The 57,671-nt window shown below is 41.2% G+C and carries 42 protein-coding genes; 9 read left to right on the forward strand and 33 right to left on the reverse strand.

The annotated features are described in order from the left end of the window. From LQ201_RS24290 to LQ201_RS24300, 3 genes are all read right to left on the reverse strand, one after another. Positions 1–3,288 (reverse strand): tandem-95 repeat protein (locus tag LQ201_RS24290; protein ID WP_230146709.1); only part of this gene is annotated, 3,288 nt, incomplete at its 3' end. A 254-nt stretch (positions 3,289–3,542) separates the two neighbouring features. After that, complete coding sequence (locus LQ201_RS24295; RefSeq protein ID WP_230146330.1) at positions 3,543–4,619, reverse strand: helix-turn-helix transcriptional regulator; 1,077 nt, start codon at positions 4,617–4,619, stop codon at positions 3,543–3,545. Positions 4,620–4,638: 19 nt separating this feature from the next. After that, a complete protein-coding gene (locus LQ201_RS24300; RefSeq protein WP_230146710.1) occupies positions 4,639–5,385 on the reverse strand; it encodes an AraC family transcriptional regulator in 747 nt (248 codons plus the stop codon). 634 nt (positions 5,386–6,019) lie between these two features. Here LQ201_RS24300 and LQ201_RS24305 point away from each other — a divergent pair. After that, complete coding sequence (locus LQ201_RS24305; protein WP_230146332.1) at positions 6,020–7,573, forward strand: PAS domain-containing sensor histidine kinase; 1,554 nt, start codon at positions 6,020–6,022, stop codon at positions 7,571–7,573. Between the two features lie 185 nt (positions 7,574–7,758). Here the strand turns inward: LQ201_RS24305 and LQ201_RS24310 are convergent, their stop codons facing one another. The 16 genes from LQ201_RS24310 to LQ201_RS24385 form a co-directional block, all read right to left on the reverse strand. Then, positions 7,759–8,460 carry a sulfite exporter TauE/SafE family protein gene (locus LQ201_RS24310; protein WP_230146333.1) on the reverse strand — a complete coding sequence of 234 codons (702 nt, stop codon included), beginning with the start codon at positions 8,458–8,460 and terminating at the stop codon, positions 7,759–7,761. Further along, positions 8,457–8,885, reverse strand: a complete 429-nt coding sequence (locus tag LQ201_RS24315; RefSeq protein WP_230146334.1) for a FixH family protein — start codon at positions 8,883–8,885, stop codon at positions 8,457–8,459. The genes LQ201_RS24310 and LQ201_RS24315 overlap by 4 nt, the downstream gene beginning before the upstream one ends. A 126-nt stretch (positions 8,886–9,011) precedes the next feature. Next, positions 9,012–10,394, reverse strand: coding sequence for a cytochrome c oxidase accessory protein CcoG (gene ccoG, locus LQ201_RS24320; RefSeq protein WP_230146335.1), 1,383 nt, complete (start codon positions 10,392–10,394; stop codon positions 9,012–9,014). Then, the gene (locus tag LQ201_RS24325; protein ID WP_230146336.1) at positions 10,378–11,346 is read right to left on the reverse strand and encodes a cbb3-type cytochrome c oxidase N-terminal domain-containing protein; all 969 of its coding nucleotides are present in this window, start codon (positions 11,344–11,346) and stop codon (positions 10,378–10,380) included. Before LQ201_RS24325 ends, ccoG begins: the two co-directional genes overlap by 17 nt. Beyond that, positions 11,333–11,515: a hypothetical protein gene (locus LQ201_RS24330; RefSeq protein ID WP_230146337.1), complete on the reverse strand. Its 183-nt coding sequence runs from the start codon at positions 11,513–11,515 to the stop codon at positions 11,333–11,335. The genes LQ201_RS24325 and LQ201_RS24330 overlap by 14 nt, the downstream gene beginning before the upstream one ends. A gap of 3 nt (positions 11,516–11,518) precedes the next feature. Then, entirely contained in the window at positions 11,519–13,660 is a 2,142-nt protein-coding gene (ccoN, locus tag LQ201_RS24335; RefSeq protein WP_230146338.1) for a cytochrome-c oxidase, cbb3-type subunit I, read from the reverse strand. A 73-nt stretch (positions 13,661–13,733) separates the two neighbouring features. Then, on the reverse strand, positions 13,734–13,913 hold the full coding sequence (gene ccoS, locus LQ201_RS24340; RefSeq protein ID WP_029278967.1) for a cbb3-type cytochrome oxidase assembly protein CcoS: 180 nt from the start codon (positions 13,911–13,913) through the stop codon (positions 13,734–13,736). Then, a complete protein-coding gene (locus LQ201_RS24345) occupies positions 13,910–16,294 on the reverse strand; it encodes a heavy metal translocating P-type ATPase metal-binding domain-containing protein (RefSeq protein WP_230146339.1) in 2,385 nt (794 codons plus the stop codon). The genes ccoS and LQ201_RS24345 overlap by 4 nt, the downstream gene beginning before the upstream one ends. 12 nt (positions 16,295–16,306) lie before the next feature. Further along, entirely contained in the window at positions 16,307–17,653 is a 1,347-nt protein-coding gene (gene hemN / locus LQ201_RS24350; RefSeq protein ID WP_230146340.1) for an oxygen-independent coproporphyrinogen III oxidase, read from the reverse strand. Beyond that, a complete protein-coding gene (locus tag LQ201_RS24355) occupies positions 17,653–18,081 on the reverse strand; it encodes a lactate dehydrogenase (RefSeq protein WP_230146341.1) in 429 nt (142 codons plus the stop codon). Before LQ201_RS24355 ends, hemN begins: the two co-directional genes overlap by 1 nt. Positions 18,082–18,729: 648 nt before the next feature. Next, positions 18,730–19,761 carry a response regulator gene (locus tag LQ201_RS24360; protein WP_230146342.1) on the reverse strand — a complete coding sequence of 344 codons (1,032 nt, stop codon included), beginning with the start codon at positions 19,759–19,761 and terminating at the stop codon, positions 18,730–18,732. Positions 19,762–19,785: 24 nt separating this feature from the next. Beyond that, positions 19,786–20,976, reverse strand: a complete 1,191-nt coding sequence (locus LQ201_RS24365; protein WP_230146343.1) for a PAS domain-containing sensor histidine kinase — start codon at positions 20,974–20,976, stop codon at positions 19,786–19,788. A 57-nt stretch (positions 20,977–21,033) separates the two neighbouring features. Beyond that, positions 21,034–22,815, reverse strand: a complete 1,782-nt coding sequence (locus LQ201_RS24370) for a hypothetical protein (RefSeq protein WP_230146344.1) — start codon at positions 22,813–22,815, stop codon at positions 21,034–21,036. Positions 22,816–23,422: 607 nt separating this feature from the next. Beyond that, positions 23,423–23,878: a pyridoxamine 5'-phosphate oxidase family protein gene (locus LQ201_RS24375; protein ID WP_230146345.1), complete on the reverse strand. Its 456-nt coding sequence runs from the start codon at positions 23,876–23,878 to the stop codon at positions 23,423–23,425. Between the two features lie 26 nt (positions 23,879–23,904). Further along, the gene (adhP, locus tag LQ201_RS24380; RefSeq protein WP_230146346.1) at positions 23,905–24,939 is read right to left on the reverse strand and encodes an alcohol dehydrogenase AdhP; all 1,035 of its coding nucleotides are present in this window, start codon (positions 24,937–24,939) and stop codon (positions 23,905–23,907) included. Positions 24,940–24,994: 55 nt separating this feature from the next. Beyond that, the gene (locus LQ201_RS24385) at positions 24,995–25,870 is read right to left on the reverse strand and encodes a universal stress protein (RefSeq protein WP_230146347.1); all 876 of its coding nucleotides are present in this window, start codon (positions 25,868–25,870) and stop codon (positions 24,995–24,997) included. Positions 25,871–26,092: 222 nt separating this feature from the next. On the opposite strand from LQ201_RS24385, the gene LQ201_RS24390 reads away from it, so the two are divergent. Then, entirely contained in the window at positions 26,093–26,458 is a 366-nt protein-coding gene (locus LQ201_RS24390; RefSeq protein ID WP_230146348.1) for a helix-turn-helix domain-containing protein, read from the forward strand. Positions 26,459–26,769: 311 nt separating this feature from the next. Here the strand turns inward: LQ201_RS24390 and LQ201_RS24395 are convergent, their stop codons facing one another. From LQ201_RS24395 to LQ201_RS24420, 6 genes are all read right to left on the reverse strand, one after another. Next, entirely contained in the window at positions 26,770–27,387 is a 618-nt protein-coding gene (locus LQ201_RS24395) for a YceI family protein (RefSeq protein ID WP_230146349.1), read from the reverse strand. Between the two features lie 438 nt (positions 27,388–27,825). Continuing rightward, on the reverse strand, positions 27,826–29,079 hold the full coding sequence (locus LQ201_RS24400) for a DUF2264 domain-containing protein (RefSeq protein ID WP_230146350.1): 1,254 nt from the start codon (positions 29,077–29,079) through the stop codon (positions 27,826–27,828). A gap of 16 nt (positions 29,080–29,095) precedes the next feature. After that, positions 29,096–30,454 carry a glycoside hydrolase family 105 protein gene (locus tag LQ201_RS24405; protein WP_230146351.1) on the reverse strand — a complete coding sequence of 453 codons (1,359 nt, stop codon included), beginning with the start codon at positions 30,452–30,454 and terminating at the stop codon, positions 29,096–29,098. 197 nt (positions 30,455–30,651) lie between these two features. Beyond that, positions 30,652–36,177 carry an Ig-like domain-containing protein gene (locus tag LQ201_RS24410; protein ID WP_230146352.1) on the reverse strand — a complete coding sequence of 1,842 codons (5,526 nt, stop codon included), beginning with the start codon at positions 36,175–36,177 and terminating at the stop codon, positions 30,652–30,654. Between the two features lie 114 nt (positions 36,178–36,291). Next, entirely contained in the window at positions 36,292–37,455 is a 1,164-nt protein-coding gene (porV, locus tag LQ201_RS24415) for a type IX secretion system outer membrane channel protein PorV (RefSeq protein ID WP_230146353.1), read from the reverse strand. Positions 37,456–38,370: 915 nt separating this feature from the next. After that, a complete protein-coding gene (locus tag LQ201_RS24420) occupies positions 38,371–39,009 on the reverse strand; it encodes a DUF6266 family protein (RefSeq protein WP_230146354.1) in 639 nt (212 codons plus the stop codon). 1,940 nt (positions 39,010–40,949) lie between these two features. Here LQ201_RS24420 and LQ201_RS24425 point away from each other — a divergent pair. Beyond that, positions 40,950–41,486 (forward strand): hypothetical protein, encoded by a 537-nt coding sequence (locus LQ201_RS24425; RefSeq protein ID WP_230146355.1) that lies wholly within the window; start codon positions 40,950–40,952, stop codon positions 41,484–41,486. 217 nt (positions 41,487–41,703) lie between these two features. On the opposite strand, the gene LQ201_RS24430 is transcribed toward LQ201_RS24425, so the two are convergent. Together LQ201_RS24430 and LQ201_RS24435 are read right to left on the reverse strand one after the other, a co-directional pair. Then, a complete protein-coding gene (locus LQ201_RS24430; RefSeq protein WP_230146356.1) occupies positions 41,704–42,768 on the reverse strand; it encodes an ImmA/IrrE family metallo-endopeptidase in 1,065 nt (354 codons plus the stop codon). 39 nt (positions 42,769–42,807) lie between these two features. After that, positions 42,808–43,452 (reverse strand): hypothetical protein, encoded by a 645-nt coding sequence (locus LQ201_RS24435; protein ID WP_230146357.1) that lies wholly within the window; start codon positions 43,450–43,452, stop codon positions 42,808–42,810. Positions 43,453–43,858: 406 nt separating this feature from the next. On the opposite strand from LQ201_RS24435, the gene LQ201_RS24440 reads away from it, so the two are divergent. Both LQ201_RS24440 and LQ201_RS24445 read left to right on the forward strand, forming a co-directional pair. Beyond that, positions 43,859–44,515 (forward strand): DUF4433 domain-containing protein, encoded by a 657-nt coding sequence (locus LQ201_RS24440; RefSeq protein ID WP_230146358.1) that lies wholly within the window; start codon positions 43,859–43,861, stop codon positions 44,513–44,515. Between the two features lie 12 nt (positions 44,516–44,527). Next, positions 44,528–45,571 (forward strand): macro domain-containing protein, encoded by a 1,044-nt coding sequence (locus LQ201_RS24445; protein ID WP_230146359.1) that lies wholly within the window; start codon positions 44,528–44,530, stop codon positions 45,569–45,571. A 609-nt stretch (positions 45,572–46,180) separates the two neighbouring features. Here the strand turns inward: LQ201_RS24445 and LQ201_RS24450 are convergent. Then, positions 46,181–47,989: an AIPR family protein gene (locus tag LQ201_RS24450; RefSeq protein ID WP_230146360.1), complete on the reverse strand. Its 1,809-nt coding sequence runs from the start codon at positions 47,987–47,989 to the stop codon at positions 46,181–46,183. Positions 47,990–48,372: 383 nt separating this feature from the next. Here LQ201_RS24450 and LQ201_RS24455 point away from each other — a divergent pair, with 383 nt between their 5' ends. Then, entirely contained in the window at positions 48,373–49,146 is a 774-nt protein-coding gene (locus tag LQ201_RS24455) for a TlpA disulfide reductase family protein (protein ID WP_230146361.1), read from the forward strand. A 58-nt stretch (positions 49,147–49,204) separates the two neighbouring features. Here LQ201_RS24455 and LQ201_RS24460 read toward each other — a convergent pair whose 3' ends face one another. The 4 genes from LQ201_RS24460 to LQ201_RS24475 form a co-directional block, all read right to left on the reverse strand. Beyond that, positions 49,205–50,017 carry an AraC family transcriptional regulator gene (locus tag LQ201_RS24460; RefSeq protein ID WP_230146362.1) on the reverse strand — a complete coding sequence of 271 codons (813 nt, stop codon included), beginning with the start codon at positions 50,015–50,017 and terminating at the stop codon, positions 49,205–49,207. Further along, a complete protein-coding gene (locus LQ201_RS24465) occupies positions 50,018–50,989 on the reverse strand; it encodes an aldo/keto reductase (RefSeq protein WP_230146363.1) in 972 nt (323 codons plus the stop codon). Between the two features lie 356 nt (positions 50,990–51,345). Next, complete coding sequence (locus LQ201_RS24470; RefSeq protein WP_230146364.1) at positions 51,346–52,188, reverse strand: AraC family transcriptional regulator; 843 nt, start codon at positions 52,186–52,188, stop codon at positions 51,346–51,348. 119 nt (positions 52,189–52,307) lie between these two features. Further along, a complete protein-coding gene (locus LQ201_RS24475; RefSeq protein WP_230146365.1) occupies positions 52,308–52,796 on the reverse strand; it encodes a hypothetical protein in 489 nt (162 codons plus the stop codon). A gap of 293 nt (positions 52,797–53,089) precedes the next feature. Here LQ201_RS24475 and LQ201_RS24480 point away from each other — a divergent pair, with 293 nt between their 5' ends. From LQ201_RS24480 to LQ201_RS24490, 3 genes are all read left to right on the forward strand, one after another. Beyond that, positions 53,090–53,677 carry a Crp/Fnr family transcriptional regulator gene (locus tag LQ201_RS24480; RefSeq protein WP_230146366.1) on the forward strand — a complete coding sequence of 196 codons (588 nt, stop codon included), beginning with the start codon at positions 53,090–53,092 and terminating at the stop codon, positions 53,675–53,677. Between the two features lie 91 nt (positions 53,678–53,768). Next, positions 53,769–54,521, forward strand: coding sequence for a glucose 1-dehydrogenase (locus LQ201_RS24485; RefSeq protein ID WP_230146367.1), 753 nt, complete (start codon positions 53,769–53,771; stop codon positions 54,519–54,521). Between the two features lie 139 nt (positions 54,522–54,660). Then, the gene (locus tag LQ201_RS24490) at positions 54,661–56,187 is read left to right on the forward strand and encodes a PAS domain-containing sensor histidine kinase (RefSeq protein WP_230146368.1); all 1,527 of its coding nucleotides are present in this window, start codon (positions 54,661–54,663) and stop codon (positions 56,185–56,187) included. Positions 56,188–56,257: 70 nt separating this feature from the next. Here the strand turns inward: LQ201_RS24490 and LQ201_RS24495 are convergent, their stop codons facing one another. After that, positions 56,258–57,376, reverse strand: coding sequence for a Gfo/Idh/MocA family protein (locus LQ201_RS24495; RefSeq protein ID WP_230146369.1), 1,119 nt, complete (start codon positions 57,374–57,376; stop codon positions 56,258–56,260). Between the last annotated feature and the right edge of the window lie 295 nt (positions 57,377–57,671).

The following is a 57,671-nucleotide window of genomic DNA, read 5'->3' on the forward strand; positions in this document are numbered from 1 at the left end:
GCCGTTAAGCTGCAGGGTACCGTTCAACGGAAGATCAACAATACGGATCTTGGTTAACGGGTTGTTATCCTTGTCTGTAAATTTCGAGGTAAAGTCTATAGCGGCAAAAGGTATCGGGGTATCTTCCACACCGCTCTTGCTGATCGCGGCAACAACAGGAACGTCGTTTACCGGGGTAACCGTGATGTTTACAGGTGCGTTCGAAACTGCATAAGCCGTACCGTCGCTACCGTTCCAGTTGAAAGTGGTCGAACCGTTCCAGTCTGCATTGGGAACAAAAGTGATCTTGTACAGATCCGCTGCGATGATCTCCTGGCCTGCCGTGATGGCAACGCCGTTAAGCTGCAGGGTACCGTTCAACGGAAGATCGACTATGCGGATCTTGGTTAACGGGTTGTTATCCTTGTCTGTAAATTTTGAGGTAAAATCTGCAGCGGCAAAAGGTATCGGGCTATCTTCCACACCGCTCTTGCTGATCGCGGCAACAACCGGAACATCGTTTACCGGAGTAACCGTGATGTTCACAGGCGCGTTCGAAACAGCATAAGCCGTACCGTCGCTGCCGTTCCAGTTGAAACTGGTCGAGCCGTTCCAGTCTGCATTCGGAACAAAAGTGATCTTGTCCAAATCTGCTGCGATGATCTCCTGGCCTACCGTGATGGCAATGCCGTTAAGCTGCAGGGTACCGTTCAACGGAAGATCGACTATGCGGATCTTGGTTAACGGGTTGTTATCCTTGTCGGTAAATTTTGAGGTAAAGTCTACAGTGGCAAAAGGTATCGGGCTATCCTCCACACCGCTCTTGCTGATCGCTGCAACAACAGGAACATCGTTTACTGGGGTAACCGTAATTGAAAGGGTACTTGTGCTAATGCCACCATTACCATCAGTGATGCTGTAGCCGATTACGGGAACCGCACCATTAAAGTCAGCTACTGGCTGAAAAATGTAGCTACCATTTCCATTTATTGTTATCGTTCCAACTCCAGGAATAACCGTAGCAGTATTTAACGGATAATCTGTAGTACCAATGGTGAACTTGGTAACTGCGAGGGTATTGCCATCGATATCAGTATCGTTTGACAGCAGCCCGCTTCCAACAGGGACATTGAGCGTACCATCCTCAACAACAGTTCCCTGATCGGGAGATGCTACCGGAGGAGTATTAACGACCTGAACTGTAGTATTAGCTTTGATATTGTTACACGATCCGCCCTTTCCGTTATTGGTACATTCAAACTGCGGATCAGTTGGAGGTACATTGGCGAGCGTATTGGTTGCATCAGGGTCCGTTACGTCGTTCGGACGCAGAATCGTTGCGCCGACATTCAGCACCGAGCCTGCAACTACCGATGGTATGGCCTTCACCGTGATTACGTAACTGATCGAGCAGCCGTTCGCCAAGGTAAGGTTTGAGTTATATTTTAATTTGTCGGCAGAAATCGCATTGAAAGATTCAGTTGCGCATGCGCTTGACGGCACAACTCCTGTGATTTCATAGCCAGTAGGGACATTAAATGCGAACGGTGCACCGGTTACATCACTCGGTCCGTTGTTCCTGGCAACAACGGTATAACTGATCGTTCCATTGGCTGCAATGGTAGATGCAGATGGTGTGATGCCCACTACTTCAAGATCAGCAGTTTTCACCTCTACTTGAAGGTCTAGTGTTTCCTCAGCACCCAAAACGAACGTCCAGGTGTCCATTGACATATTGTCTCCAAATGTATTTGAAGTAGGGCTATTAACAGCGCCCCATTTATGGCCATTGGTTGTACTGGAGGTTCCCGATGGAATAGCCGTTTGGCTGGCATTTATCGGATTCGAAGCAACATCCCTTACAGGAATATCGGCATCGTTCCAGTAAACAATATTCGATTGTACTGATAAATTATCTGCTGTAAGCAAGTCTAAGATTAATCCATTAGGATTAACCTCCATATCAAAATAGGGAAAGTGAACTTCCGCTCCCTGTAACTGGACGGTCAGGGTTGCCGGAATCGAACCATTGGGGAGTGCTACTCCCGCCCCATCCTTTCCATCCCATTCCACTGAGTTAGGGCCAGCTAATGCCGTCCCTGTCAGCGTTCTTGTTGGGAAGTACAAAGGATCTCCTGCAGACTTTTTACTGATGATTTTAATACTGTACCGACCGGCAAGATTAGCGGTAAAAACCACTTTTCCACCTTTATTACTCACCTGTCCTACTGTTCCGTCTGTACCGATAATGTCCAGATTAGTTACTTCTGGATTTAGCCTTGCATTTTTCAGCCAGGTCGATCCACCGGGCACAGCTCCTGGTGCAGAAACGGGAAGGTCGTTGGAAGGCAAAGTATAAAACATTTTGTGGGTAATCGAAGATTGCGTGTCCGCTATACGGGGATCCTGTATCTGGGACGCAATTCCGGTCGTTGTATTTACACTTTTATATTTAGGCTGATCGGAAGCATCCACCAAGCCTTTGTTATTGACAAAAAATGTAAAACTGATTCCATTATTCCCGTTATTGTTGGTTCGATACGTATAACCATCTTTGGTAAGCACATACATCACGCCGAAAAAGTTCCGATTGGCAGGAAAGGAAGTTCCCACATTGATATCCAGGGTAAGGATGTTGGTATACACCCTACCTGGTATATAGGTTGCTGTCGCGGTATTTGATGAAAAAACGGATACGTCCCATGCTGAAATGAGGGGTGAATTAATGCCATTATTTGCCCAGGCTGCAGTTGCTGCAATGTCTTGCCTTCCGTTAGTAGTGCTATTATTTACACCACCCCCAGCAATAAATTCTACTTTATAAACTCCAGTCCCACCATTTGGAACGGTGTAGTAAACAGGTGTATAAAAATTCCCTCCGGCCACCCCAGGCAACCTCGGTCCTGCAAGTTCGGCAGTTCTATTGGTAATTAATCCGTTTGTATTGCCGGTAAAATTGCTTACTGTACCATCAGGTGCCGTTAATCTGATCGCTGCACTTCCTGTACCCATCTCACTACTGGCCATGGTAATCAGTTCCCCTGCTTTGGCGTAGGTAAAATGCGCATTGAGATCAGGGAATGGATAGGAGGCCGAAGACACCGTACTGGACCGCAGCTTTGCCCTACCTCCAGAAGCGGTGGAAGGATAAAGGTCTCTACTTCCGTCTGCAAAAGTGTTTGAAATTGAAAAAGCGAACAGTATCAGGAGCATTGCTGTTTTCATCAGCACCGAACGTTTAAAGCACGGCACAAAAAAGCATACCCAATTAATAGCTGCCACTATCCTTTTTGGTAAATGTGTATTCATATAAGTAATATTTCGTTTGTCCGAACGGACAATAATGGAGGCCTTGAAAGCGTTAATTTTCAGAGAACATCATGATTGCCGTTAACCTTCATAGTACATTCTGATAAAAAAACGTTTCTCAGTATGTACCCGTAAGTGGCCGCAAATATGCGTTGTGATCGCAGAAATTAAGTATCAATTCATTGGGATGCACAAGATTCACGAATTTTGTACACGCAATACTACAAAAAATCAACCTAAAGGTTTATTTCGTTTTAATTGTTCCGAAATTGAGAGGGGGTACAGCCTTTCAGATTTTTAAAGACACGGTTGAAAGTTGCTTTCGATCCAAAACCACACTCGAATATGATCTCGTCAATACTCTTTATTTCATCATTCGTCAGTAAAAAACAAGCATGATCGATGCGTAACTTATTAATATAGTTGATAAAACTTTCGTTATGAATTCTGCTAAACAGCTGGCTGGTATAGTGGGCCGAAATTCCCAATAAGCCCGCTACTTTTTCGATCGAAAGCGAACTATCAAGGTGGATGTGGTTTTCGGTAATTAGGTTTTGTAAACGCAGGTTGTATTCGGCCAATAATTCTGTCGGAATGCCGGATTTTTCGTAAGCTGGTTCAGCCTTCTGTAACGCGACCTGCTCTGCTGAGTTGCCCTCAGCTTTTGTAATTCCTTTTATTCTTTTGTAAAGATACCTTGCAACTGACAACTGCGCACTAAGCAAAAAGCCATAGATGATGTAAAGACCGATGGTAGGAGGCATGGATTTATGCGGTAGTATGCGCGAAACCATTACTACAACGCCAAAAGACGCCATAAACAGGACCAGTATAGAGGCAACATTGATCATCCTGCTCCTGTCCCCTAATTGAGCTACTGTTTTTTTTGAACTTGTAGAATAAATGGCCCAGCCTCCGTAACTCAAGAGAGAGAGGCCCTGGCATATTCCAAGAACAAAATAGTATTTCCACCGAAACTGCTCCCTTAATAAGGGGTCAGACAACAATACAATGAACGCAATCCAGAAGATAGGGATAGGCATGAGATGAAAAAGGATGCGTTTTCGCATTTTTTTATCCATCTCCCTTATTGAGGTAATAATCCCATGGTATAACAACGGGCCATAACCCAGGGCAAATGGTGCACCTGCATCTACAAACCGGATATCGCCGAAAAAATTAATGGCTATCGCCGTATAGCAAACATGACTGATAGAGTAGAAATGGTAAACCTGCAGTACTTTAAGAAAACTCTCCTTGGCACCCAGCCTGTGGATCAGGATTAATGAAGCAAGCGCAAGCAAAAATATAAGCGATAAAAGTATATTCATGATTTCAGCAGATTGCTACCTACACATTTTGTTTAACCGAACTCCTATACTCTTTTGGAGTCACCCCTACAATCTCCTTAAAGTATTTGTTAAATGCACTTTTCGACTTAAACCCACATTCATAGCTGAGTATTTCTATCTTTAAATCCAAATCTGCTTCAAGTTTTACTTTGGCATGTTGAATACGGAGCTCTGCCAATAGCTGATAAAAATTCTTATCATAAAAAACCTTCAAAACGTTGGTTAGCTGAAACCGGGGAATGCCCGTTTCATCGGCAAGCACTGCAAGTGAGAACTCCGGATCACAAAAGAGATCAGCATTGGATAACACGGCATTAACTTTTTCAAAGTAGACATTCTTCTCACCGGTTTCATGACCGAAAAAATCAACTGGTGTAACCGTTTCGTGCAGCTTCAAATTCAAACCTCCATCCCTGATGTGGGTCCTGATGAAGTTGCCGATCATCAGCCAACCCATGAACAGCAACAAATTGATGAGCAGATTTACATCAAATCCATTCAAAATCTTTGGAAATACAAACTGGCGGATGAGAATGAAAACTATTAATATTGAAATAAAAATGCTAAAATAGAAGAAATTCATCAAAAACATTTCGTCTCTGGCAACCTTCTCCTTTTTTGTCAGTGTAATGAGTGGAAAAATACTATGTCCAGCCATCGAGATGATCATCGCCAAAAAATAAAACAGGTAATAATAATCAAGATAGTCTCTTTTCAGATTCAACATCGCCCATGGTGTCTTCAAACACAGGTATATTAAACTCAATAATGCAAAAAATATAATATTTAATACAAAAAAGATGGTGAACGCAGGCTTTTTCTGCAGACTGAGATAGGCACAACATGCCAAAGGGCCATATAAAACTGCTACCGGTAATCCAGATTCGAGTTGAATTAACACCAGATGAACAAGTGCTACCACGAAAATAGCTATAATGAAATATATAAATTTGTCGCTGGAGGTTTCCAACCACTGGATTTTTTGCTTATTCCCTACAGACCATAGATCAGGGCTTTTATCAACGGACACAGCTAATAGTTAAGAAAATAATTAGGTAACGACGACTTATTTGATATTATCGGACGAATTTACTTACATTTCTCCTTATTAACAATATTTAATTAAAAACGCCTAAAAATACTGAAAGACAACAACATCATCACAAAAAATTGTTGCACATTTCTAAGCAATACAGGTAAATTAAACCAGGTAAAAGCATATCGACTATACAGATTAATATAAAAATAGACATCCAATAATTACAATTTTGGCAAACTTTTTTTTGCTTGGCTAGTTTGGTTTTTGGTACTTTAGACAAAAATTATATCGAGATTAGGGTATGGTCATCCGTTAGCAATGGTAACATTACAATTTGAACATGAATCCGCAAAATAGCAATGCAAATCAAGAGGGCTCAAACAAAAGCCCAAACGCAAAAAACCGGGATTCAGAGACTGGCCTAAACCAACCGTCGTCAACACTATTGCTCAATGCGATCCCACAACAGATCTGGACAGCGGATACATCCGGAGAAATCAATTATGTAAATGATACCGTTTGCCGTGATTTTGGTCAATCCAGAGAAACGGTTTTAGCTTATGGCTGGACTGCGTTTGTGCACAAAGATGATTTGGCAACAAGCATCAACTCGTGGAAGGCGTCACTTGAAAGCGGCAAGGAATATACAAACGAGTTCCGTCTTCTTTTTTCTGATGGTAATTATTACTGGCATCTAGCGATCGCCAGACTAGTAAGACAGGAAGGTAAATCAGATATCTGGGTGGGCACCAATACAAATATCCACTTACAGAAAACCAGTGAGGCGAGAAAAGATGAATTTATCTCTATAGCAAGCCACGAATTAAAAACTCCGCTAACTACAAGTAAGGGGTTTCACCAGCTGCTCTTGCGAATGGTTGGAGAAGGAAAAATAAAAACCTATCTGGAGCGATCAGCCGGGCAGCTCACCCGCCTGGAAAAATTGATTGCAGATCTGCTTGACGTAAGTAAGATCAATGCGGGAAAAATGATCTTTGACTCAAAAACGTTTAATTTCTCAGCTATGCTTACTGATGTTGTTGCGGAAATGCGTCAAATCTATCCTTCCCATCAGTTACTATTAGTGGCCGAAAACAATATTAGCTTTACCGGTGACCAGTTCAGACTGGAGCAGGTTGTCCATAATTTTATTTCCAATGCAGTGAAATATTCTCCTGATGCCAAAACGGTTGAAATCAGCGCCCGGATAATTGATGAGAACATCATCGTATCGGTCAAAGATTATGGCATCGGGATAAAGTCTAAACACCTTAAGCAGTTATTCGAACGCTACTACAGGGCCGATAATTCTTCTACTCGGTTTAACGGGCTTGGACTTGGCCTTTATATTTCCGCTGATATTATAAAACGTCATGGAGGAAGCTTCTGGATAGAAAGCTCGTTTGGTAATGGCGCTACGTTTTCCTTCAAATTACCTTTGATCAGCAGCGGTTCGGCAGATCCGGATATACGCACTAAAAGCTATTACAGGGATAAGCACCTGAGCATAACCTGTCCGGTGGGAAGTGATATCATGTATGTGGAATGGACAGGGTACCAGGATATGAATACCGTCAAACGCGGAGGCTCCCTTATGATTGAGTATTTAAAGGAAAATAGGCGGAGCAAGGTATTTAATGACAACCGACTGGTTCCCGGAACGTGGTCTGAAGCATCAGACTGGGCTGCCAACATCTGGTTGCCTTTGATGGAGCTCGCGGGCTTAAAATTTTTCGCCTGGATATTGTCAGAAAGTGCATTCAGCCAACTATCGGCGCAGAAGAGTGTAGAAAATGAGGAAAAGCATTCTGAAATCGTATTTTTCACACAGGCAGAGGAAGGGCTGAAATGGCTGGAAGAAAAATCAACTTTCCAACCAGACGTAGACATTTAAGATCCATTGAAATCACTAAAAGATACTAAAAAATTTAAATCAATGATCTGCGGCTTTATAGTTATTCAACCCCGACTTTCTGACCAGCAATGGATCAATACTATATATGCAGAATAATTATTTCCAAGCATATAATTGAGTTACCTCGATAGGAAAAACGCTAAGGGGCTTCATCCAGAAGTATTTTATCGACAATTTACGGTATGCCCGTAGGTACCAGTAGTTTTAGGTGATATGAAGGGAATACCCAGATCGGCCGAACGCAGTATGAGCAATGCCCCCATAAAAAACATAAACCAGGGAATAAGTTTATTGGTATTAAAGCGGATGTATTTCTTGAGGAAAATCCCGCCTAACGAAATCATGAGCATCAGTGGGGCGGTACCCAATCCAAAGAGGAACATAAAAGTACCACCAGATTTAATACTACCAGTATTTAACGCAGTTGCAAGTGCCAGATAAACCATCCCGCAGGGGATGATGCCATTAAGCATTCCGACAAACAATCCCCACAATGGCAAATTGAATACTTTTCCCATAAGTCTGCTCAGCGGATTGAGCGCCTTTAACTGAAGCTTTGAAAACCTATTTCTATAAGCAGCGTTAAACTGTAGCGCTGTAAATAAAATCAGTATCGAACCGATTAAGATACTCAGCATTTTCTGATCGCTAAAAATGCGGATACTGCTCCCTAAAGCACCCACCAACAATCCTAACACAGTGTACACGGCAATTCTGCCAAATTGGTACAACAAAAGCTGAAATCCACTTTGCAAGAAATTCTGCTTCGTGAATGGCATACCCAGCATAATTGGCCCGCACATTACGGCGCAATGAAGGCTTCCGAAAAGCCCCATCAAAAATGCCAATGGTAAAAAATCCATCATAGGGTAATGTTATTTTTAAACAGATAATCTTTTCCTGAGGAGTGCCACTGGAGGTTTAAAAACCACATTCCCTTGGGCATTTTAGTTTTATCAACCAGAATAAGATTCGCTGTTCCTGAGGTCTGTCCCTTTAACTTAACATCATCGTTGCTATTGGCAGGCCGCATTAAAACAAGATCGTATTTTGCACTATCTTTTACCTGAATGATAATCTGAGTTTTTGTAATGGTAATTTTGGGACTGGCATTATCGTCTATAACGTTCACTTTGGCCTTGTATTCTGCATTATAATTGATTCCCTTTTCGTAATAATTCTCTTCTATCAGGGCATCTCTTCCATGTACATGGAACATGTAAATAACCATCCCCACAATAAACATCATGAATACAATCATGCCCAACACTATTTTTGTTCCCCAGTTCATAGCTCTTTTTTTAGTTTTGAATGAGTGAATTTTGAATGAGTGATTGTTTACATGCAAATATCATTTCCGCCCCTTCAATCATTCAAAATTCAATCATTCTATCATTCACTTCACTCATTCTCTAATTCAATCCTCAATTCCTTCCGGTTGCGCGAAAAAACTTGTAGTTGCGGTGCTTAAAACTTTTCCATTGGCAATAATTTCGAAAACAGCATCGGTTTTATATTTTTTAATGGAATTATTTTTCCTGATCAGAAAAAAAGTAAGGTGTACCGAACCTTCTTTTGGTAAAATATCAGCTTTTTGGATGAAATTAATTTCGTCTCCCTTTTCCTTCGATCTGAATGTAAACTTTACCGCCTTATTGGTTTTGTTGATCAGTTCTGCATTATAAAGATTGCTCGTTTTATCTGTTCCCCTGCTCTGGTATAATGTACCGCTTGCTCTTAATACCGTGGTCTGGATATCTTCTCTTTTATAGATCAGTGAAGAAAAAACCATCAGTACCACAAACAGTACCGCAGCGTAACCGTAAGCTTTTAAGCCAATTTTATAGGGTTTACGTTCCTTAATAAAATCCTGATTAAAAAAACCGATCAGATTTTTGGGCCTGTTTATTTTAAGCATCACCTCGTTACATGAATCGATACAGGCCGTACAGTTTACACATTCGAGCTGCGTACCTTCGCGGATATCGATACCCGTGGGGCAAACCTGCACGCAAAGTCCACAATCTATACAGTCGCCGGCTGTTAACTCATTAGCATTTTTTTGAAGATGCCCACGTGGTTCGCCTCTGGTAAAATCATAGGCTACTACCAAACTTTGGTTATCTAACAAAACGCCCTGTAACCTGCCGTACGGACAGATTACCGTACACACCACTTCGCGTACATAGGTAAATACCCCATAGAAAATAAATGTAAACAGCCAGATGGATACAAAGCCAGAAATATGGCCTGAAACGGGCTCCGTTATAATGTTAAAGAGTACATCAGAACCGATCATATAAGCAAGAAAAGTATTCGCAATGGCAAAAGAAATCACCAGAAAGATGAAATGTTTACTGCCTTTTTTGAATATTTTCTCCGCGGTCCAACCTGCTTCGTCTAGTTTCTTTTGTTTGTTGGCATCTCCTTCGATCCAGTATTCAATCCTACGGAAAACCATTTCCATAAAAATTGTCTGTGGGCAGGCCCATCCGCACCACAACCTGCCCAACACTACCGTAAAGCACACAATGAACATGATAAAAATGAGCATTGCAAGGGCAAAGAGGTAAAAATCCTGCGGGGTAAAAATCAATCCAAAGAATACAAATTTTCTTTCTATAAAATTGAGCAGTACCAGTTGCTCACCATTAAGTTTTAAAAACGGGCAAGAGAATAAAAACAGCAGCAGCACATAACTTACCCATTTCCGGTAGGTATATAACCTGCCTGATGGCTGTTTGGGATAGATAAAATTTCTGCCCCGGTCTTTATTTTCTTTTTTATTTTTTGGTAACATTGCCCTGGTTTACACTGTCTGTTACTGCTTTCACCTCATTGTCTTTTAAATCTTTCGCTTCGTATTTTTCACCCTGTGGTGCTTTAGCTCCTGCAGGATTACTTCCTTTTAGCGATAAAATAAAGTTGGTAACTGCACTGATCTGTTTTGGATTTAAGTTTTTCTCCCAACTGATCATCCCCTTTTCAGGAATACCATATTTAATGGTTTTGAATACATTATTAATGCTTCCACCATGTAACCAGTATTCGTCGGTTAAATTTGGCCCGATGATGCCCTGACCTTTATCGCCATGACAAACCACGCAGTTTGTAGTGAAAACAGTTTTGCCTTCTTCCAGCACTGTTGGTGTATTATCAAACTTCACCGAGTTTTCATCAATGGTATTGGCCGATTTTTCGAGGTAGGCTGTTTTTTCTATCTTCGCCCTGGCCATTTCATTTTCGTATTCTTGATCCTGCAGGTCTCCATAACCACCAATGTGGTAATAAAAAAGATATGCCGCAGCAAAAATCATTGTACCATAGAAAAGGAAGTTAAACCAGGCCGGCACTGGGTTATCGAGCTCTTTAATGCCATCGTAAGCATGATCGATTACCAGATCCTTTTCTTCTTCAATTGGCCTTAAGCTTAAAAGTTTTGTCCAGATTGAAGGTTTAACAGGTTGTTGCTTTAACCAGCTATCGTAATCCAAAACCGGCTCTTTTACCGGCTTGGTGTATGGTGTAGGATTTAACTGCTCCTGATACATTACCTTGAATGCATTTAACAGGGTTACTGAAACAACAAGAAGCACAACTGCAAAAAGCAAGAGGATTATAATCAGTATTTCCGACTGGTTTAGCCCCAAGCCTGCCTGAGCAGGTGTTACGGTTTCTGCGGCTTTCTCATCCGCAGCAAAGGCTGTAATTGAGATGAACAGGAATAATAACAATAGTTTAATCTTCTTCATATGCATTAGGTTGATTGTCTTGAATGGGAAGCTGGCTCATCACTTCTATATGTTTTTTATTTAGTTTGAGCAGGTAAATACCCACGATTACAAAAAACACCATGAACATGAGCAGTGAGGCGATGAGGTATAATTCGCCACCGGCTAAATCTTTGATCTGGTTGAACATATTTTATTGATTTGAAGGAATGGTTTCTTTATTGGCTTTGATATCGGTACCTAAACGTTGCAGGTAAGCAATAATGGCTACTATTTCCCTGTCGCTTTTAACCTTAATGTTATTCTGTTTTAGGTCGAGTGTAATCTTTTCGGCCTGAGCTTTTAAATCATCGTTGGCACGTTTATCATAACCATCAGGATAAGGAACGCCCAATGTTTGCATGGCCCTGATCTTGCTGGCTGTAGTTGTAATATCCAGTTTTTGTTCGATGAGCCAGGCGTAAGGCGGCATAATACTTCCCGGCGACATTGAAGTAGGATCGACCAGGTGATTGTAATGCCAGGCATCAGAATATTTCCCGCCTATGCGATGAAGATCAGGCCCGGTACGTTTACTGCCCCATAAAAACGGGTGATCGTAAACAAACTCTCCGGCTTTACTATATTCTCCATATCGCTCTGTTTCTGAGCGGAAAGGTCTTACCGTTTGCGAATGGCAGTTTACGCAACCTTCTCGGATGTACAGATCTCTTCCCTGAAGTTCGAGTGCTGAATAAGGTTTTACGCTCGCTATAGTTGGAACATTGGATTGAATGGTAAAAGTGGGCATCATTTCTACCATCCCCCCAATAAGGATAATGATGAGCGAGAGCACCATAAATTTCATTGGCTTACGTTCCAGAACCCTGTGCCAGGCTTTATCTGCGGGAGAGGTTTCAATAATAATTTTGGTTAAAGGCATGGCCTCAGCAGGTTCGTTGGCAAGCAATTTAGCGCCCACCATGGTTTTGGCCAGGTTATAAGTCATGGCAATTACCCCTATTAAATACAGTGCACCACCAATTGAACGTAAAACATGCATCGGGATAATCTGCAGTGTGGTGGCTAGGAAATTCGGGTACTTTAATAAACCTTCGGGCGTAAACTCTTTCCACATCAGCCCCTGCGTAAAACCTGCCCAATACATCGGCACGGCATAAAAAAGGATCCCCAAAGTACCTATCCAAAAGTGGAAACCGGCAAGCTTTTTAGAGTATAATTCTGTTTTGTAAATACGCGGAATTAACCAGTACAGTACACCAAAAGTTAAAAAACCGTTCCAGCCCAAAGCACCAACGTGTACGTGTGCTACAATCCAATCGGTAAAATGTGCTACCCCATTAATCTGTTTTAAAGATAATAACGGACCTTCGAAGGTGGCCATGCCATAAGCGGTAAGGGCAACCACCATAAATTTAAGGGTTACATCTTCCCTTACCTTATCCCAGGCGCCGCGCAAGGTTAACAAACCATTAATCATACCGCCCCAGCTTGGCGCAATTAGCATGATCGAAAAGGCAACACCTAATGATTGTGCCCAACCGGGCAATGAAGTATATAATAAATGGTGCGGGCCCGCCCAGATGTAAATAAAAATGAGCGACCAAAAATGCAGGATACTTAATTTATAAGAGTAAACGGGTCTTCCGGCCATCTTCGGCAAGAAATAATACATCATGCCCAGATAAGGCGTAGTTAGAAAAAATGCCACCGCATTATGCCCGTACCACCATTGTACCAGCGCATCCTGAACACCTGCATACACATAATAACTTTTCATGAAAGAAATGGGCAGCTCAAAAGAGTTTACGATGTGCAATACGGCTATGGTAACGAAAGTGGCAATGTAAAACCATATGGCCACATACAAATGGCGTTCTCTTCTTTTGAAAATGGTACCGAACATATTTACTCCGAATACCACCCATATGATGGTAATGGCAATATCAATCGGCCATTCGAGTTCGGCATATTCGTGCGAAGTTGTAAAACCTAATGGAAGGGTAATTACTGCCGATAAAATGATCAGCTGCCAGCCCCAAAAATGAATTTTGCTCAGCACATCGCTAAACATCCTTGCTTTTAACAAACGCTGGAGCGAATAATAAACGCCCATAAAAATGGCATTGCCCACAAAGGCGAAAATTACAGCGTTGGTGTGCAGCGGCCTGATGCGGCCAAATGTGGTGTACTGACTGCCCATGTTCATTGCGGGTTTAAACAGTTGCATGGCTGCAAGCAAGCCAACTGTCATGCCTATAATTCCCCATACCAGGGTGGCAATACCAAAGTTCCGAACAATCTTGTTATCGTAAGTAAATTTTTCTAACTGCATAATAGAAGCTGAATTTTTGTATGTTTTGTATGCCAAAGGTATCTGGCAGTAGGTGGATAAAGGGTGATAACGGTTAACTAGAAAAGTGATCTTCTTCACTTTTTTCGGCAACAACTTCATCATCGAAGAGCATGCGGATACCTGGCGTATGTACATCATCATTCTGACCGGTTTTATAAGCCCAAAAGAATGCAGCCAAAAAAATGAGTGCCATTAAAACACTGCAGCCAACCAAAAAGTAAAGGATGTTCATATCAGTTTATTTTTACGGGCAAACCACCTGGTTGCCAAAGTGGTAAAGGAGATAATGGTAACGGTACTGATGGGCATTAACACCGCGGCCACCAGAGGATAAAGTGTGCCCTGCACAGCAAAGTAAATACCAATACAGTTATACGCGATGGCTATTGCGAAGCTTGTTTTAATGATCTTCAGCCCGTCTTTACTTAACTGGATAAAATCTGGCAGATAATTTAAGGCGCTGCCTTTGAGAATGGCATCGCAGCCGGGCGTAAAATTGTTGATGTTATCCGTTAATGCGATTCCAAAATTACTTTGTTTTAGGGCTCCGGCATCGTTTAATCCATCACCCAACATCATTACTTTATTCCCACCCTGCTGAAGCTTTAAAACTGCATCTAGCTTTTGGTGCGGGCTCTGGCGGAAACTGATGGTTGTATTTTTAGTAAAAATGGCATCCAGCATCCAGCGGTCTTTATCGGTATCGCCAGATAAAACCTGCAAATTGAATCGAGAAAGTTTTAGAATCATTTGTTCCAGCCCTGGCCGCCACTGTTGCCTGATATCAAAACATCCTTTATATACATGATCGATCACAATATGCACCCCGCTTTCTCCGGCAGATGCTACTTGGACCGGCAGCATTGACAGGTGCCCAGCATAGATACTTTGGCCGTTAATTTTGGCCGTCAAACCTTTTCCTACCACCTCTTGATAATCGCTGAGCGAATAAAATCGGTCAACATTTAAGGCCTTAATAATATGCCTGCTCAAGGGATGTATCGAATTGCGCAACAATGAGGCAACAATAATCTTTTCTTCATCGGTTATCATTCCGCTAAAGATGATCTCTGCATTTTCATTACTGGTCAGCGTACCTGTTTTATCAAAAATCAGGGTATCGCATTTGGCAAGTTCTTCAACGGCATCTGTATTTTTCACATAAAAACCCTTCTTATCAAAAACCGATAAAATTGCGGATAAGGTAAATGGCGTGCTCAAAGCCAGCACGCATGGACAGGCGACAATAATTACAGCAGTAAATGCCGACCAGGCCTTGTGGCTATCGTTTTGAAGTAACCAATACCCCGTGGCGGCAAATGCAATCAGGAAAACACCCAGGCTGAAGTACTTGGCTACGCTATCGTTAAAATTCTGTTTTTCGAAATTGTTTTTATAATTATCGTTGTTCCATAAACCGGTTAAATAACTTTGCGAAACAGGTTTAATTACTTCAAGCTCTATGGCCTCGCTGGTTTGTCTGCCACCGGCATAAATAATCTCACCCAAAACTTTATGTACAGGATCAGACTCACCGGTAACAAAACTCATGTCCATCCAGGCATCACCTTTCATTAGAATGGCATCAGCCGGAACCAGCTCGCCACTCCTGATCCATAACCGGTCGCCAATCTTGACTTCGTTAATAGCAACTGGTTTTTCTTTGCCGTTTAGCAGTGTAGTTACTGCAATCGGGAAGTAGGAACGGTAATCGCGATCAAATGAAATGTGATGGTAGGTGCGCTGTTTGAGCCATTTGCCCATTAAAAGCAAAAACACCAAACCGGTTAAGGTATCGGCAAAACCCGGGCCTGTACCAAAAACAACTTCAAAAGCCGTGCGCAGGAAAAGCACCGCAATAATTAATGCTAAAGGCGTATCGAGGTTAACGTGCCTGTGTTTAAGGCTTGTTATAGCTGAGGTAAAATAATCGCGGCCGCAATAAAAAGCAGCAGGGATAGAGAACGTAAGGTTTAGCCAGCCAAAAAGCGATTGAAATTGTTGCTCGAAACCCGATAAACCAAAATACTCGGGAAAGCTAAAGAGCATAACATTGCCCATTAAAAAACCGGCAACGGCTATTTTTAACACCAAAGCTTTATCTACCGAACTGCTGTGTTCCTTTACTATATCCTGAAGACTGATTAAAGGCTCATATCCAATCTGGTTTAATGTTTCTACCAGCTTCCTTAACGAAATTTCGTCGTGATTGAAACTTATAGTCACCTGTTTTTTAAGAAAATCGATCCTCGAGCTGAATATAGCGGAGTTGATTTTATAGAGGTGTTCCAGCAACCAGATGCATGAACTGCAGTGAATGGCCGGAATGTAAAATGTAATGATGCTCGAGCTTTCATGTTTATAATCGAGCAGCTGATCGATAATTTTTGGCTCATCCAGATATTCTAAATGGCTTTCATTTTTAAATTGCCTGCCCGGGTTGTTATTGTACACATAATAATTACATAAATTATTCGCTGAAAGGATCTTGAAAACGGCCATACAACCCGCACAGCAAAAATCTTTATCTTCCGCATGATATTTTACCTTAGGCAGATCTTCGCCGCAATGATAGCAAAGGGTATGTGCTGCAGTTTTATATTGATCTTCCATTCTAGACTGTACTTAAATTGATGAGCTGAACAATTGGGTTTTGGGCTGTTTGAGCCATAGCTTCTCGTCAAAAGCCATACACACGTTCCGTAAAAAAGATCGCCCTTTGGTGGTAATCCTGATTTCTTTTTCCGTTACCCATACCAATTTGTCTTTTACTAAAGGCAACAGCCTGCCATACACAGGCTCGGGAATACCTTCGTTGTAGCTTGTATTTTCCCTGCATATCATGTTAAGGATATGTTTTCTTACCTCAAGATCTTCGCCTGTAAGGAAATGACCTTTTTCTACAGGCAATGTTGCCTGCGATATTTTATTGAGGTAGCTTTCTACCGTTTTTGGGTTTTGGGCAAAGGCTGTCCAGCTATCGCTGATGGAAGACACACCCAATCCGATAAGTAAACGGGTATGCTGATTGGTATAGCCCATAAAATTGCGATGGAGTTTCAGATCAGCCATCGCCTGGAACAATGAATCGGTTTTTAGCGCGAAATGATCCATACCAACGTCTTTATACCCAGCTTCATCCAGTAACTGCCTGCCCAGTTGGTATAAGGCAAACTTTTCATCACCAATTGGAATATCTTCTTCACTATAATGTCTCTGACCGGGCTTTAACCAGGGCACATGCGCATAACTGTAAAAGGCAATCCGGTCTGGCCGCATATCGATTACCTGTTTTATGGTGTCTGTTAATCCATTAACAGTTTGCCCTGGAAGGCCATAGATCAGATCAAAATTAACAGAGGTATAACCGATTTTCTTTGCTTCTGCCGTAACCTCAGCTACCTGTTGGGGCGTTTGAAAGCGGTTGATCAGGAACTGAACTTTTGGATCAAAGTCCTGTATCCCTAAACTTAACCTCCTAAAGCCAAGTTTGTAAAGTGTGGTTAAATGTAGTTCAGTAGTATTGGCAGGATGTGCCTCGAAAGAAAATTCTGCACCTGGTGCCAAGATTGCATGCTTCGTAATGCCATTGATGAGCATTTTGAGGTTTTCTGCACTAAAAAAAGTAGGGGTTCCGCCACCCAGGTGCAGTTCCTTTAGTTTAGGTTTCTCCCTCAAAACTTCTACATACATTTTCCATTCTGCCAGTACAGCTTTTATATATGGTACCTCTACACCGTGATTTTTTGTTATCCGGGTATTACAACCGCAATAGGTGCATAGGCTCTCGCAAAATGGAAGGTGGATATATAGACTGATCCCTTCATCTTTATGGCTTTCATAGGTGTTGGCTACATTGGCTAACCAACCATTTGCAGTGAAATTTTCAATATCCCAGTAAGGAACAGTTGGATAACTGGTGTACCTTGGTGTGGCAACATTGTATTTTTTAAGCAATGCAGAAGTTTCCATTATTTGAGCGCTTTTACGGTGGAACATTCGTTTTGACAGCAGCACGCGCTACCTACGCATTTACCCACAGCCCATTGATCGAGGTTTCTGATCACCTGTTCCATCCGCTGTTTAGCATCGGCATCACCAGATGCCAAAGGAACATTTGCTATTTTAATTCCGGCAGAACCCGCAGCTTTTAAATCGAGGTGATCTGTTTCGGAAGATGAGGTGGCAATGTATTTTATGCCCAGGGCTTTTAACCCCAGAATCATCGCCCCACTTAACTCATCGTTGTTAAAAACCAAGAGGGCCTCCTTTCCGGTTGCAAATGAAAGCGTATCGACTGTTAAACTGTTCGCAATTATGGTAATGTCGTGTTTTTTATAATTGGCCAGTACCAACCATTCCTTTTCATCGGGTTTGATGTTGTAAGCTATAGCTTTCATATACAGAGTTTATATATACAAAACTATGGTCCCGGGCAGGTGCAACAGGTGAGCATGCTTAGAGAAAAAAATGATTTTTATTACATTTTTTAGTTTGGCGTTGGGCGTTGGGGGTCGATTAACCGATGTAAACAATTTGAGTCCAGCGTTTGGCGCTAGGAGCATAGCGTAGACTAACCGATTAAACAATTTGAGCCCAGAGTTTGGCGCTAGGAGCATAGCGTAGACTAACCGATTAAACAATTTGAGCCCAGCGTTTGGCGCTAGGAGCATAGCGTAGACTAACCGATTAAACAATTTGAGCCCAGAGTTTGGCGCTAGGAGCATAGCGTAGACTAACCGATTAAACAGTTTACTGATGAATCACCCTGGGCAATGAACATAACCTATTGAATATGATCGTCATTCCCACGCAGGTGGGAATCCTAAAGCAATAAGATTACCAATCAATTACAGATTCTAAAATTGGCGTCGTCTCGACCGAAGCAAATGCGACGTGTTCCAAAGGAACTCCTTTGGAGGAGAAGTCTTTGGACTATGCCTTATATCCTGCTGAACTTATTTCAGCAGCTATAGATTAAAGATTCTTCACTGCGTTCAGAATGACAGGCTAAACAATTAAACACTAACCACTTAGCAATGAGTAAATTACTGTTTAATGTTTCTGAGTTTTTCGATCGAGCGGATATTTATGGCATTACCTGTTTTATCGATCAGTTTTTCATCTTTAAAATCAGCAAGCATTCGGCTTACGGTTTCGCTGGCTGTACCTACCAATGCAGCAAGGTCATCACGAGAAATCCGGATGGTACAGCTGTCTTCAACACCGTCTCCAAATTTAGCCGCTACTTGCAGCAATGCTTCTGCCACACGCTTTCTTACCGAAGAGTAGGCGAGTTGAAGCATCTGCTTTCCTTTATCGCGCACATTTCCTGATAGCAAAGCGATAAATTTTTTGGATACGGCCTGATGGTTGAGCAGGTACTCCATAAAATCTGTTTTGGGGATCTGGATAATGTCTGATTCGGTTAAAGTTGCAGCATTATCGGCATACACTTCCCCGTTGCACAAACTTTCGTACCCAAAAAAATCGCCGTCATGATACAGATTGGAAGAAAGTTCCCTGCCATCTTTGAAACGTTTATATGTTTTTACCTGCCCTTTAACCAAATAATACAAATGGCTAGGTTCATCCCCTTCCACATAAATGATCTGCTTGTTGCCAATTGGTCTTAATTTGCCCTTTTTACGAAGCTCATCCATGACCGTTTCACTGTTGCCTGCACTTGAATTAAAGCCAGCTGACTGTTGTTTCTTTTTAAACCTGCTTTCTATGGCCTTAAAAAGTTCTATATCATCAAACGGTTTGGTGAGGTAATCATCTGCACCCATTTCCATTCCTTTTCGCATGTCTGCCCGCTCGGTTTTTGCCGTAATGAAGATAAAAGGGATATTGGCCGTTTTTTGGTTTTTGTTCAGTAGGTATAGTACACCATAACCATCAAGTTCTGGCATCATGATATCACAAAGAATCACATCAGGCAAATGGTTCAGAGCCATTTCTACACCGAGTTTACCATGTTTGGCGGTAAAAGTCTGGTAACCTGCCAGATCAAGCACCTCAGCTGTACTTTCCCTTATGTCGTCATTATCTTCAATAATCAAAACTTTCTTGTTCATGGAGATTGGGTGTTTAATTATAAATTATTTACCGGGCGCAAAGGTGAGTGTAAAAGTGGTACCTGAGTTTTGTTCGCTCTGGCAGGCTACGGTACCATTCATCAGACCTACATATCTTTTTACAATGTTCAGGCCTAAACCAGTGCCAGGGATGTCGCCCGTATTGTGTGCCCTGAAAAATGGTTCGAACAGATTTTGCTGATCTATTTTTGGAATTCCGATTCCATTGTCTTTCACCTCCAAAATGAGTTCATCATCTTTTAAAATAGAATTGAACTGGATCAAGGTATCTGCTCCAGAGTATTTTATCGAATTGGAAATCAGGTTAATGACACAGTTTTTCAACAGGTTCGGATCGAGGTAAACTTCGGCGGTTGTACCGGTGTGCTCGTAAATAATGTGCTGGTTCTCTTTGGTCATCATCTGCATTTCTTCAGCTATTTCTTCAGCAAAACTGATGATATTGAAAGATTGTGCCGATGCTTCCACTTTTCCTGCTTCAAGTTTTTCCAATGAAAGGAAGTCGTTCAGGATCGTAGTGAGGTTGTTGATCGAATTTTTGATTTTCAGTGTATGTTTTTCTACACTGGCCACATCATGCCTGGAGGTATATTTATCGATTAAGGAAGCCGATAATTGTATCGAACTGAGTGGTGTTCTAAACTCATGCGAGGCCATAGAAACAAACCTTGTTTTGAGCTGATTGAGTTCTTTCTCTTTCTGAAAAAGCGCCTGCATATTTTCTTTGGCCATTTCGAGTTCGGATACCAGCTTTACCAGATCGTGTGTGCGTTCCTTGATCTTGACCTCTAATTTTTCGGTATAGCTTCTGATCTGCTCTTCATTGGCCTTTTCTTTACTCAGATCGTGGATAAAACCGGTATAAATTTTACGGTCGCTAAATTTTACTTCGCTTACCCCCAGCCTGAAAGGAAAAACCGAGCCATCTTTGCGCTTGCCAGAAACTTCTCTTCCAATCCCTATAATGTGTTTCTGCCCCGTATGTTCATATCTGGATAAGTAGCCATCATGGCGCGAATGATCAGGTTCTGGCATTAACACCGATACGTTTTTTCCAACCAGTTCTGCTCTGCCATAACCAAAAAGCTCAAGTGCAGCCGGGTTTAAATGTTCTATAATCCCTTTATCATCAATGGTTATAATCCCATCAATGGCATTTTCAATAATGGCATCTAAAAATTTCGATCTATCCATGTAATACATCAGTATATCCTCGTAAATATAGAAAAGTTATTTGCGATCTTTTTTCTCTTATTCAACAATCAATCCGTCCAGTTTGTCTTTCGACTTCGCCAGCTGTTCATATAATCCTTTTAATTCCCCGGAAGCCTGATCTGCAACCTCGGCAAAAAGATTTTTATAATAATTAATCCCTTCAGCCAATTGGAGTTTAAATGCGTTTAACTGCTTCCTTTTTTTATCGCTAAAATGTTGAAGCTGTTGTTTAATGTCTTCCTGAAGATAATCGATATAAAGATTGAGTTCTTTGATGAATATATGTGGCCGTTCTACCTGCCTCAACAAGTTAATTTTCCCGTAAATATGGCCAACCATTTCATCAAATGAATATACATCAGAAAAATAGGCCATGTTTGGCCCCGGACAAATGGCTACTGCGGTGCTTTCTTTGGGTTTGGCCATATTATATTTGAGATAGGTAGCGGCGCATAAGCCCTCACAAAGGCAAACTTTTTCGGTTACCAGATTAAACTGCTTTTGATATTCGCCTGCGGATAGGCCGGCAGTTTTAAGACTTTTGATTTTTAAGTGCTGATATTCGCGGGATGCCGTACAGATGGCCTGCTCAGTAAATTCGGTATTGTTGCAAAGGTATTTTTTGGTACATGGGCTTCCCGGCCTGCCCTTTTCAATCCGCTCGGCACGTTGGCGTTCTATTGTACTGTTTTTAAAATTATTAAACTGAATACCCAGCGGAGAGGCTCCACTCAGGTAAAAATCGCTTTCTGTTGAACTGGCCAATTGCGCCAATGTTTCGGCATCTACATTCGTTACTTCGGGTACCAATAGGAACGGGCTTCCCCAACCTGTGGCATCGAGATTGTAGTGTTGAAGGAGGAAATCGTGTTCTGCAGCCGTACCAATCCCACCCTGAACACTTACCCGCTGTTTGGGCTGTTTTTCTGTTGGGATTCCCTTTTGCACTAAAGCAGATTGGTACATGTTAAAAAGCTCAGCAAGCATATCGTTTTTTTTGAGCTTAAATTCTTCCAAAATTGGGCCCAGTAAATAGCCTTCTGTTGCAAATGCATGGCCACCACAGTTTAAGCCCGACTCTATCCTGAATTCTGAAACCCATAAACCCTTTTTTGCCAAAAATTTAGCCTGGATCAGTGCCGATCTGAAGTCGCTAACCTTTAAGATGATTTTCTTTTTCAGCTTGCCATTTTCATCAGGAAAAAAGTCTTCAAAATTTTCCATATAGCTGTATAATTTCGGGTTCATGCCGGCAGAGAGTACAACAGAGGCGTTCAGCTTACTTTCCGCAAAACCACGGAGTGCACTTAAGGCATCGGTATTGAGATCGCCAGTGTATTGGTCATCTACATAATTCATTTTATCTACCTTGGCCATAATATTCACATCAATAGCCCCCATCCGCATTGCATTTTTTAAAAGCGCCTGGAAGGTCTGCTTGGTTTCACCTTCGGGATAGTCCAGCATCAGTTCGTAACCATGTTTTAATTTAGACCTATCAGGAAGTAGTTCGAAATAACGGCATATATCATTTCCGGCACTAAAATCCTGTTTTTTTAAGGCTTTAAAATCGTCGGTTATCGTTTCCAGCAAAAAATTGAGGTATGCAGTGATGCGTCTACTCCGGCAGTCAGCTGCTCCTTTTGGAATCGCTTCGAAATGAACCGCCCGGTTTTTTGAATGATAAGCCCGCATGCGCTCGATCAGTTCATCATCAACAATAGACAGCACTGATGAAATACCGTACCTGGCAACTTTTAATGGCGTATCAATAGAATAGCCGAGGCCTAATACAGGGATATGGAATGAATGTGGCATGGTGTTTCGTAATAATGTTTGGCCTTTTACAATAAAAAGCCGATGATTTCGACAGCAAAACTATTATAGTTGAACTGGTCTGGAGATGATGCCTGTCAAAACGAAAAGTGAGTGAGGTCACTTTTTAACGTTTTATAATACCAAACTTGACATACTATTATAGCAGGCCCCATTCGCTTAGCAGGCGAAATATTCAATACCCTTAATATCAAAATCGATTACTGAGTTCCTTTTCGCGATTATAAATTTCCATACCATCTCCATTATCGCAATCCACATTACGGTAATCTGCATTACGATAATTCAATATAAGTTTTTTCCTAAATTATTAGTGTGGTTATTTTTATCATTGTCGTAGTATTTCGCATATAGTATGCCCTTTCGTAAGCCATAAATTTTATTAGCAAAAATACAGTGGTTGAATTAACTTGCAATTGATGTAGATTTGGATGATTGAGGCAGTTTTCCCTAAAACCGTCTTTGAAGGCTGATTTTTCATCTGCTGCAGCAATTTTATCGTAGGTAGGAAGGATTGCTTTCCCGAAAAGTCGGGACAGCCTGTCGTTGCTCTCCCAACGATATCACATTTTGGAATCTGTTATTTCTGTCAATCAACACTATCGTTTACCTCGAATCTACCTGTTTTAAGATGAAAGATAATTTTGAACACGATAAGATCTTCATCATAAGTATCTTTTTTGCCAGTTCCATGCGATGGTTGCTCCGAAGGTGTACTGGTTAAAGGCATCATCCGATGGATAATTCCCTGAAGGGCTCTTTGTTTTTCTGCAGCATCCGTAATTTCTTCAAACTTGCCCCAGCACACCACACTTTTCCAGTTATAAGTATCGCGGATCTGATCGGTCTGAAAGCATACCTGAGGGTTACTTTTCATCATCCTGATTTTTTGCCCCGGAGCAGAATGGGCGTAGACCATGCCGCTGCTGTACACATAATTAATGGGCACAATGTAACTCAGCCCATGAGCATGGCAGGCCAAACGGCCAATATATTGTTCCTTAAGGAGCTTTTCTATATCCTCTTCTTCTAGTTTTCCTAACATCTTACAAAAATTATATTTATTATAAATCAAGCTCCCGCAATATCCAAAACAATCCGGCCATCAATCTCGCCCTTTTTCATTTGATCGAACACATTATTGATATCTTCCAGTTTTGCTGATTTAACCTGCGCCCTTACCTTTCCATCTACCGCAAATTCGATCGCTTCCTGCATATCCTTTCTTGTGCCGACAATAGAACCCCTGATGGTTATCCTGTTCAACACGGTATCGAATATGGGAAGGTCGAAACTGCCCGGAGGTAGTCCGTTTAGGGATAAGGTGCCTTTTCTGCGCAATGCCGAAAGCCCTTGACTAAAAGCAACAGGTGTTACTGCCGTAACCAATACGCCGTGCATACCCCCGGTTTGTTTTTTAAGAAATTCACCTGGGTCATGCTCAAGCGCATTAACAACAATGTCTGCACCGAGTTTTCTGGCCATCTCCAGTTTATCGTTTGCAATGTCAATCGCGGCAACCTGAAAGCCCATGGCCTTTGCATACTGAACCCCAAGATGGCCGAGCCCGCCAATACCAGATATGGCTACCCACTCACCTGCTTTTGCATCGGTTTCTTTTAAACCTTTGTATACGGTAACCCCGGCACAGATAATCGGCGCCATTTCTGCAAAATTTACGTGCGAAGGAAAATGCGCAACATACCTGGAATCGGCAATGACATATTCTGCAAAACCTCCATCAACACTATAGCCTCCATTTTGCTGCTCATAGCATAATGTTTCCCAACCGGTTAAGCAGAACTCGCAACAGCCACATGCACTATATAACCAAGGCACACCAACCACATCTCCTTCCTTAACAGTTTTAACATCATGTCCCATTGCCGCTACCAGTCCAATGGCTTCGTGGCCTGGCACCAATGGCATTTTTGATTTTACCGGCCAGTCTCCATTACAGGCATGCAGATCGGTATGGCATACCCCGCATGAAATTACCTTAACCAAAATCTCATATTGATTGAGTGGTCTAACCGGAAGTTCTTCTATGGCCAGTGGTCCTCCATATTCATGGATAACTGCGGCTTTCATTGTTTTAGGATACATATATGCTGTTTTACAATAGATTTTTAATAATTGAATTTTATCTGGTGATGAATTATTACATCGGAATGTTGTGTGATGGCGGTAAAACCAAAAGCGGGATCTGAATATGATCTGACATGTTCAGGGTATAGCTGCCTTTAAGCAGGCGATGAAAAAAACCGTGTTTTCGATGCACCATGGTCAGGATATCGATCTGTCCGTTTTCTACGATCCAATCTAAACCATCCTTAATCTGTTCACTGTTTATATGCCTATGGTAAATATTTCTATAGTTGACCCGATCGGCAACCCGGTTTAAAAAATCTTCGGTTGTATGCTTATAAGCTTCTGGTTCTGATTTTGAACTACCGGTATGTGTAATGAGTATATCGGCATTAAAAGGTTTTGCAAATTCGGCAAGTGTACATAAAACAGGGATATCACTATGGCTAAAATCTGTGGCAAAAGCAATTTTTTTAGGTTTCTTAAACCTATACCCTGCAGGGATAAGCAAAACAGGTATTTCCTCCCCGATAATTTTTCTGGCAACACTGCCCACAAGCGTTTTGGTTAACTTATCTGCATGGTTCAATCCGGCCACAACGAGGTTCATTTTACACTCGGTAAAATACTTGCTAACCTCTTGTTCAACCTCGCCACGAACAGTTCTCCCAAACACCTCTGCTTTAAAACCAAGCTCATGATGGGCTTTTTTATATTTTTCTTCCACCTTTTCGACCATTTTGTCCAAGGCTTTTTTAGCATTGTCTTCTATAAGCTTATATTCTTCAAGTGGCCATACCAGAGATGCCGCAGCGGGAGAAAACTCCGGAACCTGAAAAACATTTAACAGTTCTACCCGGGCACCAATACCATGGGCCAGATCTGTTGCATAATCGGCTGCGTTCTCTGCCGTTGCAGAGAAATCAACAGGTACCAGGATTTTTTTCATAATGGGTCTTTTTTGATCGGTATAAAGTTTGTAAAAAGCCTATGTTAAAAATATGAGCCCCATCAGTTATTAAAATGATTTTCCCGGTGTTACCATTTAAGTGCCCGATCATTATGATGATAGGCTAAAGAAATATTTAGACTAATTATCATTACCACAAAAAATGATTAAATCAGCATGCTTTCCGTAATTTTAATGTTTCAAATTATCCCATTATACAAAATGAGTGTCCATATAGGCTTAATGATCTGGAAGGAAATGAAGCAGAAAGATATCTCTGTTTCAGACATTGCCGCCGCCCTTGAGATCAGCAAAACAAAAACGCAGGAGATGCTGAATACCGCAACTATCGATATTCTTACTTTGGTCCGCGTGAGTGAAATCCTGAACTATAATTTTTTCAGCTATTACGAAAGTGGAAAGGTTTTCTCGAAGATGGAGTTACAGGAGAAACAAAGACTTGCAGCAGAAGTAGACCGTTTGAAGGCTTTACTTAACGAAAAGAACAAAGCCCTCGAACTTCAGGAAAGGTTAAATAAGATTCAGCTCAGCACGATTTCACTGTTGGAAAAAGGGCAGTTTAGATAAATACACTAAAACACCTGAATTACCCTGCCTTCCATTTTTAAAACGAAAGCCACAACCAGTTGACCTTTGGCCTGAATAAGCCTGCCTATTTTTTTGGAGGAATGAGCTGAAAATCAGAAAAATTAATGGCTTGTTGTCTTATCAGCTCGATAGTGCCTCGTTTAACATTTATCCGATACCAGATTTATCATAAGGCCTAAGATTGGAGACCTGGGCCTGCGTCCCAAAGCTATACAAACTCGCAATTGCTACCCTTAGGGCAACAACCGGAGTAAATTTATTTTTCATGATTTAATCTTAGTGATGAACTGCTATTTTGCTACTGATGCCTTAACATAATCGAACTCGAACCGGACAACGAGGTTATTACCCACTTTCATCGGGCCAGGCATAAAACTTGGTGGTTCAATACCATAGTCGCTTAGCATTAATTTTTCGCTGCCATGGCAACTAATGGAACCATCTGCATTTACCAAAGCCATTACCTTCATTGAAAGGCTCTGTGTTTTCCCGGCAATGGTCAGAATTCCTGATGTCTGGATAGAATACCTTTTTGCCTGTACCATGGTAACTGTTGCAAAAGTGAGCTGATAGCTTATCTTAGGAAACTCAGTTGCGTTAAGCGTTTTATAGGTACGGTCGTCCATAGCAGATTTTCCGCTTTTGAGGCTCTTTGCCGTCAGGGTAAATTTTAGGGCTGTTACGTCCGTCATTTCACCACGGGCATTGAAATTAAATGTACCTGTGCTTTCGAACTGTTTGGATGTTATCGACCAATCGCGAACATTGGATGTGCCCATTACCTTAACTGAATTGCTGGCTGTTTGCGAAAGCTGATATGTTGTTTGCGCCACTGTTACCAGCGGGAAGAGCATAAACAATAGGGTGATAGGTCTGATTTTTTTCTGGAATATGTTAAATATTTTCATAGCAGGTTATTGGATTAAACTGTTTATCAAACCTACCCTGTTCTGCCGTCAAATTTTGTGAGGCGCACCAGATTGAAAACTGATGATCATCACTTTTCAACCACATCAACATCTTGAAAATCAACAATAATTTATAAAAAGGGCTTTTCGGCTAAAGCTCACTTGGTTCCGCACCAAACTGTAGCATCAACATTGGTAAGCCAAAGTTCCTCATGGGTACGTTCATCTCATAAACCGCACCGTTCTACTTAAATCCGGCCTAACAAATTTTTCGGGCCGCTAGGACTAAAAAAACACCCCGTCTTGCGAAAACCCCTCCGAAAGAGGGGAATCGCATACGTGAAAGACCAATATAATTAAATGTCATTTATATTGATTTTTTTAAAATAAATTACCCACTCAGGATGACAACTATAAAATCAATTCATTTTCAGCGAATCATTTCCCTGATGAATGATCTTTTAGAAATGAACTACCGGTCCAGGCTTTCTGAGCGGTCCAGGGTGCGGCTGCTTCTGTCCAAAATGCATTGTTGGCGGGTAACCCTAATGGCAAAAATCCAAGAGTCGCCATATAAAGGCTTCCGGTACAGGTATATGGATCGGCGATTTCTGGCTGGTGGCCGTTAAAGCCTAAAACCAACCATCCCTGCGCATCAAAATTTTGATCTCCAGCGTACATATTTTCGAATACTTTGGTCAACGCACAACGCACTTGCGCCGGACTTAATTCTGTAGGTAGTTTTTGATCCAGCGCAATCTGCCCCAAGGTTTGAAAGGCAGCAGTACGGTAAGTTACACTTCTTCCTACCGGCGGGTATTCGCCTGTTGAAGAAATCATCCTTTCGGTAATCTGGGCATAACGTACAGCCCGGCCAGTGGCTTTTGTAAGCTGCGCTTCGGCCGCCTTTTTCTTGCTTACCATTACTTTCAGAATATCGATCATCATCGGATGGATAACATAAGAATTGTAATAATCTGTACTGAAACTCGATCCATCTGAGTACCATCCGTCTCCTACATACCATTCATTCAGTTTATTAATGGCTGTCATGGTGCGGTAAGGTTCATAATCTTCGCCAACACTTAACAACCAGGCTTCTTCTATAGCGGTAAACAAGAGCCAGTTGTTATAAGCGCCTGTCCGGTTTCTTAACGATTTAATCTCGTCGATATATCTTTTTTGCGTCGTTTCGTTTAGTGCCTTCCAAACATTGGGTGCACGCAAAAAACCCTGCACCACATAGGCTGCATCAACAATCGGCTGTGCATCTGTTCTGAAATTGATGTAATCAGCACTTGATGGATCAACCGCATTGCTTAAGGCCTGAATGGTCTCAGCTTTAAACTTTGCCCTTAGTTTCCCTTCTTCCGTATCATCATCTGGCAGGCTTAGCCAAGGGGCAATTCCTGCAAAAGTACGGCCTAATGCTTCTGTATAACCCACTTCCCTTACATTGTTATAATACTGTGGTGCTACCTCGGTAGCCATGTTTTTTTTTAATGTATTATTGGCCAGGTTATGGATAACGGGATAAGCAATTTTATATAAAGTTTTCACCCAAAAAGCCCGGTCTTGTGCGCCGCTTGTTACCGGGGCTGTTTTTGTTTTCTTTGCGGTTTGTGCATGGGTAACTGCATTTGTGGTTAAAAATACAAGACTTATTAAAAAGGCATATTTAAAATTCTTCATCGCTAACTTTATCATTTTATTTGGTGCTGATTTCGTAAAACTTGCTCGTTCCGGCGGTAATGTTCTCCGTAAAAGATACCTCGGTTATTTTTTCATCTTTATAATTAATGCTTAAAGGCACAATTTGTCCAGTGGCTGCATCTCTTGCTATTAATTGTTTGGGATCTTTTATTTTAACCTTTTTTACAATTTGTGGCCATGCGATCTTTATAGTCTGATTATTATTGGCTGAAGATCCGTTGTACGCTTCGGCAACAATACTTTTATCGTTATGCGCCAGATTTAAACGGAACATTTCACTTCCTGCCAATAAAAAAGCACCAACGCCATAAACATCAGTATCCTCATATCCAACTTTATCAGGCGCAGCACCCTGTGCCTGTACAAAACCCAATTTTCCATCAGTATGAACGGAAGAACTAAGTGCATCCCATGCTTTGGAAATTACGCTTTTGTATTTTTTGTAGGGAATAAGTCCGTTGTTTACGCCCCAGGCCATCGCATAACAGATAAAACCTGTACCGCTGGTTTCTTTTGAAGGATAACTCTCGGGATCGAGCAAACTGGCGTGCCAGCTTCCATCTGCCTGTTGCAGCGCGGCCAGCTTCTCAGTCATGCTGATAAACAACTTTACCAATTTCTTACGCTCAGGGTGATTTTCAGGTGTTACCGATAACAGCCGTACTAAACCACCCATTACCCACCCATTGCCCCTGCTCCAGAACACCTTGGCTCCATTTTTCTCTTTTTTGTTAAAATATCGGCTATCGCGGTAAAAAAGATGCTCGTCTTCATCGTACAAATAGGCGGTAGATTTCCACCATAGCGCGATTGATTTATCCAGATACTTCGGATCTCCCGTTGCCTGGCTTAAATACCCCAAAGCTGGTGGCCCCATAAACAGGGCATCGCACCAGGCCCATTCGCGGGTATAAATACTATTTTTCCATTCAAGGCTTTCTACATGTGGTAAAGAAACAATGGTATCGGCCAGGGCTTTAAACTGCTGGATATATTCGGGCCTTTTGTAAATGGTGTATAGCTGCGAATAAAGCTGACCAACGCAATAATCGTCTGCAAAATACCGGTATCTTCCCGTTTCCCACTTGTTATCTTCACCAACCTGAATCAGCTTTTTATAATAACTTTCGGTATCGGCCAGGCGTGCCCATGCCATCATCCCAGCGTACATTGCGCCACTGGTCCAGTCTTTTTTCGGATTTTTCCACCCTGCTGTTTCTAAATTTGTCCATTGCCAATCCGCAACTTTTTTCATCTGGCTGATGATTTCACTTGCTAGCGGCTGTTTTTTCTGCGCATTCATCTTTTCGAAAGAGAAAAGAACCAGGAGGAATAGAATTATTTGTTTCTGCATTTAATAATTGATTTTAATGATCCGGTTAATAAATTTTGATCATTTATTGTTTATTGGGATATAGTTTAATATGTGGTAAAAATTCTCGCGATATGAGGTATGTTAAATCGTAAGCCTCCTAACATTCAAAAAATGACAACATAAAGAAGAGAGTGCTTTTAGGCACTCTCTTTTTCAATAATCTTAAAAAAAAACGGCTATAACTTAATTACTTTTACAACCTTTCTTTCTGTGCCTTGTCGTACCTCTACCATGTATACACCGGCAGGAAGTTCAGTCCCGAAAGTTAACTGTTCGTTAACCGCTATTTTAGCTTCTTTAACCAATTGCTGGGCTATATTATAAACCCTATACTGTAATGCATCGCTGCTAGGGCTTTCTGCCTGCACTTTAAACCCGGTCGTACTTGGATTTGGCCATGCAGTAACTGTTAATGCCAGCAATGATCCAAGGGCTTTGCCATTATTGGTGTTTATCGGCCACTCTTCGAAGTTTGTTGCACCCGCTTCCTGGTTCAATAAGAGTTCTGGCTTATTGCTGTTTGCCTCGCGCGAATTAAAGCTTACCAGATTACCAGATCCTTTTGCTTCCTGATTGATCAGCCTGATGGAGATGATTTTTTTGCCTAAAGCAAGCTGGCTATTGATATAAGCGGTTACATCCAGTTCGTACCAGGCACGGGCCGTATTTTTAACAATGTAGTTACCAAGCAAAGTACCACTTTCAGTTGGTTTGTTGTTCCAGGTAATGGTGCCTTCTCCCCAGGTGGTATTAGACAGTCCGTACACTGATACATTCCTTGAAGGATTTACCTCTATACGCGAAGCATACACCCTGATTTTTGCACTGTTTACTGCTGAACCCGAAAATGTGCTATAATCGAAGCGCAGGTAAGATTCTCTGAAAGCAGACCAGTTATCGCTGCTCACATCCAGGCTCTTTGAGCTTCCGTTATTGGCATTTGCAAAAACACCGTCCCGAACAAATGCATCGGCCACCGGATTAACAGTTAAGGCCTGCGGTGTGTTTACGGTAACAGTAACAGGAGAAGATGTAGCCATCCTGCCTAAATTATCTGTTGCTTTTGCAGTAAGCGTATACGTTCCTGATGAAACATTATTCCACACCATATTATAGGGTGCCGTTGTAGATTGGCCCAATAAAGTCGAACCTTTATAGAACTCTACTTTAACAACTGTTCCAGTGGTACTCGCGTTGATTGTAATATTTGAGTTTGCCGCAAATATTGCATTGTTAACCGGCGCGGTAATAGATACCGTTGGTGCGGCGCTCACACTAATATTTACAATAGCTGATATGGTTGTTCCACCATTATTGTCAGTTGCCTTTGCCGTAAGGGCATAGCTTCCCGTGGCTGGACTGGTCCAGGTATAGCTGTAAGGTGCTGTTGTAGACTGACCTAACAATGTGTTGCCCTGATAAAACTCTACTTTGGTAATTGTTCCGTCGGTATCAGCAGCATTGGCACTAATGACCAGATTCGATCCTGTTGTAAACACAGCATTGTTTGCCGGTGAACTGATGGCCACCGTTGGTAAAGTATTTGCCGTAACATTTACAGCTGTTGATGTGGTTGTTCCACCATTATTGTCAGTTGCCTTTGCCGTAAGGGCATAGCTTCCCGAAGCAGGACTGGTCCAGGTAAAATTATAAGGTGCAGTAGTAGACTGACCTAAAAGTGTGCTACCTTGATAAAATTCTACTTTACTGATCGTTCCGTCTGTATCAGCTGCATCGGCCTTTATGGTAACATTCGAATTTGCTATAAATACAGTATTGTTTGCCGGTGAGGTGATGGCCACTGTTGGTATGGCATTTATCTTAATCCTAACCGTATCTGCAACAGCTGTACCGCCATTATTGTCGGTGACCTTTGCCGTGATGTTATAAAATCTGGGACCAGGGTTATTCCAGGTAAAGCTATATGGTGCAGTGGTAGATTGACCTAAAAAAGTATTGCCCTCATAAAACTCTACTTTGCTAATTGTTCCGTCGGTATCAGCAGCATTGGCGTTTAGGACAACATTAGCACCCGCCGTATATACAGCATTGCCTGTTGGCGAACTGATGGCTACCGTTGGTAAGGTATTGATGGTAACCTTAACAGTGTCTGATATTGTTGTTCCTCCGTTATTATCGGTTGCTTTAGCGGTAAGGCTGTAATTTCCTGCTGTAGGATTATTCCAGGTAAAGCTATAAGGTGCAGCTGTAGATTCACCTAACAGCGTTGAACCCTGATAAAACTCTACTTTGCTAATTGTACCATCAATATCAGCGGCATTGGCATTGATAGTAACATTCGTACCTACTGTAAACACAGCATGGTTTGCCGGTGAACTGATGGCCACCGTTGGTAAGGTATTGATGATTACATAAACTGTATCTGATATCTTTACTCCTCCGTTATTATCGGTTGCTTTAGCGGTAAGGTTGTAATTTCCTATAGCTGGATTAGTCCAGGTAAAACTATAAGGTGCACCTGTAGATTCACCTAATAAAGTCGATCCCTGAAAGAATTCTACTTTAGCAATTGTTCCGTCGGTATCAGCAGCATTGGCATCGATAGCAACGTTTATACCTGCCGTAAACACCGCATGGTTTGCCGGTGAACTAATGGCCACCGTTGGCAAGGTATTGATGATCACTTTAACTGTGTCTGATACCTTTACTCCTCCGTTATTATCGGTTGCTTTAGCGGTAAGGTTGTAATTTCCTACAGCTGGATTAGTCCAGGTAAAACTATAAGGTGCAGTGGTTGACTGACCTAAAAGTGTGCTACCTTGATAAAACTCTACCTTAGTAACAGTTCCATCTGTATCGGCAGCATCGGCATTTATGACAACATCGCTACCCACTGTAACTACTGCATTGTTAACAGGAGAAGTAATCGATACTGTTGGCAATACATTGGCGACATCTACTGCCGGATAAACCAATTTTCTTGTACCATCAACTCCAACAGCATAAACACTTGTTGAACCGGCACCATATTGAACCGTTGTGTTTGCGTTTGCTGTGGTTGCTTCTCCAGCCCCATAAATAGCCACATCGGTAAGTACCTTTTGGTTATAGGTCTCAAAAGCTACTGCATTTGCCCATTTCGAATTATCAATCTTTAATGTGTTGGTATTAACGGTTACACCGACCGTTGCAGCTGCAGTTGTTGCCAATGGCGTACGGTTTTTAAAGGTGTTTATCGTATTTGCCGAAATATAATTTAACACCGGAGATACTGGTTTTGGATATCCTTTCGCTTGTACACTAGCAATTAGTGCATCTATCTGTGCTTGGGTAATGGTTAACCGCTTTATAGAATAATCGTCTATATCCATATCAATTGGCAACAGGTAGCCACTTTTCACAAAGAAATCGGTCAGATCTTCCTGAACAGCATCGCAGGCAGCACTTACAAAGTTGAGTAATAACTGGCCTTCATTTAATCCTGTCTGACTGGTAGTACGCATTTTCTCTAACACATCGCCGTACCAAAAAGCCACATCTGGTTGTCCAACCGGAGCTGCTGTACCGGTTAATCGCTGTTGCATGGTCGGCAGGTTTTTACCTGCACCGGCAAGCTGGTAATACACTTCCAGTTGCCACAAAGGCACCAATCGCACAAATACATCGCCTTGTGCCTCCATATGTTTTTTCTGTATCAAACAATTATCAAACAACGAGCCGTACCGTCCACCATATAAACTGGCAGCTCCTGCTTTAGGTGCATCATTACCTTTTTCCAGTCTTGTGGTATTTGCATAATTGGTATTAAAAAGATATTGTATCCATGCCGAGTTAACATTGTTTGTTACTTCAGTCATGCCTATCCATTTGGCTCCTGGCCTCACCTGGTTGTTATGGCCGTACTCATGGGCAATTCCCCAGGGATCTTTAAAAACTCCGGTAGCACTTGCCAGGTTAGAACCACTGCCACCCACACCTATGGGATAATTTACACCTTCACCACTTGCATTCGGGTTCCCATCACCAGTTATAGACCTTAAAAACATGTGGTTTTTAGGCACCCTGTTATATTTGGTTAGACCATTTAACGTAAACTCGTTATGCACAATAGTATCGTAGGCTGCAACCAGTTCTTTTCCACTGGCTGCCGAATTACTGATCAGTATATTTTTGTTGAGATTTAGATTGGTATAGATTCCTTTCATATCCAACTTCGAGTACACACCATTAAGCAACATTTTTGTCCAATCATCATTGGTATCGGTTAAAGGATTGTAATATCCGTTAACCTGGCCTGTGGTAATGTTAATCTGTATAGGCTGCAGATTGGTATTATCGCTAAAGTAACCGATATAAGCCAGTCCATCATGCAACACATTGATAATGTTTACCCCTTTTTTCAGGGGATAGCTATCGGTAGTGCTGCTATAATCCAGTCCAAAATCTTTAACAACTAACTGTGGGTTTACACCATAGGTATCGCCAACAAAAACAATCGCTTTGGTATTCGCCCTAAAGGCAATTCCGGTTGGGTTTTCAACTTTGTTTAAGCCATTTATTTTTAATACCCCCTCTACAGTGACCGGATTTGGGTAATAATCGTAGGTCTGCACGCGGTATTTCCTGTTGTAGCTATTATTGAAAATACATTGTGCCAAAGATTTAAAAAAAGGAGAAGCAATGGCATCAATATCGGTTTGCGTTATTCCAGATTTTAATGTTGTATGCAGATCATCCGCAAAAATGTTTGTGTATAAATTGCCGGCGCTGTTTTTCTGATAGAACTGCATTTCGGCACAACTGGCGAAATTATTTTTACCTGTAAGCACTTTAACCACAACCTGTGTAACATTGGTTAAAGCTGCAGGGAAACTGATCTGATACGCAGCTGAACTAAAACCCGTATCAAAATTCATTAATTTGGTTAAAGTCGTTTGTGTTGTGGTTTTATACCAGATTTCGCCTGTACCAAAAATACCATTTGAGCCGCCATCCTGCCTCGGCACATAGCTGATATAATCGATAGTAGGACTGGTGGTAAAATTATAGGTTAAACTGATCGGAAATCCGCCGCCACTATAGCTAGAATGGTATAAGGTAGCCGTGTTGTTATCGTAAGTACGCGAGATATCTTCACCGCCATTCGCTGCAGGGCTTACGCTGGCACTGGAAATGGCCAGTTTAACATCAGAATAGGCTGTAAAATCTTCTGCTATTGGATTGTCGCAATCTAAAGGCTGAACAAATGGCCCTGTTTCTGCAGAACTAAAATTGATTTCAGCACAGCTCGAAAAATTGCCTCCTGCCGCTCTGATTACAAAGCGAACGATGTAGGGTTTTACAATCGGGCTGGCCGTCATATCGATCGTTTTTACCGCACTGGTTTGGGCCCAGCTTATATTGCTCAGCTTGCTTACAAAAACCGAAGGTGCATCACCAGAAGCATAATAAACATCTACAGTGGTCCAGATGCCATTTGGACCCGATTGCCGCGGGGTATAATCAACTTTATTGATGCTTTTTACACCAACAAAATAAAAATCAACGGTGTCTGGCATGGCGTTTAAAGACCAGTTAGAATGGTACATGGTCGTCAGATTACCATCGAAGGCTTTTGTAATTTCACTACCACTTTGAGATGGCCGTTTTGAAGCGGCTGCGGTGATGGTGACCGGGTTTTGGGCGTTCGCAATTGCACAGAGCAATAACATGGCGAGAAAAGAGAGTAATCGTTTTTTCATTTGGTCAGGGTTTAAATTAAATAATATTGGTTTTAGTTTTGTTTAAGCCATCTCCTCCTATTCTGCCTATATTTTCACCAGTAATGTCTGGCTACGATCTGTTTGTTATTTCTGTTATTTTCCCTTCCTCGGAAGAAAATTTACGGCAAGACCAAACCGCAGCGTATTGGCGAGCGGATTGCTTCTTTCTGCGGTGGCCAGGTAAGATAGATCAATGCTGTAGATCTGGTACCTAAAGCCTGCACCAAGGGTAAAATAACTGCCATCCCCTTTCTGTGCATCCTGGTAATTATAACCTGCACGAAATACCATTCTATCTTTAAATAACAGTTCGAGCCCGGTTGATAAACCTATTTCCCTTGCTTCTTCACTAAAGCCTCCAGGTGCATCATTAAACGACCCGAAAATACCTGCCGGAACAGACCTGTCGGGGTTCTTTCCACTGATAATCTTTCCATCAGGCGAATAAATCGGTTGGGTAGGTATAAGCAATTTATTCAGATCCAAAGCCAGGGTCAGTTTACTTTCATTTCCGATGAAAGAGACTGCAGCGCCCAGTTTCAGCTCAGTAGGCAGAAAGTATTGTTCGCCGGTATCGCTGTAGCTCATTTTTGTTCCAATGTTGGAGATATTTACGCCTAATGACCAATCTGCGGGGCCTCCGAACAGCATCACACCGGTTCGGTAGATCGCGGATATGTCGGCGGCCAGGGCCCTTCCCGGTCCTGCTTGCCCGCCCGAACTTGTTGGTCCGGTAAACAGACTGCTGCTGATGAAACGGATACTTCCACCAAGTGCAAATTCACTTCCAAAACTCCTGGCATAACTAATATCGGCCGCAAACTCGGTCGGCCGGGCCGTTCCCAGTCCCTGTGCGTTATCATCGGTAAGACTAACAGCACCCAGAGAAAAATACCTCAAAGACGCCCCTATGGTATTACGTTCATCCAGCTTACGGTAGCCGCTCAGGTAGGCAAGGTTCATGTCTGGCACCAGGTTCCTCATCCATGGGGTATAGGTTAACCCTATTCCTGTTGAACCTTGCGGTAGGTAGGCCATCGATGCTGCATTGATAGCCGCCGAATGGGCATCAGCCTCAACCGCTACCCCAGCGTTCCCCATGCCAGCGATGCGGGCACCAGGGGTGATCCTTAAAAAGGGGGCTGCAGCGACCAGACTGTTAGATCTGCCATCATTGTTAATTTTCCCTGCCTGCTGGGCATTAGCGTTTGTAATAACTAAAGCAAGCAGGATTAAGAGGAAAAACATTCTGTTCATTGGTTTTCGGTTATGAGTTAAAATTTTAAGTTATTATGATCAAAAAACAACCATCACCACTACCGCTTACTGCATCAGCCAAAATCTCTAGATCGATATTACATTTATCTAATTACAGTATTACCTGGAAGGCATATCACAAATGAGACTGTCTGTTTCAGGCAATACTGTAATTCTTCTTGTTTCAACAGGACGATTTCTTTCAAGAAGTTATAGGCAACAAAAACTCGTTTATAGGTTTATTTGGTTAGTTGATTCACTAATAATTTACTCGTTTGTTTTTTAATAAAATGATTATAGGATGTTGGTATAGATCTTAGTTAGAGACCTTTATCAAAACTAAGTACAATTGATTTAAGTCAAATAAAAAAGACAGCACAAACGTTTGTTTGCGAACAGATTGACAGTAATTCCGAGTTTAGACGACAATAATATCACTGATCATGCTACCACATTTGCTTGAAAATTTTTAAATAAGGGTACAATGTGATCAGAAGAAGTAGAAAAACAGTAAATTATATTCAGCATAGCCCAGCTCGTGGGTTAAGTGCACAATTACCCAGCTTATTTCAGAAATAGGCCTCATTTGTAAATTTATTATTACAAAAACAGGAGATGATCGAAATAAATAGTATGGTAAAAAATAAGAGATCGATTTGATATTGGATTATTGACATTTAACATTTTAAAGCAAAATTTAAAGTAGCGGATTATACGCAAACGTTTGTGCTTTGTTTTAATATAAAGATAGATGTGCTAACACATAGATTTCAACGACCTAAATAAGGTGATTACCTGGCGTGATCAACAATAAAGACTAGAAGAGGGCATCTTTTAACCATTCAGTTTACAAAACTGAACGGTTAAAAGATGCTTTAATAAGATTTTAATGGAATACTACCTTTTTCTGGTCTCCTAAATAATAATATTCCCTGTGTAGATGCTCATTGTAATAGACTGCCTATCATCTGCGATAAATGAAATCCAGGTATGCAGTTCATTGTCCTTTTCAAACGCTGGGATTTCAATGGTTTCCATGCCATCACTTCTCCTTGCACCACTGAGTTTAAAATAAGCCCGCTGAGCTTTTACATTATAAGCCATTACCATCACCTGATCGTTTTCCCTAACCCAGTTATTGGCAGCATTATTTTGCCAGCTGAAATGAAGCCCTACATCATCTTTAACTACGCTGGGGTTTTCTGCCCCCATCAAGCTTCCAAATGTTAGACATACCTTTGCACAGTCAATGTCGCCATTTGCATCAAATGCGTTGAGCATATTGTACGATTTGGCTGCGTTATGCGCAGTCATCATCCGCAGTTTGGATTCGAGATTGTAGCCTACCCTAATAAAGGTAATTAAGGGTTTAAGAAAATACTGCATTCTGGTAAAACCAGACCTGCAAGCCTTTTGTTGGGCCGTTCCTTTTTTGTTTTTTGGACTGGGTTTAGGTAAACCCCTCATTACCCATTGTCCATTTAGTTGATAGCCTATTACACTACCTACTTTTCCGGTGAAACCACCGTTGATTCCTTGATTAAATATTGCCATAATTTTTTAAATTATGGGATGATTACTACCAAGATAGGAAAAGAATTTTATCAATGCACTATTTCATCAAATTTAACGGGGCGTTAAAACGCGATTAGTTCGAATGGGTCTGTCACAAGTCCGAACCAACTCCGAACTAAGTCCGTTTTAATTCAAACCTCAGTAACGGTGAATTAACTTTGAATCAGCGTTTAGTGATAAAAAAGATGCTTACAATTTGTTTCATTTTTGTTTATTGGTTGATTATTTAAGCTTAATTCTAATTTTCTGGAATAGGTTTATGAAATAACATTGGAGACGCTACGACCAGAATGGCTTTAACCACAGATGCACACCGATAAACACGGATTTTCATAGCTGTGTACATCCTTTTTATCTCCCGAAAATCGGGACAAGTCGTGGTTAAATTATTTTTGCTGCTTGGGTCCTAGCGAGATGCTATAATCAGAATAGGAGACTCTTTGTCGTTAGGTTAAGGGATAAATCGCAAAAAGATGTTACCCTGAGAGATAATTTATTGTATAAATATCAATATGAATGAAGCCTATCCTTTTTTTGCCCAGCGGCTCATTCTTGCCTCGGCTCACCGCCGCCGAAAGGCTCTTTCTTTTTGGTGTCAAAAAGACCAGCGTAGCTAGCTTGAATGCCGTTGAAAAACATAAAGGTGTATGAAAAAACAAAAAACACCGGCTGAAAATTTATTCATTTTGTATTATAGTTTTCAGCTGCATTCATGAGGGCTTCGCCGTTTTCTTTCGAAGTTAGTGGGTTGGCTGTGCTGGTGGAGCCCGAAAAATTTGTTAGGCCGGATTTCAGTGGAACGGAGATGCGGTGCTGTGGCCTAGCTGGGCGGAAATGTATAGTGTCGCAAATATCTTATTAGTAAATAATTACAAAATAACGGCAATGGTAGGGTTAAATTTTTCAAATACATCGGAGTATTGATGACAGCTTTTGGCGGTTCATCATTCCCAACTTGATTGGGAACCACACAGTGCTCATGAATGCCTTTGAAGAGAAGAAAGCCTATGAATAATTGTAATGCAAGCGCTTAAAGATTAGCTTCGCTGAGCACTGCGTGGTTCCCGCTTGCGCCTATCGTGGACACATCTTTATATGTGTGGGTTTTTCGGCGTTATGCTGACCTACTTTAATAATACACAGGTTTTACCGAAGAACGCCCGTCAATCCCAAGTGGCAGGAAATCAAAAAACAGGTGCAGAATAGAACAAAATAGCACCACCAAACCTAAAACGCAGTGGTTTTGTGTTCATAAAGCTAATTTAAAGTTTTAGGAAATATTGAACACAAACCCCGAAGGGCTCAATCAGACAGAAGAAAACGGAGACAACAGCTGATTAAACGAAGTGCCGCTGTTTTTTGATGAGCGTAGGTGGTGAGGAGCCACATTGCCGGATTGACAAAGCGCTTTGGGTACTTTGGCGCTCCAAAGTACCATGCCCCGCGGCAAAGAGCGGAAAAGGCTATGGTTGCTTAATTAATGTTTTTTTTGAAATAAATGCCTTTTTATAACTCGAAAGATGCTGATCCCGAACATTCGGGATAGCATGACGACCGCCTTAATCAAATGTACTAAAAAAACATATATAGAGGTAACAAAAGATGTGTCCACACGATAGGCCTGCGCGGGAAAGACGACCACGCTGTTGGAGTCTGTCATTGATAGCGGAGTCGAAGGGCATTTATTTGCGTTTCATCAATCTCAAGAAGTCTTCGACTATGCTCTCCACAGGAGTCCTTTGGACAGACTGACGACTGCAGTGCTTAACTTAAGGCATTGAGCGAGGGGCTAAAATCGCCCTTCAAATACGATTTACGATTTATTTACAAAATTTACATTTTTATTTACAATCCAAATCACTCCATCCGAAAAATATCAAACTAGATTCGCTTAATCAATTTGAAAGGATATGAAACATATGAAAAAAACCATCTATGTGCTGGTCTTACCACTGGTTGTGGTGAGCGGATTAGTATTTGCCAATCGTGAAATTAAGCCATCCCCAAAGCCCTTGTCTACCGCTGAAATGAAAGCCCGCATGGTGGAGGACAGGAAAAAATGGGAGGCCTCTCCTGACGGGATCAGGTTCAAAGAATGGGAGCTTTCTCCTGAAGGTAAAAAAGTGCATGCCAGTCATGATAAAATAAGGAAGTACCTAAAGGATTTTAGCAATATGGAGGCCGTGGTCACCTCAGTTACTTTTCAGCGCGCAAACGCGAAATCAGGACCAAAATGGCTTATCGTCAGCATTGATGGCGAAGAATACATGATGCAATTCACGCTTAAGGAATTTCAGCAGTTAAATGGCCTGAAAGTTAACGACAAAATAATCGTAAGAAGCCGCAGCGCTGGCTATTCACCTAATCATCCCTATTTGATTGTATCAGGCGATTATATTGAGCAAAATAATAAGGTACTTTTTAAACGTGACTTTAGCAAAAATAACGGTTGTTGAGAAAAAGCTCGACATTCCGTATCTCCCAGCTAAGATTAAAAGCGCATCGAAAGATGGGCTTTTTTTGTTATAAATTGATTCTGCTAGGGTCTTAGCGAAATGCTATGACTAGATGGGTTTCCGCATTAGTTTTTAAAAGTCTATTTTACGAAAAGCCATGTTCCATCTTTTTGATAGGACATGGCTTTTAAACCTGAACTGTGATTATAAATAATATTTAACGGATGGGCAGCTTAAGAACTTTAAGTTTAACCTGTTGATCAAAGGTTAGCAAGTCTTCAATAACATCAGCGGGCAAGGAAAGGTAATTAATGAAATCTTCTTGATCGTAACCCAATTCGGTTTGGAGTAATCTGTAAGCATTTTTAAAACAGGTAGGCTCATCAATAGGTACTTCGATAGGCTCTTTTTTACTGTAGCCGTATCTAGACATTTCGATCATAAAGAAGCGATATCTCGAATCATCAATGCATTGAAGGTCTCTCGCACGCCTAATCAATGCGCCCATAGAAGTGAGCCAGTAACACTTTAAGTCCCCCAAGTCACTCATTTTCAACCTGCGTAGGGAATTTTTTATCGCGGCTTCGGGCATTAGGAATTGAGCAGCGAAAATATTCGCCTCCACTTCCTTGTTACGGTAACTGGAAATGGGGAAAAGGTTTTCGTTATGCATAAGAATATGTCCAAGCTCATGCGCTATTGTAAAACGCTTCCGATCGTTGGAGAAATTTTTATTGACGATAATAATAGGTGTACCTGCATTGCTGATGAATGATACGCCATCAAATTTTTCGTCAGCATCGATCTGGTATAAAATTATTCCATTAGCTTCAAGTAAGCTACAGATGCTTTTTATTGGCAAATCCTTGTCAAGTGCTAAATGGTCTCTGTTACGATTTGCTATTTCAGCAGGAGAATACCCCTCTTCTACATTGAGTGGGGCAAAATTGAATTCAGGCCAGTCGATTGATGCTGTAAATTCATCAACAATATATCCGATTAATCTGCATTTATTTTCAAAATGTTGTATGGAGGATTTGGTTATCGTCGCTTTCTTCCTGTAATTTCCGTTTTCAATAGAACTATTAATTTTTCTTGCAAAAAATTCGGCAGGAAAGTTTAAAAAGTTAATAATTCTATTTTGCAGTTCTTCTGATAATACACCCATACCCTTCTCAAACTTTGATAAATTAGACTGTGAAAGTCCATCTATCAAGCCAGAAAGCTCAGTTTGTGTATAGCCTCTATATTCTCTTGCAAAGGTAAGTTGTTTATAATTCATGTATAAGGTAGCTGTAAAATAAGTCCATGCAGTACGTTATTATTTTGCTTCTTTTTTGATTGATGTATTTTTTAATCCTGGGATAATCTGCTGCTGCTCAAAATCTTCTACAACTGGCTTTCTGAAGTTCATAGGCAATTGCAAATCATGAGGCTCGATTGTGAAGGACACTTGGTTTTCATCAATGTAAACCAATTGAGGGCTAACATATTGTCCAATTTTATTTTTCTTGTAGCCGAAGAATACGATTGGGTCATAATTGTAGTCCGAATCCTGAAACAGATCTAGCATTTGATTCTGGTTAAGCATGGACTGTACATTAACCGTTTTAATGTTCATTGGATACCCCTTTTTATCAAGTTTCTTAAACAAAATCACATACCCTTTTGCCTGAAGCACCAAACGCTTGTATTTTCCAAAAAATGCTTTTCCCAGAAAGTTTTTAACTAAAATCTCAGCGAAGCAACTCTGGACAATCGATGCTTCCAGCGTCCTGGACCTAGTGAATACGGGAAAGCTATGAAGTGATTTGTTTACTTTCAGCATCGCTTCTTCAAACGTCTCAAACAACAATACCAGTTCTTTCGCCAACTCGATTTTTGTCGCCTCGTAGGTTGCAAGCATTCGCTTGCCTTGTCTTTTTCTTGACAGCTCATTACCGCCGGTATGTAATTTTAAATCCATTTTTAACTTTCTAGTATTTCAATAATAAAGAATCATGTACAAAAATATCACAATTATATAATTTACCAAATTTATTGTATATAATTTTTCTATATTTTTGTATTTTAGTTGAATGGCATTTCTAGGTATGGTAAATGAGTACAACAAATACATTAGCGGATAATCATTTTACGAATATCTTGTAGTGACAATCTGTGAATGTTTTGTATGGCTTTATTATTATAGAAATTAAACATTATCTTTAACTTGATGGAAATTATCATTACGTTAACTAATTGGCAATTGGTGTTTTGCTCAAGATTGAATTATTAGATTATCTTTGCAAAATATTGGCGTCGGCATAATTCTTTTTACGCTGTTTACCCTTTTTCATTATAAACTAGCTTATAAATCATTTTTGAGATAGATGCAAATCGATAATATTAATCTTTACAGAATGGTGCATGTGGATAACTTGCCGCATATTTTGGTGAATGGCATCACTAAAAAAGATTCTGCGATGGCTAATCCCGACTTCAAATCGATTGGTGATGTGAGCTTAATTGGAAATAGAAGCACAAAGATTGTGGAGGTTTATAACGGCGACTACACGATGCTAAATCCGACCAGAATATGTCTCGGAGACTTTATCCCGTTCTATTTTGGAATTAGGATGCCAATGTTATACGTGATGCAGAATGGAGGAAATTTTGTCGAAACGGCTACTGCGCCGCAGGATATTGTTTACATTGTATGTAGCCTAAGAAAAGTACTCGATTCAGGAACAAACTATTATTTTTCAGATGGTCATGGGACGGACGGTTATACTACCTTTTACGATAACGAACGGATATTGGACTTACCAGGCCTAATCGATTGGGATTGTGTTCAGGCTAAATTTTGGGGAGGAGATGAAAATTTGAATACGAAGCGAAAAAAGCAGGCCGAATTTTTGGTTGCAAGTGATTTACCATCGAGTTGTATATTAGGCTTCCTTTGTTACAATGAAACTGCAAAGAAGCGATTAATGCAAATAGGAATTAACGAAGCTGGGATTAAAGTCTGGCCAAATGCATATTATTAGGAACACAAGTTTATGTTAAGATACATCACAGGTAATATCTTGGAAAGCAAAGCTGAGGCCATAATAAATACGGTAAATACTGTTGGAGTTATGGGTAAAGGTATTGCCCTTCAGTTTAAGAAGGCATATCCGAATAATTACAAGGCTTATGTTGAAAGTTGCAAAAGTAAAACGATTGATGTTGGGAAATTATTTGTTTATGAAGACAGTAATCTTGATTCTGGTGATAAAATAATAGTTAATTTTCCGACTAAAAAAGATTGGCGCAAGCCTGCTGAATATAGCTACATTGAAGAAGGGCTCGATGATTTAATCGATATCATCAAGCAGTATTCAATTAAAAGTATTGCCATACCACCCCTTGGAGCAGGGAATGGCGGACTGGAATGGGAACGAGTAAAGAAGATAATTGAAAATAAGTTGGGTGATCTAGCTGTTGAAATAAGTGTTTATGAGCCTTCTGCCCAGATCAAGGAACATCTGAAAAAGGAACGAGTAAAGCTTACCGATGCCAGAGCTTTACTGCTTTATGTACTTTATGACTTGGTAAAAAATGGAGAGTATGTTTCTGAATTCTCTAGCGAAAAGGTATGCTATTTTCTACAGCGCTTCGGAGGCAAAAAGTATTTCAGACTGGATTTTACACCAAACTTCTACGGTCCTTACTCCGGTAAGGTAAAGTATGTGCTCAATGTGCTCAATGGGAGTTACCTCATGGGATATAGCGACATGAGTAAAAAACCTTTTGAGCCTCTAACCTTAGTTTCTGATGCTTATCAGGATGTTAAAAACCACATCGAAAAGAAGTCTGAACTTTTACAGATTGCTTCATCAACAATAAATTTCCTGAATGGATTTTACTCTGATTTCGCGCTTGAACTGCTATCCTCACTTGATTATATTATTCAAAACAACCATACGTTTGATAGTGAAATATTGATGAAAAAACTGCAGGACTGGAGCGATAGAAAACGCAGCGTATTTTCGAATCCAAAATACCTTGGTATATCATTAAGGCATTTAAAAAGTGTTGGGTTTTATGATTTCGCCGTTTAAGTTTGTGGCTAAGACAAGTGTCCATGCTTTTTACTTTCCGTAGATCTATTTTCTATTTCGTTTCAAGAACAGCAGACTTTGGTTGTGTAAATCTGATTTTATTTGTTAAAGTGAATTAGATATTCGATAGTGTATGAACCAATTTGATTGACCCTGCTTTGCTAAATTAAAGACATAGAGAAATTTATTGTAAGTCAGAAAGCTACAATTTTTTTATTTTTGGTTAGATAGTCAACGCATTTTGCTATTTCCAACTATGAACAAAATTCATTATAATGATGATTTTTATCTACATGTTGATTGAATGTATATTTCAACGAAAGTGGTTTTTCCCCCACTTTTTGGCAGTAAAACACAATCGGTATTGAAACCCTAAATAGGCTAGCTAAAAATACTGTTAAAGGAACATTTTATAATCTCCACTGTTCTGTAGACTGGTCGTTTCGTCCTACTACAGCTCGTTATCTCCCGATATGAAAAAACCTACAATAATTTCTTTTTCCTGTAGACGCTAAGACTAGAACGAGGTTCAGTTCGCGAAAAATGTTAAGAAGTTCGGCTTTTATGACCATTCTGGAAAAATAAGTTATACTTTAGGAAACTCAAAAATTACTGTTCAACAGAGGAGCCTTCTACTGGAATTGGTTGTTCTAAATTTCGAAAATACCCTAAAATGTCTCCTGCAAACTTTGTGCTGTTAAACCACCCAGACCAATTTTCTCCTGTTATGACCCGCTCTGCACCGGTTATCCTGTTTTTTTTAACCATTCTTGCACGTCCTTTTTCAGCGAATTTATCCAAAAACCCATCCCAGTTCTTTATCACTATCAAATAATTGTCTTCAACAGCCTGATCATAATCATTTAAGTTCTTGGGCATAAATAAGACGATCATCGAGTAGACTTTGGCAAAAGTGCTCATCTGTACACGTTGGTTTGGATTGTTGAGCTTTGCGATCTTTTTGAAACATAGATAGGCAAAGTAGGTTTTTTCCAAACGGTTGTCTTTGATGACTTCTTCGAAAGTCAGGTTTTGCCTTATAAAAAGTTTTTTCTCTCTGGCTTTGCTGATCTGCCCCTTGGACACATAAAACATCCTAAAGAATAGGTTTCTTTCTGTAACATCTTTTTCGGAAATATAATTATTTAGGATGCCGTCTGCAAATTCTCCTCTTTTTCGCTCGTAGAGCAGTCCAAACCTTGAGAAGAGTTCTAGTTGAATCTGACTTTGCAGCTCATCATTCGATAGTTTGTCGGCATTGATCACCGGAGTCTGCTTATTGGTCGCCTCGGAGATATCTTTGATCAGTTCGAGTTTGCTGTTATGGTTTTTTTCATCAAGAAGGGTAATTACCTTAAGCAAAACTTCCTTGCCCTGGAAAACCGTTTCTGCTCCACTTTCCAAATTCTCTTCATATATCCTGCTTAAAGTATATGAGGTTTGGCCCCCGTTGATGATCTGGGGATTTTTGACAATCAGCTGCGCCTTATTCTTTTGGCCAATACGTTCATTAATATAGGTTTCATCGGAAAGCATGGTGATACCGTTGTTATAAAGTGCAAATTCGTTGGTACTGTTTCCGATTATCGTTTCTCTTATCGAATTGTTTACATTTTTGCCCTCATGTCCAAGGTAGCTTCTGGGATTGTATTTCAGAATTGAGTTCTTGTATTTATACATGATCCTTCCAAGCTCAATAGTCGGGACGAAAAGAACCGTGATTTCACATTCGCCTTTTTTAGTATTTACCGTGTAGCTGATCTTTGTTCCAGCATTTTTATTGCTGAGATCGATATTTATGCTAAGGTCCGTAGCATTGAAGTATGTTCCGGTTACCACCGGAAAGACCAGCTCTTCATAACAACGGTTGAAATCAAATACCACGGAAGACAGCCCACCGGTAAGTTTCCTCAGATCGCTTGGTTTGGTATTCTTAAGGTTAGCAAGAATAATAACCTGATAGGAGTAGCGTGCAATATCCTGCAGCGATGAGATTTCCCGCTGCAGTACCTTTATTTTTCCATTGTATTCATTGCCTGCTTCATCTGTCTGTTCACCGTCCAGAATACGGTTGATATCCATTACTAGAATTTCCTGAAGGGAAATCTCTTTCTCCTCAAAATTCTTTTCGTTCAACCGAAATTTGGATTGGATGAGGTATATCGTTTTATTTTCTGGGCTTATATAATAACCATCGATTCCGCCATCGTTGGTCCCGTCGGTAATAAAATGCTCCCGCTCCTGGAAGTCTAACAAGCCGAAGCTGACTTTCAAATATAAATGTATAAACGCGCGAGTTCTTGATCGATTATAATCTTCCGGACTGGCATCCGGCCGTACGTATTTTTTGGACATGCCTGTCGGTGCCTCAAGAATGATTGCATCCAAGATGTTTAAAAGAATATCGTATTTGGTCATAATGAGAGAGTTTAAAGCGTTGAAGATATCAAAATAAATGTTATTGAACTACTTTATCAGGAATATGTTGAAACAGACCTACGATCAGTAATTATTGAGATCATCCCCCTTGCTAGCGCATGCGTATCGCGTATGCAAATTTCGCAAAGCTAAGCCCTATCTAGCGCAAGTCTTAGCACCTGGGCCCAGAAACATTGGCCAGACTTGTGCTTTTGTGAAATTAAGACATTAATCTCAATGGAAAATTTTATATGTTAAATATCGTAAAATGCACATTCATCCAGCCCCTTGACCTATGCACCAAGAATGCATTAGTACGCTTTTAAAGGTTTTTAAAAAACATCCTTAACAAGAAAATAATTAACTTCGAATAATCCAATGATATGACAACATCTCTCCAATCCATTTTTTATACCCTGTTAATTATTACATCTCTGGGATGTAACAGCAGAAAAGAGTTGATTCCAGTGGTTCAGCCCGCGAGTATTCTTCAAGGCAGCGACCAGATCGCAAATTATATTACACAATATGTCAACTTTGACTCTGATTTCAGTACGTTCGATACAGAAGGAAAAGTGATGGATAAGCAAACATTTCTGAACGAGGTACTTTCTGGGAGTTACCTACCTTTAAGGTTAAAAACCGGCCCTGATGAAAACTCATATCAGCTATATAAAATTAATGTTCTTATTGAAGACTCACCAAAATATTATCTTATAGACCAAGCCCGTCAGGGGCTTTTTCAACTTTCGCTCGTGGAAAAACCAGCACCAAAGTTTGAATTTGTAGATTTAGCAGGTCACAAATACAATCAACAAAATACCAAGGGCAAAATTTTGGTAATGAAATTTTGGTTCATAGGCTGTGTTGCCTGCATACAGGAAATGCCTGAAGTTAATAAAATCGTTGATCGATACCGGGACCGTAATGATATCCTTTTTATTAGTCTTGCCTCGGATAAAACCGAACCTTTAAAGAAATTTCTAAAACAGGTACCTTTCAAATATGAAACTGTAGCAAACGCCGATCGATACATGGTTGATTCCATCGGCACCAAGGTATTCCCTTCGCATCTAATTATTGGCAGAGATGGGAAGATCAAAAAATTCACATTACAATATGCAGAGGTTGAAAAGCAACTAAAAACCCTTCATTAATGGCATAAACGCTCTACCTAAAACAACGACCAGAATCTGCTCTCATTAAATCCATACCTTACGCATTTAATGCCGTAGGCGCCATACCAAACTTCTTTTTAAAAGCATGTGAGAAGTGCGACAGGCTTTCGAAGCCAAGGTCGAGGTAAATGGCAGAAGGTTTCTGGTGTTTGCTTTCGATGAGGTGTTTGGCTTCCGTTAGGCGTTTATCCTGCAGCCAATGGCGGGGTGGCGCACCGAAAGTTTTCAGGAAATCGCGTTTGAAACCGGCCAGGCTGCGACCAGTAAGCTGCGCGAATTTTTCGATGGGCACATTAAAATGAAAATTGCTCAGCATAAACTTTTCCAGGTCTATTTTATGGGGTTCTGAAAAGTCGAATAAAAAGTTACGCAGTGCCGGTAGGGCAAGCAATAACAGTTTAATCCCCTCTTTCACTTTCAAAATGCCCATTTCATTGGTCATGGTGGCACCCGAGCTTCGGGCATAGGGAACAATAGACTGGAAATATCCTTTGAGGAATTCGTTTGATGGAATCAGGATATTTGGCGGACCAATGTATTTATGGTCTGCGGTTAACTTTTCTTCCAATACGATCTTGCGCAAAAGCTCTTCCTGCAGGGAAATGACGATGGTTTCATAGTTTCCTCCGGGCAGCGGTGTTTTGGTGAGCGTACCCAACTGGTTTTTACCAATCAACAGCAATTCTCCTCCGGTCATCGAAATACTTTGACCAGCGGTTTCTAAAGTGAACTGCCCTGAAACCTGCAATACCAAAGTATGGTGGTTCCAGAAACATACTTTTTCTTTCCGCTGGGCAGAGAGGTAAGAATAAAAGATAAGGCCCGGGAGGATTTCTTTTGGATTGGTCATTTAACGTTGTAAATAAGTACCGCCACGTATGGCACCTATTGCAAAAGTAGTATTTAAAGTGTTCATTTCTTGCGGCGTAAATATAATATCAAGCGCTTTAATATTTTCAGGCAGGCGCGATCTGCGGCTCATGCTTACTAAAGGCATAATATGATCGCCCTGCTCCTTTACCCAGGCAATAGCAAGCTGTGTAGGCGTACAGCCTTTGTTGTGGGCCAATTGTTTCAATACTTCTACTTTTTCGAGGTTATGAACCAGGTTGTCACCCTGAAAACGGGAGAAATGATTATGGTAATCATTTTCTGCAAGTGGCGCTTTCATGTCGCCGGTTAATAAACCTTCTGCGGTATTGGCGAAGGCCACTACTGCAATACCCAACTCTTTTGCTGCAGGCAGCAGTTCATTTTCGATCTGACGATCGGCCAGCGAATAACCGATTTCAAGCGCACTTATGGGGTGGGTTTCATTTGCCTGACGAAGCTGCTCGGCCGTAATTTCAGACACACCAATGTGACGCACCTTACCCTCTTTGATCAGGTCGGCAACCGTTCCGATGATGTCTGCTACCGGTACGCTATCGTCCATTCGGCAAGGCTGGTAGAGGTCGATGGTTTCGATGCCCAAACGCATCAGCGAGTAATTGATAAAATTTTTAATTGCAATGGGCCGCAGGTCTAATCCCAGCCACTGGCCGTTGTGAAAGATGGCACCGAATTTTACGCTGATAAAGGCCTCATCGCGCCGGCCTTTAATTGCTTTGCCAATTAACATTTCATTATGACCGGCACCATAAAAGTCGCCAGTGTTTAAAAAATTAATGCCGTTATCTAATGCTTCCTGAATGGTGGCAATACTTTCTGTTTCGCTGGGTGTAGCACCACCCCATACAGAAGACATGCGCATACAGCCCAAACCAAGTTTAGATACGAATGGACCATTTTGGCCCAACTGAATTTTTGTGATGTTGTTCATGAAACAAAGATCAACATTCGACACAGCAGAGGCTTTCTTCTACGGCTCAAATATTTTGTCTGTACGGCTCAGCTATTTGATGGTTTGAGCGCTATCTAGCGCAAGTCTTAATGTCAAGCCTAATGCAATGGGCAGACTTGTGCTTTCCCTAAATTAATCCCTAAATTTCTTGAGAAAATCTTAATTAATTATTACTATGCATGCGCATTCATCCAGCCCATTGTCCGCTGCACTAAGACTTGCGCCAGTGAGGCCACTACGTCCTGCTGAACTTGTTTCAGCATCTTTTGCAACAGGAAAGATCCTGAAACAAGTTCAGGATGACGACTGCATATACAATTTGTCGTGTCCCCCTACTAACGCTCCCGAAAATCACTAGGTGTGCACTTATACCTATCGCGAAAGCTTTTGGTAAAATTAGCCAAATCATTATAGCCACAATTAAAAGCAATGTCTTTAATCCTTTCGTTTGAAATTAACAGCATTTCGGCAGCTTTTTCGAGCCTTTTGGTTTTGATATAATTGGCCGGTGTATCGTTGTAATGTCTGGCAAATTCGCGTTTAAAAGACGATAAACTCAAATTATTCAATTGTGCCAGAGCTTCGATACTGAGCTGTTCAAACAAGTTGGCCTCAATAATTTGTTTAAAGGTGTAGGTAGTAGGCGAAAAAAGCTGTGCAAATATGGTTTGTATGGCCCGGGCATTAGCGGTTTGGGCCAGCAGCAGGATAATTTCCTTTAACTTTAAAACCAGTATATCTTCGTTAACCAGTGCAGGATGCTGAAAATAAAACAACAAGCCTTCAATATATTTCTCGATTAAAAAACTGTTGTTTAAAACTTCAACACTTTTGTTCGAAACCATCCGATCGGGTGCCTGAAGTATAACCGGCATCTCCCGGTCGTAGATCCGTTTTAAAATATCGGGATGAAAATTAACGACCATAATTTCATTAATCCCTCCTTCATTTAAGTTACTGATGGTTTTACTAGCCTGGATACAATTTAAAAACAAAGCATGTTTATGCGGTATATTTACCCGGTTTTCGTCGCGGTGATATTGCATTTCGCCCTGTAACATATACAAAAAGCAGGCATTATCGGTAATGGGGAAATCGAAGGTAAAAGGTGCCTTTATCCTGATGTTCTGGATAATGGATTTACCAAACAAATCGTATTTTTTATGGTCAATGATCATATTAAAAAAACCTTCAGCTATAAAAATAGAAAAACTAATGCATGGTTTGGCTTTTCTGCGTCCATACATTAGCCTATCTGGTACAAAAAGATTTTTTATCCCAAAATCACATTTTTGGTTTACCGTATTCTAAGCGCGTTACGTTGTTTAATGTATTGGTAAATGGCACCGGCAACAAATGCGATTAAGAGCACGAGCAAGGTTTGGGCAATTATAGGATCGGTAGGATTTTTAGCCAGTGGATGCCCCAGCGGAACCCGGGTAAAGGTTTCGTTCACAGTGGGAATGAGCGACAGAAAAAAGCTGAAAGAGAGTAAAAAATTCTCTACATAACGTGCCTTATTGTTGGTACTTCGCTTTACCGAAAGCCAAAAAGCCACCACCACTAAAATAAAAATGAATACCGAAAAAATATGCCCGGCATTAAAGCCTCCATGTTTGGAGATTCCCAATGCAGTTAAAGCAGTAACAGCAGTAGTATAAAAGTATATTTTACCACTAAGCTGCGTTAAATCAATTTTGCCAAAGCGTACAAATGAAATGATTGCTGCTACAATGGCTACAATACCAATAATGGTATGAAAAATTCCTAAACCTGATAGTCCCATAGTCTTTTTTGTTGTTATGTAATTGTTGTTTACAAAAGTGGCTATAGTAAGGCTAAGGCATTTTGCTTATTCGTTCAATTAATTGGTAATCTCGTTCAAAAATGATCAGGGGCGCTGCTTCCAGCCTAATTAATGGACGGACCTATAATTTCGTTTTGGCAGGCAGGACATTATTCGACGATTGGGTGATCACCTTTTCCTGCAACTGAGCAGAACAGGTTTGAATAATTAAAAAGGCCGCAAAAATAAGCTGAAAGTTTTATTTTTGAAGATTCTCCCTAAGCACCCTAAAGATGGATAATTTTCAAGCGCTGTTCGATTACGTTCAAAAACTCTCTGGCCAAACGCTTTCAGCGGAAGAAAAGCAGGTATTTATCGAGCATTTCAAACCCAAAAAAATCCGTAAGCGGCAATACTTTTTACAGGAAGGGGATGTATGTAAATATACTGGCTTCATTGTGAAGGGGGCTGCCAAGACGTTTACCGTGGATGAAAAAGGGCATGAGCATATATTAAAATTAAGTATTGAAAACTGGTGGTTAGCCGATTTTGAAAGTTTTTACAAGTTGACACCAAGCCGCTTTAACATAGAAGCGCTGGAAGATATGGAGATCTTACAAATCACCCATAACCTGGTAGAAGAATTCATAAAGCCTATTCCTGCCTTTTCAGCGATGCAGAACGTGCTGAGTCAAAACAATACCATAGCTACCCAAAAAAGGATGCAGTCTTCCATTAGTCTAACTGGAGAAGAACGGTTTCAAGAACTCGTTAACGATTATCCGCACTTTCTACAGCGGTTCCCGCAAAATTTAATTGCTTCCTACCTGGGTTTAACACCAGAAACCTTAAGCCGGATCAGGAAGAACGCCTTAAAATAACTTGATCTTTGTCAAGCCTATTTAATGACTTTTGATAAGATCCAGCTTGTTGCATAGGTGCATCTTTGGATCAACATTAAATTCAAAGATCATGAGTAAATTAAAAAACAAAGTAACCGTAATTACAGGCGGCAATAGCGGCATTGGATTTGGTATTGCTGAAGCATTTAAAAGTGAAGGCGCTGCCGGAACTATTGTCGGTAGAAATCACTTAACTTTAGAACTTGCAGCTGCTCAACTGGGCAATGATTTTATAGCCATCAATGCGGATGTAACTAACCTTGCCGATTTAGAAAGGGTTTTTAAAGATACAGCCGAAAAATTCGGCAAAATAGATGTACTGGTAGCCAATGCCGGTGCAGGAACAACGGGAACAGTGGCAGATGTGAGCGAAGCTGATTATAACAAAACCATGGACCTTAACCTGAAAAGCGTTTATTTCACGGTACAAAAAGCCTTACCATATATGAATGATGGCGGCTCTGTAATTCTTATCGGATCAAATGCCGCACATCGGGCATATCCCTCATTCGGGCTTTACGGCGCTGCAAAAGCGGCGGTGATCTTTTTGGCGAAAAGCTTTTCGAACGACTTGCTAGCCAGAAAGATCAGGGTAAATGTAATCACACCGGGTACTACAGACACACCTGCATTTGATAAGTTCGTTCCTGCAGCGCACATTGATGCGGTTAAAACACAATTTGCAAGCGCGATGCCGATAGGCAGGATCGGGCAGCCCTCAGACATTGGTAAAACAGCGGTTTTCCTTGCTTCTGAAGAATCTTCGTTTTTGCTTGGTACCGAAATCCTTGTTGATGGTGGCATGACCTACTTAGCCCAGTAATTTCTTATTCACTGGTATGTGTTCAAACCCGTACCAGTGATCACTAGATATTAAGAAATCGGCAATAAAATATTGACGAAAGAGCACCTGGCCTATGCACTGCCTTGAATTTACTTGTCGTTTTGCTATGGCATAGCACATGAAAGGCAGTTTATCTGTAACAGCTAAACATATTCGGCCTGTAAATGTTATCACTCTATTAGCTGAAATTGTTATGCAAGAAAATAGAGCGCAAGATAATTTTGAGAAACGTTTCAAAGAATGTGATGATAAGTTCAACGCTATATTTAAACTTACCAGTGTGGCCTCAAAGATCATCCGGTCAGACCTCACCATCTTAAAGGTGAATAAGGCGCTTTGCGAACTGTTGGACTATCCGCCAGAACAAATTGAGGGAACAAAAATCCTGGATCATGCCTGTGAAGAGCATATCGCACACTGGCATCGCCTCCAGGAAGAGATCTGGGCCAGGCAGGTGCCGTTCTTCAAGCTACAGGCCTGCCTGTACCGAAGAGACCGCAGCCGCGTATGGGTTGATGTGACTACGATCCTGTATAACGACCAGGGGGAAACCTTTGGATTTACTGTACTGGACGATATTTCCGGAATGAAACAGCTTAAGGAGAGCCAGAAACGTCTGAACCTTGCCCTTAAGTATACCGGTACAGCTATCTGGGAACTGGACCTTGAGACAAAGGAAGTTTTTCGTTCCCGAGACCATGATGAAATCTTTGGCTACCCGCAAAGGCAAGCGCATTGGACCCTGGAAAGCTATTATCCACATATATCAGCAAATGACCTTCCAGTGTTCAAGGAGGCCCTAAACAATATTCAGGATGACGGTGGCGTAGACGTGCAGGTTAGATTAAATACAGCGGATGGCAAGCTTCAATGGCTGAATATAAAGGGCAAAACCGAAACCAATAAAGCGGGTAAAGCCGTGAAACTGGTGGGTGTTATTAACGATATTACCAACGACAAAATTATAGAAAGGCATAAAGACGATTTCATAAGTATTGCCAGCCATGAGCTGAAGACCCCAGTTACCAGCTTAAAAGGATCAGTACAAATGTTGCAACGGGACGCGAACCGGCAATCTGACCGTACCAAGCGCTTGGTTGCGCAGGCAAGCAGGGGCATAAACCGGATCTCACTGATCATAGACGATTTGCTCAATGCCGGTAAAAATTATCGTGATCAGATTGAACTTCGGAAAACGAACTTCAACCTGTTTGAGCTGGTCCAGGAAATAGTTGAACTGTTTGCTTCCACCGACGTTCCGGCGGTAACTATAACAGGAAAAAAAAACATCATGGTCCATGCCGATTCAGAGCGGATCGGCCGGGTACTTACTAATCTGATCGGTAATGCAGTTAAATATGCGCCAGGCACTGCAGAGATAAAAGTTGAACTCATTGATCATGAAACCTATGTTAAAATCTCCGTTATCGATAGGGGCCCAGGGATTGTTGCCGAAAAAATCCCCTTGCTATTCGACCGGTATTACCAGGCCGCGGGGCAGCAGGAGCAAAATTCAGGACTTGGGCTAGGCCTGTTTATCTGCGCCAACATCGTTCGTAAACATGGGGGAGAGATCGGTGTAGACAGCGTGCCAGGCGAGCGTACCGACTTTTGGTTCACACTTCCGAAATCCGCAGGCAGTTAGGTTCAACAATATTTACAATTTGCACCGTAGGGCTGGATAATCCCAAAATTCGTTTTAAAATCGCCTTTGGTTAAACGGTTAGTTTGACCTTTTTCCCTGTTTTTACAGCCTCGTATATGGCGTCAATAATTTTAAGATCTTTCAAACCTTCCTCACCGTTTACAGGAACTACCGGCTTGTTATCTTCAAAAATAATAGTGGCCATTTCATCCATCTGTACCGTTTGATGCGTAGTGATGGGCTGCGTGAGTTCACCTTGATGTGTTCTCCCCTTGATTGGACCATAACCCGTAGAAGGTTGCATTTCTGCAAATCCTTTGTCGCCACTCATAAAAAATCTATCCAGGTAATTGATGTTATAGCTAGACAAGCAGGAGGCTACCGCACCGCTGGGGAAACCCAATTGAAATTGTATGGTCTCATCTACACCTTCTTTAAACTTCGCAGGGTCGGTTTTGGTTTCCTGAGCCGTCACCCAGATCGGCTCTTCTCCCACCATATACCTGGCTCCGTTAATTGCATAGATTCCAATATCCATCATTGATCCCCCGCCGGCAAGTGCTTTGTTTAATCGCCATTGTGTCGGATCGCCTGCTTTAAAACCACATTGTCCCTGGAAAAACCTGATTTTGCCGAAGTCGCCCGCATTTCTCATTCGGATCACTTCCAGCGTACGGGGTTCAAAATGCAGCCTATAGCCAACCAGTAACTTTACATTTGCTTTTTTACAGGCATCAAGCATCTCTTGTCCCTCTTTGGCATTCAATGCCATCGGTTTCTCGCATATGGCATGTTTTCCCGCTTTTGCTACCCGGATAACCTGACTATGGTGCAGTGCATTTGGCGTAATCACATAAATCGCATCTATATCCGGATTATTTTTAACCTGATCGAAGTTTTCGTAGTTATAACAATTCTTTTCCGGGATGTTGTACTTCGTTTGCCATTCTTTAATTTTTGAAGGCGTACCGCTAATTACACCAGCCAGCTTCGCCTTGGTACAGGCCTTCATCGCTTCTGCTACACGGGTACCATATCCACCTAAACCCATGATGGCTACCTGGAGTACCTTACCCTGGTAAGGTTGTTCAATTTGGTCAGGAACGTTCGCAAATGCCGATATCGATCCCAATTGCAGCATCAATGCTGATGCACCCATTTTTTGTAGAAAATCTCTTCTGGTATTCATATTTATCCTGTAGCTATGTTCCTATTCAGCAAAAATTTAAGCAATATGTGCTATTGCCTGTTTTGCCGCTTAATTAACTGATTTACTTCATGATATCTAACACCGACCAGTTACATTTAGTTTTCACCATATGATTTGCGGCTTGATCTAAACTACAAATTGATTTGACAGTTATAATTCAAGAAAGATATTGGCATCGCTGTAGTACCGATCTAATCTTACCGATCCTGGCACCAGTTCACATTCGTTTGATTGTTATTTAGTAAGATTAAGCGCACAGATCCATTCCAAACAG

It is taken from the genome of Pedobacter sp. Bi126 (assembly GCF_918698245.1).
GTDB lineage: Bacteria > Bacteroidota > Bacteroidia > Sphingobacteriales > Sphingobacteriaceae > Pedobacter.

What these genes read in the sequence shown, in the direction of transcription:
- LQ201_RS24295 (WP_230146330.1), bottom strand. Translation starts at nt 4,619, where the DNA reads ATGAATATACTTTTATCGCTTATATTTTTGCTTGCGCTTGCTTCATTA.
- LQ201_RS24305 (WP_230146332.1), top strand. Translation starts at nt 6,020, where the DNA reads ATGAATCCGCAAAATAGCAATGCAAATCAAGAGGGCTCAAACAAAAGC.
- LQ201_RS24310 (WP_230146333.1), bottom strand. Translation starts at nt 8,460, where the DNA reads ATGATGGATTTTTTACCATTGGCATTTTTGATGGGGCTTTTCGGAAGC.
- LQ201_RS24315 (WP_230146334.1), bottom strand. Translation starts at nt 8,885, where the DNA reads ATGAACTGGGGAACAAAAATAGTGTTGGGCATGATTGTATTCATGATG.
- ccoG (WP_230146335.1), bottom strand. Translation starts at nt 10,394, where the DNA reads ATGTTACCAAAAAATAAAAAAGAAAATAAAGACCGGGGCAGAAATTTT.
- LQ201_RS24325 (WP_230146336.1), bottom strand. Translation starts at nt 11,346, where the DNA reads ATGAAGAAGATTAAACTATTGTTATTATTCCTGTTCATCTCAATTACA.
- LQ201_RS24330 (WP_230146337.1), bottom strand. Translation starts at nt 11,515, where the DNA reads ATGTTCAACCAGATCAAAGATTTAGCCGGTGGCGAATTATACCTCATC.
- ccoN (WP_230146338.1), bottom strand. Translation starts at nt 13,660, where the DNA reads ATGCAGTTAGAAAAATTTACTTACGATAACAAGATTGTTCGGAACTTT.
- ccoS (WP_029278967.1), bottom strand. Translation starts at nt 13,913, where the DNA reads ATGAACATCCTTTACTTTTTGGTTGGCTGCAGTGTTTTAATGGCACTC.
- LQ201_RS24345 (WP_230146339.1), bottom strand. Translation starts at nt 16,294, where the DNA reads ATGGAAGATCAATATAAAACTGCAGCACATACCCTTTGCTATCATTGC.
- hemN (WP_230146340.1), bottom strand. Translation starts at nt 17,653, where the DNA reads ATGGAAACTTCTGCATTGCTTAAAAAATACAATGTTGCCACACCAAGG.
- LQ201_RS24355 (WP_230146341.1), bottom strand. Translation starts at nt 18,081, where the DNA reads ATGAAAGCTATAGCTTACAACATCAAACCCGATGAAAAGGAATGGTTG.
- LQ201_RS24360 (WP_230146342.1), bottom strand. Translation starts at nt 19,761, where the DNA reads ATGAACAAGAAAGTTTTGATTATTGAAGATAATGACGACATAAGGGAA.
- LQ201_RS24365 (WP_230146343.1), bottom strand. Translation starts at nt 20,976, where the DNA reads ATGGATAGATCGAAATTTTTAGATGCCATTATTGAAAATGCCATTGAT.
- LQ201_RS24370 (WP_230146344.1), bottom strand. Translation starts at nt 22,815, where the DNA reads ATGCCACATTCATTCCATATCCCTGTATTAGGCCTCGGCTATTCTATT.
- LQ201_RS24375 (WP_230146345.1), bottom strand. Translation starts at nt 23,878, where the DNA reads ATGTTAGGAAAACTAGAAGAAGAGGATATAGAAAAGCTCCTTAAGGAA.
- adhP (WP_230146346.1), bottom strand. Translation starts at nt 24,939, where the DNA reads ATGTATCCTAAAACAATGAAAGCCGCAGTTATCCATGAATATGGAGGA.
- LQ201_RS24385 (WP_230146347.1), bottom strand. Translation starts at nt 25,870, where the DNA reads ATGAAAAAAATCCTGGTACCTGTTGATTTCTCTGCAACGGCAGAGAAC.
- LQ201_RS24390 (WP_230146348.1), top strand. Translation starts at nt 26,093, where the DNA reads ATGAGTGTCCATATAGGCTTAATGATCTGGAAGGAAATGAAGCAGAAA.
- LQ201_RS24395 (WP_230146349.1), bottom strand. Translation starts at nt 27,387, where the DNA reads ATGAAAATATTTAACATATTCCAGAAAAAAATCAGACCTATCACCCTA.
- LQ201_RS24400 (WP_230146350.1), bottom strand. Translation starts at nt 29,079, where the DNA reads ATGAAGAATTTTAAATATGCCTTTTTAATAAGTCTTGTATTTTTAACC.
- LQ201_RS24405 (WP_230146351.1), bottom strand. Translation starts at nt 30,454, where the DNA reads ATGCAGAAACAAATAATTCTATTCCTCCTGGTTCTTTTCTCTTTCGAA.
- LQ201_RS24410 (WP_230146352.1), bottom strand. Translation starts at nt 36,177, where the DNA reads ATGAAAAAACGATTACTCTCTTTTCTCGCCATGTTATTGCTCTGTGCA.
- porV (WP_230146353.1), bottom strand. Translation starts at nt 37,455, where the DNA reads ATGAACAGAATGTTTTTCCTCTTAATCCTGCTTGCTTTAGTTATTACA.
- LQ201_RS24420 (WP_230146354.1), bottom strand. Translation starts at nt 39,009, where the DNA reads ATGGCAATATTTAATCAAGGAATCAACGGTGGTTTCACCGGAAAAGTA.
- LQ201_RS24425 (WP_230146355.1), top strand. Translation starts at nt 40,950, where the DNA reads ATGAAAAAAACCATCTATGTGCTGGTCTTACCACTGGTTGTGGTGAGC.
- LQ201_RS24430 (WP_230146356.1), bottom strand. Translation starts at nt 42,768, where the DNA reads ATGAATTATAAACAACTTACCTTTGCAAGAGAATATAGAGGCTATACA.
- LQ201_RS24435 (WP_230146357.1), bottom strand. Translation starts at nt 43,452, where the DNA reads ATGGATTTAAAATTACATACCGGCGGTAATGAGCTGTCAAGAAAAAGA.
- LQ201_RS24440 (WP_230146358.1), top strand. Translation starts at nt 43,859, where the DNA reads ATGCAAATCGATAATATTAATCTTTACAGAATGGTGCATGTGGATAAC.
- LQ201_RS24445 (WP_230146359.1), top strand. Translation starts at nt 44,528, where the DNA reads ATGTTAAGATACATCACAGGTAATATCTTGGAAAGCAAAGCTGAGGCC.
- LQ201_RS24450 (WP_230146360.1), bottom strand. Translation starts at nt 47,989, where the DNA reads ATGACCAAATACGATATTCTTTTAAACATCTTGGATGCAATCATTCTT.
- LQ201_RS24455 (WP_230146361.1), top strand. Translation starts at nt 48,373, where the DNA reads ATGACAACATCTCTCCAATCCATTTTTTATACCCTGTTAATTATTACA.
- LQ201_RS24460 (WP_230146362.1), bottom strand. Translation starts at nt 50,017, where the DNA reads ATGACCAATCCAAAAGAAATCCTCCCGGGCCTTATCTTTTATTCTTAC.
- LQ201_RS24465 (WP_230146363.1), bottom strand. Translation starts at nt 50,989, where the DNA reads ATGAACAACATCACAAAAATTCAGTTGGGCCAAAATGGTCCATTCGTA.
- LQ201_RS24470 (WP_230146364.1), bottom strand. Translation starts at nt 52,188, where the DNA reads ATGATCATTGACCATAAAAAATACGATTTGTTTGGTAAATCCATTATC.
- LQ201_RS24475 (WP_230146365.1), bottom strand. Translation starts at nt 52,796, where the DNA reads ATGGGACTATCAGGTTTAGGAATTTTTCATACCATTATTGGTATTGTA.
- LQ201_RS24480 (WP_230146366.1), top strand. Translation starts at nt 53,090, where the DNA reads ATGGATAATTTTCAAGCGCTGTTCGATTACGTTCAAAAACTCTCTGGC.
- LQ201_RS24485 (WP_230146367.1), top strand. Translation starts at nt 53,769, where the DNA reads ATGAGTAAATTAAAAAACAAAGTAACCGTAATTACAGGCGGCAATAGC.
- LQ201_RS24490 (WP_230146368.1), top strand. Translation starts at nt 54,661, where the DNA reads ATGAAAGGCAGTTTATCTGTAACAGCTAAACATATTCGGCCTGTAAAT.
- LQ201_RS24495 (WP_230146369.1), bottom strand. Translation starts at nt 57,376, where the DNA reads ATGAATACCAGAAGAGATTTTCTACAAAAAATGGGTGCATCAGCATTG.